Source organism: Helicobacter mehlei, from assembly GCF_003660265.1.
Classification (GTDB): domain Bacteria; phylum Campylobacterota; class Campylobacteria; order Campylobacterales; family Helicobacteraceae; genus Helicobacter; species Helicobacter mehlei.
This window is the reverse complement of record NZ_QXQP01000007.1, coordinates 1-57,493: the sequence shown is the minus strand read 5'-3', so window position 1 is coordinate 57,493 and position 57,493 is coordinate 1. Positions and strand designations below refer to the sequence as shown.

58 protein-coding genes and 1 pseudogene are annotated in these 57,493 nt (G+C 45.9%); 43 read left to right on the top strand and 16 right to left on the bottom strand.

The window, feature by feature from the left end:
- Positions 1 to 14 precede the first annotated feature (14 nt).
- The 8 genes from pyrH to EAO36_RS08450 all read left to right on the top strand — a co-directional run bounded on the left by pyrH (position 15) and on the right by EAO36_RS08450 (position 7,477).
- Complete coding sequence (gene pyrH / locus EAO36_RS03740) at positions 15 to 740, top strand: UMP kinase (RefSeq protein WP_006017111.1); 726 nt, start codon at positions 15 to 17, stop codon at positions 738 to 740.
- Positions 741 to 765: 25 nt separating this feature from the next.
- Positions 766 to 981, top strand: coding sequence for a DNA-directed RNA polymerase subunit omega (locus EAO36_RS03735; RefSeq protein ID WP_013890065.1), 216 nt, complete (start codon positions 766 to 768; stop codon positions 979 to 981).
- Positions 968 to 3,292 carry a RelA/SpoT family protein gene (locus EAO36_RS03730; protein ID WP_185962968.1) on the top strand — a complete coding sequence of 775 codons (2,325 nt, stop codon included), beginning with the start codon at positions 968 to 970 and terminating at the stop codon, positions 3,290 to 3,292. Before EAO36_RS03735 ends, EAO36_RS03730 begins: the two co-directional genes overlap by 14 nt.
- 9 nt (positions 3,293 to 3,301) lie before the next feature.
- Positions 3,302 to 4,510 carry a tyrosine--tRNA ligase gene (gene tyrS / locus EAO36_RS03725; protein WP_120947402.1) on the top strand — a complete coding sequence of 403 codons (1,209 nt, stop codon included), beginning with the start codon at positions 3,302 to 3,304 and terminating at the stop codon, positions 4,508 to 4,510.
- Between the two features lie 11 nt (positions 4,511 to 4,521).
- A complete protein-coding gene (locus EAO36_RS03720; protein WP_120955716.1) occupies positions 4,522 to 5,613 on the top strand; it encodes a nitronate monooxygenase in 1,092 nt (363 codons plus the stop codon).
- Positions 5,613 to 6,689 (top strand): N-acetylmuramoyl-L-alanine amidase family protein, encoded by a 1,077-nt coding sequence (locus EAO36_RS03715; protein ID WP_120947400.1) that lies wholly within the window; start codon positions 5,613 to 5,615, stop codon positions 6,687 to 6,689. The genes EAO36_RS03720 and EAO36_RS03715 overlap by 1 nt, the downstream gene beginning before the upstream one ends.
- The gene (locus tag EAO36_RS03710) at positions 6,655 to 6,990 is read left to right on the top strand and encodes a hypothetical protein (protein ID WP_120947399.1); all 336 of its coding nucleotides are present in this window, start codon (positions 6,655 to 6,657) and stop codon (positions 6,988 to 6,990) included. The genes EAO36_RS03715 and EAO36_RS03710 overlap by 35 nt, the downstream gene beginning before the upstream one ends.
- 154 nt (positions 6,991 to 7,144) lie before the next feature.
- The gene (locus tag EAO36_RS08450; protein WP_162983031.1) at positions 7,145 to 7,477 is read left to right on the top strand and encodes a hypothetical protein; all 333 of its coding nucleotides are present in this window, start codon (positions 7,145 to 7,147) and stop codon (positions 7,475 to 7,477) included.
- Here EAO36_RS08450 and EAO36_RS03700 read toward each other — a convergent pair.
- A complete protein-coding gene (locus tag EAO36_RS03700; protein ID WP_120947397.1) occupies positions 7,455 to 8,141 on the bottom strand; it encodes an MqnA/MqnD/SBP family protein in 687 nt (228 codons plus the stop codon). The genes EAO36_RS08450 and EAO36_RS03700 overlap by 23 nt on opposite strands.
- A gap of 129 nt (positions 8,142 to 8,270) precedes the next feature.
- On the opposite strand from EAO36_RS03700, the gene acnB reads away from it, so the two are divergent.
- From acnB to EAO36_RS03620, 17 genes and pseudogenes are all read left to right on the top strand, one after another.
- The gene (gene acnB / locus EAO36_RS03695; RefSeq protein ID WP_120955715.1) at positions 8,271 to 10,829 is read left to right on the top strand and encodes a bifunctional aconitate hydratase 2/2-methylisocitrate dehydratase; all 2,559 of its coding nucleotides are present in this window, start codon (positions 8,271 to 8,273) and stop codon (positions 10,827 to 10,829) included.
- 66 nt (positions 10,830 to 10,895) lie between these two features.
- Positions 10,896 to 11,555 carry an amino acid ABC transporter permease gene (locus EAO36_RS03690; protein WP_185962961.1) on the top strand — a complete coding sequence of 220 codons (660 nt, stop codon included), beginning with the start codon at positions 10,896 to 10,898 and terminating at the stop codon, positions 11,553 to 11,555.
- Positions 11,549 to 12,229 carry an amino acid ABC transporter permease gene (locus EAO36_RS03685; RefSeq protein WP_120955714.1) on the top strand — a complete coding sequence of 227 codons (681 nt, stop codon included), beginning with the start codon at positions 11,549 to 11,551 and terminating at the stop codon, positions 12,227 to 12,229. The genes EAO36_RS03690 and EAO36_RS03685 overlap by 7 nt, the downstream gene beginning before the upstream one ends.
- Complete coding sequence (locus EAO36_RS03680) at positions 12,230 to 12,973, top strand: amino acid ABC transporter ATP-binding protein (RefSeq protein ID WP_120947394.1); 744 nt, start codon at positions 12,230 to 12,232, stop codon at positions 12,971 to 12,973. It abuts the gene before it with no gap.
- A 50-nt stretch (positions 12,974 to 13,023) separates the two neighbouring features.
- Entirely contained in the window at positions 13,024 to 13,854 is an 831-nt protein-coding gene (locus tag EAO36_RS03675) for a transporter substrate-binding domain-containing protein (RefSeq protein ID WP_120947393.1), read from the top strand.
- Between the two features lie 103 nt (positions 13,855 to 13,957).
- Positions 13,958 to 14,746, top strand: a pseudogene (locus EAO36_RS08910) (PAS domain-containing protein); the annotation flags it as partial.
- Positions 14,747 to 14,767: 21 nt separating this feature from the next.
- Positions 14,768 to 15,256 carry a methyl-accepting chemotaxis protein gene (locus EAO36_RS08905; protein WP_328588039.1) on the top strand — a complete coding sequence of 163 codons (489 nt, stop codon included), beginning with the start codon at positions 14,768 to 14,770 and terminating at the stop codon, positions 15,254 to 15,256.
- Positions 15,257 to 15,265: 9 nt separating this feature from the next.
- Positions 15,266 to 16,222, top strand: coding sequence for a D-2-hydroxyacid dehydrogenase (locus EAO36_RS03665; RefSeq protein WP_120947391.1), 957 nt, complete (start codon positions 15,266 to 15,268; stop codon positions 16,220 to 16,222).
- 171 nt (positions 16,223 to 16,393) lie between these two features.
- Entirely contained in the window at positions 16,394 to 17,407 is a 1,014-nt protein-coding gene (locus tag EAO36_RS03660; protein ID WP_120947390.1) for a SurA N-terminal domain-containing protein, read from the top strand.
- Between the two features lie 9 nt (positions 17,408 to 17,416).
- The gene (locus EAO36_RS03655) at positions 17,417 to 18,469 is read left to right on the top strand and encodes a tetratricopeptide repeat protein (RefSeq protein ID WP_120947389.1); all 1,053 of its coding nucleotides are present in this window, start codon (positions 17,417 to 17,419) and stop codon (positions 18,467 to 18,469) included.
- A gap of 8 nt (positions 18,470 to 18,477) precedes the next feature.
- The gene (gene rnhA / locus EAO36_RS03650) at positions 18,478 to 18,915 is read left to right on the top strand and encodes a ribonuclease HI (protein WP_120947388.1); all 438 of its coding nucleotides are present in this window, start codon (positions 18,478 to 18,480) and stop codon (positions 18,913 to 18,915) included.
- A 1-nt stretch (position 18,916) separates the two neighbouring features.
- Complete coding sequence (rnc, locus tag EAO36_RS03645) at positions 18,917 to 19,588, top strand: ribonuclease III (RefSeq protein WP_120947387.1); 672 nt, start codon at positions 18,917 to 18,919, stop codon at positions 19,586 to 19,588.
- The gene (gene aroC, locus EAO36_RS03640; protein WP_120947386.1) at positions 19,585 to 20,664 is read left to right on the top strand and encodes a chorismate synthase; all 1,080 of its coding nucleotides are present in this window, start codon (positions 19,585 to 19,587) and stop codon (positions 20,662 to 20,664) included. Before rnc ends, aroC begins: the two co-directional genes overlap by 4 nt.
- Positions 20,665 to 20,719: 55 nt before the next feature.
- Positions 20,720 to 21,250: a DUF2603 domain-containing protein gene (locus EAO36_RS03635; RefSeq protein WP_120947385.1), complete on the top strand. Its 531-nt coding sequence runs from the start codon at positions 20,720 to 20,722 to the stop codon at positions 21,248 to 21,250.
- 1 nt (position 21,251) lies between these two features.
- Positions 21,252 to 22,628 (top strand): oxygen-independent coproporphyrinogen III oxidase, encoded by a 1,377-nt coding sequence (gene hemN, locus EAO36_RS03630; RefSeq protein WP_120947384.1) that lies wholly within the window; start codon positions 21,252 to 21,254, stop codon positions 22,626 to 22,628.
- A 52-nt stretch (positions 22,629 to 22,680) separates the two neighbouring features.
- On the top strand, positions 22,681 to 23,949 hold the full coding sequence (locus EAO36_RS03625; RefSeq protein ID WP_120955713.1) for a (Fe-S)-binding protein: 1,269 nt from the start codon (positions 22,681 to 22,683) through the stop codon (positions 23,947 to 23,949).
- 92 nt (positions 23,950 to 24,041) lie between these two features.
- Positions 24,042 to 24,797 (top strand): outer membrane protein, encoded by a 756-nt coding sequence (locus tag EAO36_RS03620; protein WP_120947382.1) that lies wholly within the window; start codon positions 24,042 to 24,044, stop codon positions 24,795 to 24,797.
- A 53-nt stretch (positions 24,798 to 24,850) separates the two neighbouring features.
- On the opposite strand, the gene ccoG is transcribed toward EAO36_RS03620, so the two are convergent.
- The 7 genes from ccoG to EAO36_RS03585 form a co-directional block, all read right to left on the bottom strand.
- Positions 24,851 to 26,233: a cytochrome c oxidase accessory protein CcoG gene (gene ccoG, locus EAO36_RS03615; RefSeq protein WP_162983043.1), complete on the bottom strand. Its 1,383-nt coding sequence runs from the start codon at positions 26,231 to 26,233 to the stop codon at positions 24,851 to 24,853.
- 104 nt (positions 26,234 to 26,337) lie between these two features.
- Entirely contained in the window at positions 26,338 to 27,477 is a 1,140-nt protein-coding gene (locus EAO36_RS03610) for a potassium channel family protein (protein WP_120947380.1), read from the bottom strand.
- Positions 27,478 to 27,494: 17 nt separating this feature from the next.
- Complete coding sequence (gene rpmB / locus EAO36_RS03605) at positions 27,495 to 27,683, bottom strand: 50S ribosomal protein L28 (protein ID WP_120947379.1); 189 nt, start codon at positions 27,681 to 27,683, stop codon at positions 27,495 to 27,497.
- Between the two features lie 45 nt (positions 27,684 to 27,728).
- The gene (locus tag EAO36_RS03600; RefSeq protein WP_235852175.1) at positions 27,729 to 28,715 is read right to left on the bottom strand and encodes a cytochrome-c peroxidase; all 987 of its coding nucleotides are present in this window, start codon (positions 28,713 to 28,715) and stop codon (positions 27,729 to 27,731) included.
- A gap of 224 nt (positions 28,716 to 28,939) precedes the next feature.
- Positions 28,940 to 29,380, bottom strand: a complete 441-nt coding sequence (queF, locus tag EAO36_RS03595) for a preQ(1) synthase (RefSeq protein ID WP_120955712.1) — start codon at positions 29,378 to 29,380, stop codon at positions 28,940 to 28,942.
- On the bottom strand, positions 29,373 to 32,183 hold the full coding sequence (ileS, locus tag EAO36_RS03590) for an isoleucine--tRNA ligase (RefSeq protein WP_120955711.1): 2,811 nt from the start codon (positions 32,181 to 32,183) through the stop codon (positions 29,373 to 29,375). Before ileS ends, queF begins: the two co-directional genes overlap by 8 nt.
- A gap of 21 nt (positions 32,184 to 32,204) precedes the next feature.
- The gene (locus EAO36_RS03585; protein ID WP_120955718.1) at positions 32,205 to 32,453 is read right to left on the bottom strand and encodes an RNA-binding S4 domain-containing protein; all 249 of its coding nucleotides are present in this window, start codon (positions 32,451 to 32,453) and stop codon (positions 32,205 to 32,207) included.
- A gap of 153 nt (positions 32,454 to 32,606) precedes the next feature.
- On the opposite strand from EAO36_RS03585, the gene EAO36_RS03580 reads away from it, so the two are divergent.
- The 10 genes from EAO36_RS03580 (at position 32,607) to fliY (ending at position 41,553) form a co-directional block, all read left to right on the top strand.
- Positions 32,607 to 34,244, top strand: a complete 1,638-nt coding sequence (locus tag EAO36_RS03580) for a methyl-accepting chemotaxis protein (protein ID WP_120955710.1) — start codon at positions 32,607 to 32,609, stop codon at positions 34,242 to 34,244.
- Between the two features lie 93 nt (positions 34,245 to 34,337).
- Positions 34,338 to 34,835 carry a type II 3-dehydroquinate dehydratase gene (aroQ, locus tag EAO36_RS03575; RefSeq protein ID WP_104640761.1) on the top strand — a complete coding sequence of 166 codons (498 nt, stop codon included), beginning with the start codon at positions 34,338 to 34,340 and terminating at the stop codon, positions 34,833 to 34,835.
- A complete protein-coding gene (locus EAO36_RS03570; protein WP_120955709.1) occupies positions 34,835 to 35,857 on the top strand; it encodes an aminopeptidase P family protein in 1,023 nt (340 codons plus the stop codon). The genes aroQ and EAO36_RS03570 overlap by 1 nt, the downstream gene beginning before the upstream one ends.
- Positions 35,858 to 35,865: 8 nt before the next feature.
- On the top strand, positions 35,866 to 36,348 hold the full coding sequence (gene folK / locus EAO36_RS03565; protein ID WP_120947374.1) for a 2-amino-4-hydroxy-6-hydroxymethyldihydropteridine diphosphokinase: 483 nt from the start codon (positions 35,866 to 35,868) through the stop codon (positions 36,346 to 36,348).
- Positions 36,345 to 37,718 (top strand): flagellar biosynthesis protein FlhF, encoded by a 1,374-nt coding sequence (gene flhF / locus EAO36_RS03560; RefSeq protein WP_120947373.1) that lies wholly within the window; start codon positions 36,345 to 36,347, stop codon positions 37,716 to 37,718. The genes folK and flhF overlap by 4 nt, the downstream gene beginning before the upstream one ends.
- On the top strand, positions 37,715 to 38,587 hold the full coding sequence (locus EAO36_RS03555; protein ID WP_013890028.1) for a MinD/ParA family protein: 873 nt from the start codon (positions 37,715 to 37,717) through the stop codon (positions 38,585 to 38,587). Before flhF ends, EAO36_RS03555 begins: the two co-directional genes overlap by 4 nt.
- An 8-nt stretch (positions 38,588 to 38,595) precedes the next feature.
- Positions 38,596 to 38,907 (top strand): hypothetical protein, encoded by a 312-nt coding sequence (locus EAO36_RS03550; RefSeq protein ID WP_006017866.1) that lies wholly within the window; start codon positions 38,596 to 38,598, stop codon positions 38,905 to 38,907.
- Between the two features lie 3 nt (positions 38,908 to 38,910).
- Positions 38,911 to 39,621 (top strand): RNA polymerase sigma factor FliA, encoded by a 711-nt coding sequence (locus EAO36_RS03545; protein WP_120947372.1) that lies wholly within the window; start codon positions 38,911 to 38,913, stop codon positions 39,619 to 39,621.
- Positions 39,614 to 40,675: a flagellar motor switch protein FliM gene (gene fliM, locus EAO36_RS03540; protein ID WP_120947371.1), complete on the top strand. Its 1,062-nt coding sequence runs from the start codon at positions 39,614 to 39,616 to the stop codon at positions 40,673 to 40,675. The genes EAO36_RS03545 and fliM overlap by 8 nt, the downstream gene beginning before the upstream one ends.
- Positions 40,675 to 41,553 carry a flagellar motor switch protein FliY gene (gene fliY / locus EAO36_RS03535; RefSeq protein WP_185962967.1) on the top strand — a complete coding sequence of 293 codons (879 nt, stop codon included), beginning with the start codon at positions 40,675 to 40,677 and terminating at the stop codon, positions 41,551 to 41,553. Before fliM ends, fliY begins: the two co-directional genes overlap by 1 nt.
- Positions 41,554 to 41,613: 60 nt before the next feature.
- Here fliY and EAO36_RS03530 read toward each other — a convergent pair whose 3' ends face one another.
- Positions 41,614 to 42,468, bottom strand: a complete 855-nt coding sequence (locus EAO36_RS03530; protein WP_120955708.1) for a pirin family protein — start codon at positions 42,466 to 42,468, stop codon at positions 41,614 to 41,616.
- Between the two features lie 196 nt (positions 42,469 to 42,664).
- Complete coding sequence (gene icd, locus EAO36_RS03525; protein WP_120955707.1) at positions 42,665 to 43,942, bottom strand: isocitrate dehydrogenase (NADP(+)); 1,278 nt, start codon at positions 43,940 to 43,942, stop codon at positions 42,665 to 42,667.
- Between the two features lie 174 nt (positions 43,943 to 44,116).
- On the opposite strand from icd, the gene EAO36_RS03520 reads away from it, so the two are divergent.
- Genes EAO36_RS03520 through EAO36_RS03500 form a run of 5 tightly spaced genes read left to right on the top strand, consistent with a single transcriptional unit; the run spans position 44,117 to position 49,264 of the window.
- Complete coding sequence (locus tag EAO36_RS03520; protein WP_120947368.1) at positions 44,117 to 45,397, top strand: citrate synthase; 1,281 nt, start codon at positions 44,117 to 44,119, stop codon at positions 45,395 to 45,397.
- 46 nt (positions 45,398 to 45,443) lie between these two features.
- Complete coding sequence (locus EAO36_RS03515; protein ID WP_120955706.1) at positions 45,444 to 46,994, top strand: sulfatase-like hydrolase/transferase; 1,551 nt, start codon at positions 45,444 to 45,446, stop codon at positions 46,992 to 46,994.
- Complete coding sequence (lpxE, locus tag EAO36_RS03510; RefSeq protein WP_120947367.1) at positions 46,981 to 47,565, top strand: lipid A 1-phosphatase LpxE; 585 nt, start codon at positions 46,981 to 46,983, stop codon at positions 47,563 to 47,565. The genes EAO36_RS03515 and lpxE overlap by 14 nt, the downstream gene beginning before the upstream one ends.
- Positions 47,565 to 48,536 (top strand): porphobilinogen synthase, encoded by a 972-nt coding sequence (hemB, locus tag EAO36_RS03505; RefSeq protein ID WP_120947366.1) that lies wholly within the window; start codon positions 47,565 to 47,567, stop codon positions 48,534 to 48,536. Before lpxE ends, hemB begins: the two co-directional genes overlap by 1 nt.
- Complete coding sequence (locus tag EAO36_RS03500; protein WP_120947365.1) at positions 48,536 to 49,264, top strand: YebC/PmpR family DNA-binding transcriptional regulator; 729 nt, start codon at positions 48,536 to 48,538, stop codon at positions 49,262 to 49,264. The genes hemB and EAO36_RS03500 overlap by 1 nt, the downstream gene beginning before the upstream one ends.
- On the opposite strand, the gene ruvX is transcribed toward EAO36_RS03500, so the two are convergent.
- From ruvX to ilvC, 5 genes are read right to left on the bottom strand one after another with little or no spacing between them, the layout of a single operon-like run.
- Positions 49,231 to 49,635: a Holliday junction resolvase RuvX gene (gene ruvX, locus EAO36_RS03495; RefSeq protein WP_185962966.1), complete on the bottom strand. Its 405-nt coding sequence runs from the start codon at positions 49,633 to 49,635 to the stop codon at positions 49,231 to 49,233. The two genes, EAO36_RS03500 and ruvX, sit on opposite strands and share 34 nt — an antisense overlap.
- 2 nt (positions 49,636 to 49,637) lie before the next feature.
- Positions 49,638 to 50,438, bottom strand: a complete 801-nt coding sequence (gene dprA, locus EAO36_RS03490; protein WP_120947363.1) for a DNA-processing protein DprA — start codon at positions 50,436 to 50,438, stop codon at positions 49,638 to 49,640.
- On the bottom strand, positions 50,425 to 50,676 hold the full coding sequence (minE, locus tag EAO36_RS03485; protein ID WP_120947362.1) for a cell division topological specificity factor MinE: 252 nt from the start codon (positions 50,674 to 50,676) through the stop codon (positions 50,425 to 50,427). Before minE ends, dprA begins: the two co-directional genes overlap by 14 nt.
- Positions 50,673 to 51,473 carry a septum site-determining protein MinD gene (minD, locus tag EAO36_RS03480; protein WP_120947361.1) on the bottom strand — a complete coding sequence of 267 codons (801 nt, stop codon included), beginning with the start codon at positions 51,471 to 51,473 and terminating at the stop codon, positions 50,673 to 50,675. Before minD ends, minE begins: the two co-directional genes overlap by 4 nt.
- 9 nt (positions 51,474 to 51,482) lie before the next feature.
- Positions 51,483 to 52,490, bottom strand: a complete 1,008-nt coding sequence (ilvC, locus tag EAO36_RS03475) for a ketol-acid reductoisomerase (RefSeq protein WP_120947360.1) — start codon at positions 52,488 to 52,490, stop codon at positions 51,483 to 51,485.
- 22 nt (positions 52,491 to 52,512) lie between these two features.
- Between ilvC and EAO36_RS03470 the strand changes: the two genes are divergently transcribed.
- From EAO36_RS03470 to EAO36_RS08680, 3 genes are read left to right on the top strand one after another with little or no spacing between them, the layout of a single operon-like run.
- A complete protein-coding gene (locus EAO36_RS03470) occupies positions 52,513 to 55,203 on the top strand; it encodes a phosphoenolpyruvate carboxylase (protein WP_235852162.1) in 2,691 nt (896 codons plus the stop codon).
- Positions 55,204 to 55,205: 2 nt separating this feature from the next.
- Positions 55,206 to 56,114, top strand: coding sequence for a hypothetical protein (locus EAO36_RS08685; RefSeq protein WP_235852360.1), 909 nt, complete (start codon positions 55,206 to 55,208; stop codon positions 56,112 to 56,114).
- Positions 56,059 to 56,979: a hypothetical protein gene (locus tag EAO36_RS08680; protein WP_235852359.1), complete on the top strand. Its 921-nt coding sequence runs from the start codon at positions 56,059 to 56,061 to the stop codon at positions 56,977 to 56,979. The genes EAO36_RS08685 and EAO36_RS08680 overlap by 56 nt, the downstream gene beginning before the upstream one ends.
- 166 nt (positions 56,980 to 57,145) lie before the next feature.
- On the opposite strand, the gene EAO36_RS08445 is transcribed toward EAO36_RS08680, so the two are convergent.
- Complete coding sequence (locus EAO36_RS08445) at positions 57,146 to 57,295, bottom strand: hypothetical protein (protein ID WP_162983019.1); 150 nt, start codon at positions 57,293 to 57,295, stop codon at positions 57,146 to 57,148.
- Positions 57,296 to 57,493 lie beyond the last annotated feature (198 nt).

Genomic DNA, 57,493 nt, shown 5'->3' with positions numbered 1-57,493 from the left:
GCCTAAGGGAGTGCATGCAAAATAAGCAACATAAAAAGAAGCGTGTTTTGGTTAAATTTTCTGGTGAAGCCCTAGCTGGTGAGAGCCATTTTGGGATTGATATTCAGATTTTAAGCTATATTGCCAAAGAAATCAAGCAATTAGTCGAACATGGCATTGAAGTGGGAATTGTCATTGGTGGGGGGAATATCATTCGGGGTGTGAGTGCGGCTAAGGGGGGGATTATTCGGCGCACAAGTGGGGATTACATGGGCATGTTGGCCACGGTCATTAATGCGGTGGCGATGCAAGAAGCCCTAGAGCACATGGGGTTAGATGTGCGGGTGCAAAGTGCGGTTGAAATTAAGGAAGTCTGTGAAACCTACATTTACCGCAAAGCCATCCGACACTTAGAAAAAGAACGCATCGTCATCTTTGGAGCGGGCACGGGCAACCCCTTTTTCACCACCGACACAGCCGCCACGCTTAGGGCCATTGAGATTGGCGCAGATTTGATCGTTAAGGCGACCAAAGTTGATGGGATTTATGACAAAGACCCTAATAAATTTGAAGACGCTAAGAAAATCGACACCTTGAGTTATAACGATGCCTTGATTGGCAATATTGAAGTGATGGATGACACCGCTATCTCCCTAGCCAAAGACAATAAACTCCCGATCGTGGTTTGCAACATGTTTAAGAAAAATAATCTTTTGCATGTAATTAAGGATCAACAGGGTGTTTTTTCTATGGTAAAATAGAATACACTAGCCAAAAAGGACATATTTGAGAACCGAAGAAATTGTAGCCAAAGCCTTAGAAAAAGTGGATAGCGATCGTTATGTTTTATCAAACTTGATTTTTTCACGGGTCAAACAGCTAGGAGCAGGCGCGCACCCCCTAGTCCCCGTGGATACCAAGATTCACAAGCTGACAGACATCGCTATTTTAGAAATTGCTGAGGGAAAAATCAGTCTTGATCGCATTGATGGAAGATACTAAGCATGCCCCCTATGGTAGTTTGCTTGAAGTCTTAGAACTTTTAAAAGAGGTTGTTACTCCTAGCGAGGCCATCCGTGTTTTAAAGAACATCGCCCCCATCACGTCTAAGGTCGCCCAAGCTCTAGATTTAGCTACTCACTACCACACGGGACAAAAGCGCAAGGGCGGTGCTCCCTACATCACCCACCCTATCAGCGTGGCTTGTATTGTTGCCTTTTGTGAGGGCGATGAGGCGATGATCTGCGCCTCTCTCTTGCACGATGTCGTGGAAGACACGCCTTGCGAACTCTTGGAGGTCCGTGAGAAATTTGGCGAAGATGTGGCTAATTTGGTCGATGCGCTCACCAAGATCACCGAAATCCGCAAAGAGGAATTAGCATTTGACCCCCAAAACCCCCGCCTTGTGCTCTCGGCTTTGACTTTCCGCAAAATCCTCCTCAGTGCCATTAAAGACCCCCGGGCGTTGGTGGTTAAAATCAGCGACCGCTTGCACAACATCTCCACCCTAGATGCCCTCTCACGCGACAGACAAATCCGCATCTCCAAAGAAACTCTAGCTGTCTATGCACCCATTGCTAGCCGTTTGGGGATGTCCTCAATCAAAAACGAGTTAGAGGAAAAATGTTTTTATTTTATCTACCCCCAAGAGTACCAAAAAATCCGATCCTATTTGGACCAAAATAAACAATCCCTATCTTTAAAACTCAACCAGTTTGCCAGCAAATTAGAAAAGATGTTCTTTGAAGCAGGTTTTGGGGAGAGTGATTTTCAAATCGCTACCCGCATCAAACGCCCCTACTCCATTTACCTCAAAATGCAACGCAAGGGGGCGGTGAGCATTGATGAGATTTTGGATTTAATGGCGGTGCGTATCTTGCTTAAAAATCCCCTAGATTGTTATAAAATCTTAGGGATCGTGCATTTGCGTTTTAAACCCATTGTGTCGCGTTTTAAAGATTATATCGCTTTGCCTAAAGAAAATGGCTACCAGACGATCCACACGACTATTTTTGACGAGTCTAGCATTTATGAAGTGCAAATCCGCACCTTTGAAATGCACATGGCTGCTGAATATGGCAACTCTGCACATTGGAAATACAAGGCAGGGGGCACAGAACCCGATTCGCTCAAATGGCTCTATAACCTCAAATACCAAGGTCAAGACACCAAAGATAATCCTAGGGAGTTTTATGACTTGGTCCAAAGCGATCTTTACCGCGAGGACATTACGGTGTTTTCCCCACAAGGGGATACCTATACCTTGCCGGTGGGCGCGATTGTGCTAGACTTTGCCTACATGGTGCATAGCGAGTTGGGGGATAAGGCTGAAAAAGCCTTTGTGAATAACAAAAAAGCCCTACTCAACCAAGAGCTTAAAAGCGGGGATGTGGTGAAAATCATCAAGGGTAAAAAAAGTGTCCCACGCCACATTTGGATCGACCAGCTCAAAACCTCCCGTGCTAAGAGTCATTTAAAATTGCAGAGAAAAAACCAGCTCAAGGAGATCGATTCTAAAAGCATGGTCAATATTCTTAGCTCCATTTTTGAAACCCCGATTTTCAATGCCGACATGGGATCAAAAAACTACTTGAGTTTTGAAAAAAGGCTTTTGGAATGTGGCGTGGAGAACACTTTGAGTGAGGCAGCCAAGAGTGCCGATGGGTTGAAGAAATTAGTTGAAGAAATCCAAGAGAAGGTGAAGGAAGTCCCTCCCAAGAGTCGCAAAGTCCGCGAGCCCCGCCAGTTTGGCTTTTTGATGAAAAACTTGATGCAATTTAGTTTGGCTAGTCGGGTTTTACGGCTTTGGACACCCCACATCGGACTTAAAAAGTCTTACTTGGATAATTTTATTGTCTATACCAACCCGCATGTGTCCATCAAACAGGTCTTGTTTAACGATTGTTGCCACCCCAAACATGGCGATGAGATCGTAGCGATCATGCCTAATTACAAAGATCATAAGGTGATTGTGCATCATAAATTGTGCAAACAGGCGATCATCGATATTGATTTGAGCTTGCCGATGGTCTTTGTGGAGTGGAACAAGAAAAACAAAGAGATTTACAAGGGCATTTTTTACCTCGAAGACAAAAAAGGTGGGTTGCTCCAGTTGCTAAGTTTTTTAGCCAAAAATGATTGTAACATTGTGGGGATCAACTATGCAGGCTACAAAGATAGTTTTTCCTCTCATTGTGAGATTTTGTTTGAATATAATGACAAAGAGATCAGCACCTTTAAAGAGATTGTTACACGCAAATACCAAGAAAGATTAGTGGGTTTTTCAAGTTTAAAAGACGCTTATCAAGCCTAAAGGACAAACATGCAAGCACAGATCAAAGAAGCGATGGCTGACATCACTAGGGGCATGGGCGAGTGCATTGGACTAGAATACTTGCAAAACTTGGTGGAGCGTTTTTACACCACCAAACAACGCTTTTATGCCAAGGCTGGTTTTGACCCCACAGCCCCAGATTTGCACTTGGGGCATGCCGTGCTTTTAAATAAATTAGCCACCTTGCAAAGGCATGGCGCACGGGTGCAGTTTGTGATCGGGGATTTTACTGCCACCATTGGCGATCCTAGTGGTAAGAGCGAAACGAGGAAAACCCTAAGCTTTGAAGAGGTCTTGATCAATGCTAAGACCTACGAGCAACAAGTGTTTAAAATTTTAGATTCCACACTTACCGATGTGTGCTTTAATTCAAAGTGGTTACGCCCGCTGGGCGCAGATGGTTTGCTTGTATTGACTTCTAAATTTTCAGTGGCTAGAATGCTCGAAAGGGACGATTTTGAGAAACGCTATAAAGAAAATAAACCCATTAGCGTGGTGGAGTTCATGTATCCGCTCTTGCAAGGCTATGATTCAGTTGCCTTAGATTGCGACATAGAGCTTGGAGGCAATGATCAAAAGTTTAATCTCTTAGTGGGGCGGTTTTTACAGCGCGCCTATGGTCTGGACAAGGAACAAAGCGTGCTCACCATGCCCTTGTTAGAGGGTTTAGATGGGACACACAAGATGAGCAAGAGTCTAGGCAATTACATCGGCATCACAGAACCAGCAGAAAGCATGTATGCTAAACTTTTGAGCATTAGCGATGATTTGATGTGGCGTTATTACGAACTTTTGAGCGCAAAAAGTAGTGCCCAGATTGCCCAGCTTAAAAATGGCGTAGAAAAAGGGGAATTGCACCCCAAAGCCATCAAAGAAAACCTAGCCCTAGAGATCACCACCCGCTTACATACAGCCAAGCAAGCCCAACACGCTCAGGGCGAATTTGATCGCGTTTTTAGCCAAAAGCAAACCCCTAGTGATTTAGAACAAATGGCATTTGGTGCGGGGATTTGGGTTGCAGAATTGCTCAAACAGGCTAAACTAAGCCCCTCCACTTCCCAAGCACGCCGCGACATTAAAGCTAAAAGTGTCAAAATCAATCAAGAAGTGCTCTTAGATGAAAACTACCATTTTTCTCAAGGAAGTTATGTGGTGCAGGTGGGTAAGCGCCGCTTCATCCGCGCCATCATTAACTAAGCGGTAAAAACATGGCTTCTACACTAAAACCGCTCAAAATTGGCAAACACACCATCCAATACCCCATTTTTCAAGGGGGTATGGGTGTGGGGATTAGTTGGGACGAATTGGCCGGCAATGCCACTAAAGAGGGCGTTTTGGGCGTGATCTCGGCAGTGGGCACGGGCTATTATAAAAATATGCGCTTTGTGGAAAAAATGATCTCCAAAAAGCCCTTTGAAGCCCTTAACTTTTACTCCAAACAAGCCCTGAATGAAATTTTCAGAAATGCACGCAAAATCTGTGGAGCTAAACCCTTGGGAGCCAATATCTTGCACGCCATTAACGAATACGGGCGGGTGGTGCGTGATGCGTGCGAAGCGGGGGCAAATGTGATCATCACGGGGGCGGGTTTGCCCACCAACATGCCCGAATTTACCAAAGACTTCCCCCATGTGGCACTGGTGCCTATTATTTCCTCGATTAAAGCCCTGCACATCATCTGCAAACGCTGGAGTGCGCGCTACAAACGCGTTCCGGATGCGATCATTGTGGAAGGACCTTTGAGTGGGGGGCATCAAGGCTTTAAATACGAGGATTGTTTTAAAGAAGAATACCAGCTAGAAAATTTAGTCCCGGGCATTGTGGAAGCTTCTAAAGAGTGGGGGCATATCCCCATTATTGCTGCTGGGGGCATTTGGGATCGCAAGGACATCGATACCATGCTTAATTTAGGGGCTAGTGGGGTACAGATGGCGACTAGGTTTCTGGGCACTAAAGAATGCGATGCTAAAGTCTATGCCGAGATTTTGCCCTCTTTGCAAAAAGAAGACATCTTGCTAGTTAAATCCCCGGTTGGCTACCCCGCACGCGCCATTAATACTGGCGTGTTGCAACGCATTAAGGAAGGCAACGCCCCCAAGATCTCTTGCGTGAGTAATTGCGTGGGGCCTTGCAACCGGGGCGAAGAGGCTAAAAAAGTTGGCTATTGTATCGCCGATGGGCTGGGGCGTAGTTATTTGGGCAATCGCATTGAGGGGCTCTATTTTACGGGGGCAAACGGGTATCGCATTGATAAAATCATCAGTGTTCATGAGCTGGTGCAAGAATTAACACAAGACTGATGCGTTTTATTTGGCTATGTCTTGCGCTATGCTTAGGCTTAAGTGCCCATGCGCTTAAAATTACCCAAATTGTTCCTTTTGGCACTAGCAGTGTCCGCATTAGCTTTAACAAGGATTTCCACCCGAGTGCACTCAAAACAACCCACTTGAGTCCTGCCAAAGACCTTTTGGAGATCAAAGCCCAACTTTTAGGTCCTCCCAAGAGTTATCCCTTTCCCCATAACACTTTGATTAAAATTAGCAAGCATGGCAAATACACGATCAGGATATTGATCAAATTCCACAGACAAACCCCATACCAACTCAAAATCACTGCCAATCATCTTTATATCTCCCTTGCCAACAAACCCCCAGCCACTGCCAGCCTCCCATCCCCCCCACCAGAGCCAACCCCTAAGCGTTTTAAGATTGTCTTAGACCCCGGGCATGGTGGGCGTGATTGCGGGGCTATGGGGGCTAGCCATATATGTGAAAAGCACATTGTCTTGCATGTGGCCAAATACCTACAACAAGAACTTAAAGGACGCGGGTATATTGTCTATATGACCCGCCACAACGATCATTATATCGGTTTGAAGGAGCGCACCGAATTTGCCAACAACAAAGAAGCCGATTTGTTCATTTCTATCCACGCTAACTCAATCCCCAAGCATGCTACTTCTAACCCCCAAGGCGTAGAAACCTATTTTCTTTCACCCGCCCGTAGTGAAAGAGCGCGTAAAGTCGCCGAACAAGAAAACCAGGATGATGTGCGGGGTATGGATTATTTTTCAAAAATGTCCTTTTTAAACTCGCTCAACTCCCAAAGGCTCGTGATCTCTAACAAACTAGCCATTGACATCCAATTTGGTATCTTAAGTTTATTGCGCCAACATTATCAAGGTGTTGTGGATGGAGGTGTTCGGGAGGGTCCTTTTTGGGTGCTAGCCGGAGCACTCATGCCCTCTATCTTAATTGAGATTGGCTACAACTCCAACCCCAAAGAGTCTAAGCGCCTCCAAGACAAAACTTACCAACAATTTCTAGCAAAAGGGATTGCCAATGGCATCCAAAGCTTTTTTGAAAAAAACTATTGATCTCTCTATGAAAAAGCCCAACACCTATAAGTTGGTGCTCTCCTCAGTCTTTTTTGTCCTCTTTGTGATCACTGCTCTAGCCTTGATTCTCTCAGCATTCCAACGCAATTTCTCCCAACTTTTTGCCATTTTCAACGAACCCGGGCATTTTTACGCCATCTTGATCTCCATTTTTTATATCTGTGGCATTTTGATGTCCTTTGGGTATTTTATCGCCACTAGACGCAAGCACTCTTTATTTATTCCCAAATTACTAGCCCTAGCCGGCTGTGTTTTTTTTTTGTTATCTCTTTTTGTTTAACCAGGTAAAGCCCAACAACGCACCCCCATTCTCTTTCTTCTTCTCTCTTTTTTTTTACCTAGCTTTTTTGGGTTTGGGGTTATGGCGTTTTTTGGCTAGATGGCATGCGCCTAGCTCCGCTTGGATCAAATATTTGATTTTTTTTGCACCCTCCATGAATGTCTGTTTGATTATACTCTTTGCCTCTAGCTTCCAACCCTATTTGCTCAAACACCATTGGCATGCATGGGTGGATTTTGCTCTTTTTGGTTTCAATCTTGCCTTTTTAATCGCCGTGTTAGCCAAAAGAAAAGAATATTTTGGAATCTACGAATATGCTAATTTATTGGTTCTCATCGCCGGCATTGTAACTTTTATGTTGAGCGCGCATGTGATCTGGCAAGTCGATCGTTACAATGATGCTAGATGGGCTTTTTATTTGTTGGGCTTTTTGGGGTGGTATGGGGAGTGGATGTATTTGAGCTTTAAAAACGGCGCACCTTCCTAATACCCTTAAAAAGAAGTTGTCTGTAAAAACAACGCAAAGAAAACTCTTCCTTAGCCCCCATTTTATAATGGATGTGTTTGAGGTAGTGTAAAATCTGTTGCCGATTAAGCTGACTCTCTTGGGCTTTTTGCTCTAAAATATAGTAGGGGATTTTTATAGGTCTCTTGTAAAAGGCATGCGCTATTTGTGTGTAAAACTCACCATGTGCTTGGTAACAAAAACGCCCAAAGACAAATGGCAAACTGGTTTTGGCATGCCAGAGCGCGGCTAAATCCACAAACTCTGCTTTTTCTTGGTAATAAAAGCGTAAAGCCTTATCCCCAATCAGCACTTGCCCCTTTAGCCCCAAAACTTGGCAGAGGGCATTCGAAGTTGCTGATTGTGTATCAATCCCTTCATCTTGTAGCACCACAAGTACACTTAAAACTTTCTTGTAGCCAATGATCGCACAGGGTGTAACTTGTTTTTTACGCCACGCTGCATAGCCGGCAATGGAGGAGATAAAGCCCGCATCTATGCGCCTAAAGAGAAAATCTTGATTGAGCTTAGCAGGATAAGTTTTTCTGTGATTTAAAAATTGTTTAAAACTTACAGGGGTCGGGTAGGCCTTGATAAAGACATCAAAGGGGAGCAAGTTCAAGTAATCAATCTTTCCAAAGCGCATTTTAAGACCTTTAAAGAATTAGCAAATCTTACACAAAAAACACAACGAAAAAAGGCGGGTTTTCATGTGTCTTGTCAAAAACATAGCCAAGTTATTATATACTAAAAGCCTATTTCAAAAGGAGTGATCATGCAAACATTCATCCAAGAATACAAAACCATCGAGCAGGAGCGCGCACAAGAGAATATCCCCCCCTTACCCTTAAACGCCAAACAGGTTAAAAGCGTGCTAGACATTCTTTTGCACTCTAAGGACATGCAAGAATGCGCTTTGGCTAAGGATTTATTGATTCAGCGCGTGAGCCCGGGCGTGGATGAGGGCGCACAGGTTAAGGCGCAGTTTCTAGGTCAGATTGCGCTTAAAAAAATAGAGTGTCCGCACTTTAGCCCCCTTGAGGCGGTGGAGTATCTAGGCACCATGCTAGGGGGCTATAATGTTGCGCCCCTAATAGAAGCCCTGCAAAGTAGCGATGTTGCAATCGCTAAGCAAGCCTGCAAGGCGTTAAAATCCACGCTTTTAGTCTATAACTCTTTTGAAACCATCGCTAATTTGAGTAAGAGCAACGCTCTAGCCAAAGAGGTTTTAGAGTCGTGGGCGAACGCCGAGTGGTTTTTGAATAAACCCGCCCTGCCTGAAAAGCTGGAGCTGTGCGTGCTTAAAATTGATGGGGAGACCAATACGGACGATTTGAGTCCGGCTAGCGATGCCTTCACAAGGAGCGACATCCCACTACACGCCAACGCCATGCTCAAAAACCGCATAGAGAATTACCAAGAGAGGTTAGCCAATATCAAGTCTAAGGGCGTGCCGGTGGTGTATGTGGGCGATGTGGTCGGCACGGGCAGTTCGCGTAAGAGCGCGACTAACTCTATCATGTGGCATTTTGGACAAGATATTCCCTATGTGCCCAATAAGCGCACGGGGAGCGTGGTGATCGGAGGGGTCATTGCCCCGATTTTCTTTGCCACTTGTGAAGATAGTGGCGCACTGCCCCTAGTTGCCGATGTGAAAGACTTGCATGAGGGCGACATCATTGAGGTGTATCCTTACAAGGGTGAGATTTACAAGCAGGGGCAGGTGGTGAGCACCTTTAAACTCGAGCCCACCACCCTAGCCGATGAATACCGCGCCGGGGGGCGTATCGCCTTGATCATTGGGCGGGGCTTGACCAACAAGGCGCGCAAATTCTTAGGGCTAGGTCCCTCAGAAGTCTTTGCCAAACCCCAACAACCCGCAGAGAGTCATAAAGGCTACACCCTAGCCCAAAAAATGGTCGGGCGTGCGTGCGCCCTTGAGGGTGTGCGCCCCGGGGCTTATTGCGAGCCCATCACCACCACTGTGGGCAGTCAAGACACCACGGGGGCGATGACTAGAGATGAGGTTAAAGAACTTGCCAGCCTTAGTTTTGAAGCCGATTTTGTCTTACAATCTTTCTGCCACACAGCCGCCTATCCTAAACCCTCCGATGTGAGCTTGCAAGCCACTCTGCCGGAGTTTTTTACCAGTAGGGGCGGGGTGGCGCTCAAGCCTAAAGATGGGATTATTCACTCTTGGCTCAATCGCATGGGCTTGCCCGATACACTAGGCACAGGGGGGGATAGCCATACGCGTTTCCCCATTGGGATTAGTTTCCCTGCTGGGAGTGGATTAGTGGCTTTTGCTGCGGTTACAGGCACCATGCCCTTGAATATGCCCCAATCCGTGTTGGTGCGCTTTAAGGGAGAAATGCAACCGGGCATCACCCTAAGAGACTTGGTCAATGCCATCCCCTATTATGCGATCAAACAGGGCTTGCTCACTGTGGAGAAAAAGGGCAAGAAAAATATCTTCAATGGCAAGATTTTAGAGATCGAGGGCTTGGGCAATATCAAGATTGAACAGGCTTTTGAGTTTAGCGATGCGAGCGCAGAGAGGAGTGCTGCCGCCTGCACTGTGCGCCTCAATAAAGAACCTATCATTGAGTATCTGAGCTCTAACATTCAGCTCATTGAGCAGATGATTGCCAGTGGCTACGAGCACAAAGAAACCCTCAAAAGACGGGCGCAAAAAATGCAAGAGTGGATTGACAACCCCGTGTTATTAGAGCCCGATCCAGATGCGGAGTACGCCGCCGTGATTGAGATCGATCTTAATGAGATCACAGAGCCCATTTTGGCATGCCCTAACGATCCGGACGATGTGGCGACTTTAAGTGAGGTGCTCAATAACCCCAAACGCCCCCAAAAGATTGATGAGGTCTTTATTGGGAGTTGTATGACCAATATTGGGCATTTTAGAGCCTTTGGCGAAATCGTCAAGGGAGCAGGGGCATCCCCTATTCGCCTTTGGGTGGTGCCCCCCACCAAGATGGACGAGCAACAACTCATCAAAGAGGGGTATTTTTCTATCTTTGGGGCTGCTGGGGCGCGCACAGAGGTGCCGGGGTGTAGCTTGTGCATGGGCAATCAAGCACGGGTGCGCGATAATGCCGTGGTGTTCTCCACTTCTACGCGCAATTTTGACAACCGCATGGGCAAGGGCGCGCAGGTGTATTTGGGCAGTGCGGAGCTGGGGGCGGTGTGTGCGCTTTTGGGTAAAATCCCTACCCCTAGCGAGTATCTAGGATTAGTGGCTGAAAAGCTAGAAGCGCGCCGCGAGGAGATTTATCGCTATATGAATTTTCACCTCATGGAGCCCATGGCACTTTAAAGAGCCTTTAAGCGCAACCTTAGCTATTTTCCCTAAGATAGGGGGTTTTTATGAAAGGGTTGCGTTGTGGATTTGGATTGGCAATTTATGTACCACGCCTTGCCTCTTTTTGAGCGTGGGCTTTTTATCACTCTTGAGATTTCCTTTTGGGGTGTTTTGGGGGCAACTCTTCTAGGTTTTGGCGTGGCTTTGTGTCTGTTCTTTAAGCCTAAGTTTTTAGCCAGCTTTGCTAAAATCTACACAGAATTAGCCCGAAACACCCCCCTACTCATCCAACTCTTCTTCTTATACTATGGTTTACACGAGGTGGGGCTTTCCCTTAGTGCCTTGCAATGTGCCGTGCTGGGCGTGATCTTTTTGGGTGGGGCGTATATGGCGGAGAGTTTTTTACTCGGACTAAAAGCTCTAAGCAAGGTGCAAATGGAGAGTTCCTTGAGTTTAGGGCTTTCTAAGTGGCAGAGTTTGTATTTTGTGCTCTTGCCCCAAAGTCTAGCGATCTCTTTGCCCTCACTTGGAGCCAATACGATTTTTTTACTCAAGGAAACTTCTGTGGTGAGCGCAATTGCTCTAGCAGACTTAATGTTTGTGGCTAAAGATTTGATTGGCATTTATTACAAGACCAATGAGGCTTTAATATTATTGGTATTTGCTTACTTGGTTGTGTTATTGCCCTTAAGTGGGCTGTTTGTGGCTTTGGAGAAATATTATAAGAAAAAGATATGTTAGAAATTTTAAATCTCTTTAATGCGGATAATTTAGCCCGCTTGGGCGAGGGGTTGGCAACGACTTTAAGCCTTGCCCTGATCTCTATTGTGTTTTCTTTAGTGGGCGGGGTTGGCTTGGGGGTGGTGATGGCTTTTGGGGGTAAAATCGTGCGCACTCTGTGCCGTGTGTATTTAGAGAGTGTGCGTATCATTCCGCTTTTGGTGTGGCTCTTTATTGTGTATTTTGGGCTGGCATCTGTATTTGATTTGCACATTGAGGCGTTTGTGGCGGGAGTGGTGGTCTTTGCGCTGTGGGGAGTGGCGGAGATGATGGACTTAACAAGGGGGGCTTTAACTTCTATCTCTAAACACCAAAGCCAAAGTGCAAAGGCCCTAGGTTTAACGGCCCTACAAACCACTTTGTATATTCTCTTCCCCCAAGCTTTTTTGGCGTTATTGCCTTCCAGCGTGAATTTATTCACCCGCATGATCAAAACCACCGCCCTAATCTCTCTCATCGGGGCGATTGACGTACTCAAAGTGGGGCAACAAATTATAGAGGTGCATGTAATCAGCATGCCCCATGCGAGTTTTTATGTCTATGGCTTGATCTTTGTACTCTACTTTGTGCTTTGCTATCCCCTCTCTTATTTGAGCCAACGCCTAGAGAGAAAATACCAACACCATCGAGGCTAAATGGCAATTTTGCAAACCATCCAATTACAAAAGTATTATGGCGATCATGTGGTGTTAAAGGGCATTGATTTTAGTCTCAACAAGGGGGAGGCGGTGGTGATTTTAGGGCCTAGTGGGTGTGGGAAAAGCACCTTTTTAAGGTGCTTGAATGGCTTAGAAGAAATCCAAGGGGGGCAGATTTTCTTTAATCATCAAGAGATCAGCGCGCCCAAGACCAATTGGAATCAAATACGCCAAAAGATTGGCATGGTGTTTCAAAATTACGAATTATTCCCGCATTTAAGCGTGTTGCAAAATATTTTATTAGCCCCTCTCAAGGTGCAAAAACGCGCCAAAGAGGAAGTGCAAGAGCAGGCGATCGGCCTTTTAAAGCGCGTGGGGTTAGAACACAAAAAGGGGGCCTACCCGCGGGAGTTAAGCGGGGGGCAAAAGCAAAGAGTGGCCATTGTGCGCGCGCTGTGCATGCAACCAGAAGTGATGCTTTTTGATGAGGTTACGGCTAGTCTCGATCCTGAGATGGTGAAAGAGGTGCTAGAAGTCATTTTAGAGTTGGCGCAAGAGGGGATGAGCATGGTCATTGTTACCCATGAAATGAAATTTGCCCGCAAAGTGGCGCATAGAATTGTGTTTTTTGATCAGGGCGTGGTGGTGGAGGAAAATGATCCAAATGCCTTTTTTGAAAATCCAAAGTCTGAACGCGCGCAGAAATTTTTAGAAATTTTTAATTTCTTGGGGGGCTGTTAAATTTTTATTGCTAGAATGAACCCTCATTTTTTGGAATATGAGGAGCGGTCATGCGTGGTTTGAAAATTGCGGGTGTTTTGATGGCGTTGGTGGCGTTTCTTGTGGCAGGCTGTTCGGATCACAAAGCCCATGCCAAAGAAGATAGTCTAGCACTCATTAAAAAACGGGGGGTGTTGAAGGTGGGCGTGTTTAGCGACAAACCCCCCTTTGGTTATATGGACAGCAAGGGGCAGTTCCAAGGCTTTGATGTTTATATCGCTAGACGCATGGCTAAGGATTTGCTGGGCGATGAGAAAAAGATAGAGTTTATCCCTGTGGAGGCAGCTGCACGGGTGGAGTTTTTGAAGTCCAATAAGGTTGATGTGATCATGGCCAATTTTACCAAGACCAAAGAACGCGCGGTAGTGGTGGATTTTGCCAAGCCTTATATGAAAGTGGCTTTGGGGGTGGTGTCTAAAAATGGAGAAATTAAAAAGATTGAGGATTTGAATGGCAAGCAACCCTTAATTGTGGATAAGGGCACAACTGCTGATTTTTATTTTTCCAAGCACTATCCTAAAATCCCTCTGCTCAAATACGACCAAAATACCGAAACTTTTCTAGCACTCAAGAACAACCGCGGGGTAGCCCTAGCCCATGACAACACGCTTTTATTTGCTTGGGTGAAGAAAAACCCCGAGTTTAAAGTGGGTATCCCCTCTCTAGGCGATCAAGATGTCATTGCTCCAGCGGTCAAAAAAGGTGATAAGGCTTTGTTGGAGTGGCTTAACAAAGAGGTGGATACACTCACCAAGAGTGGTTTTTTCAAACAAGCTTACGATGCCACTTTGAAGCCTATTTATGGCGATGATGTCGATCCCAAGAGCGTGATCTTCGAGTAGATTTTAGCCCCTTCTTGGGGCAAGTGTTACCAAAAATTCTTTTCATATTAACTTCTGACAAAGCTGTATGTCGCTATCATTATCACTACTTTGACTTTGAGGAATGTTCATGTTGTTCAAGAAGAAAAAAGAAGATGATTCTGCCCAACTTTTAAATCAGGAGAATGAGGAGTTGAGGGCAATTTACAAGGCCGTAAATCGTTCAACCGCTTTGATTGAGTTTGATACGCAAGCACGGGTCATTAGTGCCAATGATAACTTTCTAAAGGTGATGGGTTATTCGCTAGAGGAGATTAAAGGCAAACCCCATGCCATCTTTTGTGATGCAGAGTATGTCAATGCCCCCGAGTATCGTAAAAATTGGGATCAACTCAGATCGGGGCAGTTCTTGCGGGGGAGATTTAAACGCTACACCAAACAGGGCGAGGCGGTTTTTTTAGAAGCAAGCTACAACCCTGTTTTTGATGCATCGGGCAAGGTGTATAAAGTCATCAAGTTTGCTCAAGATATCACAGCGCGATCTTTGGAATTTAATGACTTAAAGGCTATCCATGATGCGGTGAATCGCTCTATGGCATTAATTGAGTTTGATCTAGGCCTCCATGTCCTCACCGCTAATGAGAATTTTTTAACGCTTATGGGTTACACTTTAGACGAGATTGTGGGTAAACACCATTCAACATTTGTTGAACCAGAATATGCCGCCAGCTCCACTTACGCGCAAAATTGCAAAAAGGTTGTTTCGGGAAATTTTATCAGTGGTACTTTCAAGCGTCTCACTAAAAACAAACGCCTTGTTTATTTGGAAGCCACTTATAACCCCGTTTTTGATGAGAGTGGCAAAATTTATAAAATTGTCAAAATTGCCAACGATGTAACACACAAAGAGGACAGCAACCAAGAAAAATTTAATATGATTGTGGATCTCATCAAGGAAAACCAACAGCTCACCAGCAATGGGAGTGCGATGATTGAAAAAACGACAGATAATATCCAAGATGTAGCCGATGCCATGAAGAACAACACACATTTGGTGAATACCTTAAGCGCGCAATCTGAATCCATCTCTTCTATCACCCAGACCATTAAAGACATCGCCGATCAAACCAATTTATTAGCCTTGAACGCCGCCATAGAGGCCGCGCGTGCGGGCGAACACGGGCGCGGGTTTGCAGTGGTGGCTGATGAAGTGCGTAAACTAGCCGAGAGAACGGGCAAATCGGTCGCAGAGATCGGGGCGATCATCGGCTCGATTCGCGAGATCACTTCCCAAGTGGTGGTGAATATCACCGCTGGCATGGCATCTGCGGATAAAACTGTGGAATTATCCTATCAAAGCAAATCTTTAATGGATCAAATCAAAATTGCTAGCGACAATGTCGCGCAAAAAATGGGTGTTTAAAGGAAAAACATGGCAACTTCTCAAAAACCACTGACCGTAGTCTTAGAAGCTTTATCTTTGGGCAAACGCCATAAATTAGATGCGTTGGAAGAATTTGTTGATCTGGTCTCTTACCCGGGGACTCCTCAAGAACTAGTCTTGGAGCGCGCCAAAGATGCAGAGATCATCATTTTAAATAAAGTTAAGCTGAGTGGGGACATGCTCAAAGCCCTTAAAAGGCTCAAATGTATTTGTATCACCGCAACGGGCATGAACATGATTGATTTGGATGTGGCCAAAGAGTTGGGTATTCAGGTTAAAAATGTGGTGGGTTATTCCACCCATAGTGTTACCATGCACACCTTTGCGCTTGCCTTTAGCTTGCTCTCCAATATGCCCTACTACGATCACTATTGCAAGAGTGGGGAATATTGCAATAGCGAGCTTTTTTCGCATTTTAATAAGGATTTGATGTCCTTAGAAAACAAAGAATGGGGGATTGTGGGGCTGGGCAATATTGGCAAAAATGTCGCACGCTGTGCTAGTGCTTTTGGTGCGCACGTGAGTTACACTTCTACAAGTGGGCACAATTCTGATCCCACCTATCCCCAAAAATCCTTAGAGACCCTGCTCAAAACTAGCGATGTGATCAGCATCCACGCTCCGCTCAATGAGAAGACTCATAATCTCATCCACGCCCAACACTTCCCGCTACTCAAAAATAAAGCAATCTTGATCAATGTCGGGCGGGGGGGGATTGTCAATGAAGAGGAGCTAGCCCAAGCCCTTAAAACTCAGGACTTTTACTATGCTAGCGATGTCTTTGAGCAAGAACCCATGCGCGCTGATCACCCCTTTTTAGATCCCACAATACAGCCCAAACTTTTACTCACTCCCCACATCGCGTGGGGTTATGGCGACACCATTAAAAAACTCATCGCTGCCACGATTGAAAATGTCAGGGACTATTTAAAAGGGCGTGCTTAAGGGCTTGGGCACCAACTACCTTGTTGTATAACCCTTAATCTTGTTCTTAGTGCCCTTATACTATACTCTGAGCCAAGACTAAATGAGAGAAAGAGAGTGTGGTATTTTTCCAAATTTTCAAGGTTTGCTAGGGTTAGCGGGGGGTTTTGGCACTTTGTTTTAGGGCTTGGTATGGTGTTAGCAGTGGCACAGGGAGCAGACTCTAAAGTGGAATCTGTAACCGGTCAAGGAGGTTCTAGTGCTAAGAACCTAGACAAATACGTTAAAGAAGCTCTAGGCAAATCCAAGAAAGAACATCAAGAGTCCCCCAAACGCTCTCAAGATCAGGAGAAGGGCAAACAGGCTAACAGGTCAGGGTCTTCCAAAAAAACACCTAGCCAAGATTTAGCAGAAGGCAGGGCAGATAACATCGTGGGCGGGATTGCTATCACGGTCAATAACGATCCGATCACGCTTTATCAAATTGAAACCCAAGAGAGAGAACAGCATGTGAGTCGCCAACAAGCCATTAATGCCTTGATTCTCCAGCGTATCCAAGCCCAAGAGATCAAGCGCCTAAAAATTGACATTGAAGATGACAAGATCGATGCTGAGATTGAGAATATCGCACGGCACAATGGCATGGACACTCAAGATTTTATGCGGACCTTAGCCGGAGAGGGCATTAACCCAAGTGCCTACCGCGCCCAGCTCAAAAAACAGCTTGAGACACGGGAACTTTTGCGCAATATTTTGCTCTTTAATGTCAATACCAATAGCGAAACCAAAATGCGCGAGTATTACAACGCCCACAAAGATGAATTTAGCATCCCTAGTGAGATCATCACGATTCGCTACATGGCCAAGGATACTAAAACACTCACCCAAGCCCTTGAAAATAGAAATGTGGAAATTCCCGGGGTTACGCACAATGAAGAAAAAATCCATGTCAAATCTTTAAACCCGCAGATCGCCCAAATGTTTCTCTCCACCAAGGAGAATATGTTCACGCCAATTTTGAATGCGGGTGGGGGGAACTATGTTTCTTTTTTTATCAAACAAAAACTGGGCAAAGAAAATGTATCTTTTAATCAGGCTAGAAACTTCATTGCCGGCAAACTTATTGAGGACCAACAAGACAAAATTCTAGCCGAATATTATGAGAAGTTACGGGTTAAGGCAAAAATCAAGTTTTTACGCCAATAGAGCAAGTCTGTGGAGCAATTAGCGTTCATCTATAAAGACTCGCTCTTTAGTGTCGCCATCTTGGTTTTCATCATTGGGAGTGTAATCTTGATGGATTATTTCCGCTCTGCTCTAGCACACCGCCGTAACCTTAAAACCCTCAATGCGCTTTCTCTCTCCTATTCTCAAGTGGAATTAGCTTATGAGGTCCAACAACTCTTGGCTAAAGAGCAAGAAAATGCCCTAGAGGTCTTGGGTTTTAAGACTTGGATGTTTTTGGCTAAACATTATGCTAAATACGGCAATAGCGAACAGGCGATTAAAATCTATTTGGTTTTATTACCCAAATACCAAAACGATCGCATCGCCATTTTAGAGAGTCTAGCCAAAGCCTACATTGATATGGGCTATGTGCAAAAGGCGCGTGATATTTTAATCGAGGTTTTGCGTATCGATCCGGGTAACACCCACGCCCTACATGCCATGGTACAAGCTCATGAAATCATGTGCGAGCCCAAAAAAGCCTTGCAAGTCTTGGAATGCTTGGATGAGCTAGGGACCAGCGGTTTAGCCGACACCTATTATTACTTGCAAATGCAAATTTTGATCGAGCAGGATTTGGGTCTTGAGGATAAGAGTTTTGCCATTCTCACACTGGGACACCAACAACCCAAACTCTATAAGCTGGCACTCAGGCATTGCAAAAGCCACCACAAGCCTCTATTCTTACAAGAAATCACCTCCTTAGAAGAGGCAATGCCCTACATAGACCTCCTATGGGATATTAAAAAAGAAGAGATTCAACCTTTTTTAGAGAGTTTGCACCCCAAGCTTTTAGAGGTGTTTGTGGCAAAGGGGTATGTGGAGGGGGTGTGCGATACGCTAGAGTTAGAGATTTTTAAAACTTTCCATGCCAAATACCAAATCAATTTGAATTTTAGTTACCAATGTTCTTTTTGTAAAAGTCTCTCCCCCTTTGAGAGTTACCGCTGTTTGGTTTGCACACAGATAGGCCCCAAAGAGGTGATTTTGGGCATCGAAAAACACCCCAATGACTATAGCAAGAATAGCAATTTGAATTAGGAGGTTCGATGAAATGTATTGAGCTTTTTTGTGATGGGTCGTCTTTGGGTAATCCGGGCTTTGGGGGTTATTGTGCCATCTTGCGTTATCAGGGTGTGGAGAAGATCATTGCCGGATCAGAGAGCTACACGACCAATAATCGCATGGAACTTAGGGCCGTGAATGAAGCTTTAAAAGTCCTTAAAGAACCATGCCAAATTGCCCTTTATAGTGATTCGACCTATGTTTGCTATGGGATTAGCCGTTGGCTAGTAGCATGGGTGCTTAAGGACTTCGCTAAGGTCAAAAACGCCGATCTGTGGCGTGAATTTGTGAGCTTGCGTGCCCCGCATGAAATCAGCACCCATTGGATAAGAGGGCATAGCGGGCATGCTCAAAATGAAAAATGCGACAGGCTGGCTAGGGAACAAGCCTTGCAGCACAAAATCGCCAATAAGGGGCAATGAGATGTTACAAACACTTCAAGAATGCTTGGGTTATGTTTTTAAGGACGCAGAGTTGCTCCAACAAGCCTTAACGCACAGGAGTGCCAAAGCCCACAAAAATAACGAACGCTTGGAGTTTTTGGGCGATGCGGTGTTGGATTTGGTGGTGGCTGAGATTTTATTTGCGCGTTTTGAGGATTTGCAAGAAGGCGATCTCTCTAAAATGCGCGCCTCGTTGGTCAATGAAAAGGCTTTTTTTAAACTAGCCTTACTTTTAAATTTGCAAGATCACATTTTAATTTCAGCCGCTGAAGCCAATAACCACGGACATACTAAACCCTCCATTCTTGCCAGTGCCTTTGAGGCTTTGATGGGGGCGATTTACCTAGAAAGCGGACTAGAGCCCGTTAAAACCTTGATGCAAAAGCTTTTTAGGCAAGCCTACCCCAATCTTTCTCTTCAAGAGCTTTTCATGGACTATAAAAGCGCATTGCAAGAACTCACCCAAGCGCGCTTTAAGGTCGTACCCACTTACACGCTCAAAAATGAGAGCGGTCCTGATCATGCCAAACAATTTGAGATGCAAATTTTTATCTTAAATAAACTCTATGGCACCTGCAAGGCTAGTAGCAAGAAGCAAGCCGAACAGCTTTGCGCCCAAGTGGCTTACCAGCAATTAAAGGAAATGCCATGAATACTTTGGGTCGGGTCTTAAGACTAACCACCTTTGGCGAATCGCATGGGCTAATGGTGGGGGGCATTTTAGAGGGCGTGCCTGCAGGGCTGGTGTTGGATATGGATTTGATACAAGTCGAGGTTGATCGGCGTAAAAGCATGCATGTCTTCACCACACCCAGACAAGAGCCAGATAGGATTGAATTGGTGAGCGGGGTTTTTGAGGGCAAGAGCACGGGCGCACCCATCGCCTTGCTGGTGCATAACCACAATATCAAAAGTAAAGACTATGACAACCTCAGAGAGAGTTTTAGACCCGGGCATGCTGATTTCACCACTTTTTCCAAATACGGACTTAGGGATCACAGAGGCGGGGGGCGTAGCTCAGCTAGAGAGAGTGTCATTAGAGTGGGTGCAGGTGCGATTGCCAAACTTTTATTACAAGAGTTAGGGCTAGAGGTGGTGGGGGGGGTTTTTAGCATAGGGGGTATTGAGGCTAAGGCGATTGATTTTGATTTTGCCAAACAGAGCGTGATTTTTTCTTTAAGCCCTGAAGTGGAGGCACAACAAAAACAAGCCATCTTGGAAGCCAAACAAAAAGGGGATAGCCTTGGGGGCGTGGTGTTGGTGCAAGCTAGAGCACATGCCAATTTGCTAGGTTTGGGGCAACCGCTGTATGACAAGCTCGATGCGCGCATTGCGGGCGTGATGATGGGGCTTAATGGGGTCAAAGGAGTTTTTATAGGTGATCCGCATGTCTCTAGCATGCAAGGGAGCCACTATAACGACCCGATCAGCCCACAAGGGTTTAAGAGTAATCATAGCGGGGGGATTTTAGGGGGTCTTGGCAATGGATCGGATTTGGTGGTGTGGGTGCATTTTAAACCTACTTCCAGTATCGCACACCAACAAGAGAGTATCAACACGCAAGGGCAAGCCGTGCATTTGGAGCTTAAGGGCAGGCATGACCCTTGTATTGCCATTCGGGGGAGTGTAGTGTGTGAGAGTTTGCTAGCCTTGATCTTAGCAGATTTCTTGCTTTTAAACTTGGGATCGCAACTAAACACGCTCAAGGGCTTTTATCGCAAGGCTTGAGTTTTGTTGTGGATTTTGTGCTACAATAGATGAAACCATCCAAAAAGGGGATCGCATGCAGGAGATCAATTCCCAAACCTCTAGAACTAGGAGGACCCGGGCTAGAAACAACCAGAGTAGCACGCAGGGTATGTATCAAAGCTTAGAGTCGGGAAAAAATCGTGTCCAAGCAAAATCTCTTGATTCTAAGCAAATGCTCTTAGAGCTAGAAGAGGGGGCGTTTGATCCCAAAGAGGCATGGTTTATGCAAGATGAGCAAAATCACCGCTATGTGGTGATCCCAGAAGCTTTGCTCCAACACATTGTACGCATGATCCAAAAAGCCTATGAAGATAAGATCGTGGTGGAGCTTGAAAGGGATATGGCAACCCTTACGCCGATTGATTTTGCCGATGCAATGGCGGTTGTTTTTAAAAAGCTAGAAGCCATGCGTGGGAGTGATGGGAGCTTGCCTAAGATTTCCTCGCTTGATTTTGTCAAACAGGTCAAAAAGCAACACCCCAACCTCTTTTTTAATTTCTCTGAATTTTTAGAGGAGAAAAAGCAAGAGGGTTTGGACTTAGATAATCTACAAATTCCCTTTTAAAATGCCAGCCCCCCAAACCCTTGATTTCCAAAAATACGCCTCTTACTCCAAACCCGGACCCCGCTACACCAGCTACCCTACGGCAGTGGAGTTTTCTAGCCAGTTTCAAGAGATGGACTTGATCCAAGCCTTCCAAAGAAGCGATCCGCAAATCCCCCTATCACTTTACTTCCATTTACCCTTTTGCAAGAGCGCGTGCTATTTTTGTGCGTGCAATGTGATCTACACCAATAGCCAGCGTAAAAAAGAACGCTACATCGGCTATCTTGAGAAAGAATTGGCACTTTTAAAGCGGTATTTAGACACGCATAAAGAAGTGGTGCAGTTACACTTTGGCGGGGGCACGCCCACTTTTTTTAGTGCCACGCAATTAAAACGCATTATCCAAGATATCTTCCACACCTTCCCTAATTTTGCCCCCCATGCCGAATTGGCATGCGAGATCGATCCGCGCCATTTTGAGCGCGCCCAAATGGAGGTTTTACACCAATACGGGTTTAACCGCCTAAGCTTTGGGGTGCAAGATTTTGATTTACAGGTGCAACAAGCGATCAACCGCTTGCAGAGCTTTGAGTTGGTACAAGAAAAAGTCTCTTTGGCTCGGGAATTTGGCATCAATTCGATCAATTTTGATCTCATCTATGGTCTGCCCTTCCAGACTTTGGCTAGTTTTGAGCAAACGCTTGTAAAAACCCTAGATCTCAACCCCGATCGCTTGGCGATTTTTAACTACGCCCATGTGCCTTGGGTCAAGCACACCATGAAAATTGACCCCACCACCCTGCCCAGCCCAAAGCAAAAATTAGAACTCTTGCAGTTTTTAATTGGGTTTTTAAAGGCACGGGGCTATGAGATGATTGGCATGGATCACTTCGCCAAAAAAGATAATGAACTTTATCTTGCCTTGCAAAACAAACAGCTCAGACGCAATTTTCAAGGTTACACCACCCAGAAATTTTCCCAAACCATCGGCGTTGGGGTTACTAGCATTGGTGAGGGGTTGGATTATTACACCCAAAACTTTAAGGATTTAAAACGCTACGAGCAGGCTTTGGATAGCGGTCATTTGCCTGTGGAGCGGGGTTTTAGACTGAGTAGAGAAGATGAGCTAAGAAAAGAAGTCATTATGCACTTGATGAATAATTTAGAGCTCAATTTTAGTGCCATTGAAAGGAGTTTTGGGATTGATTTTAAAGAGCACTTTAAGCAAGCTTTGGAGGCTTTAAAACCCTACGAGCAAGAGGGCTTGGTTATTTTGGATCAAGACGGGCTGAAAACCAGCGCAACGGGGGCGATGCTGGTGCGCAATATTGCTATGTTCTTTGATGCCTACCTAGGGGATCAACATAAAGACAAACGCTTTAGCCAAACCCTTTAATGTTGCGCCCACAGAGTTATTAGAAGAAATCAAGAGGGTAACGCAGGCTTGCGTGAAGTGCGGGAAATGTGTCCCTAGTTGCACGATTTATCGCATCCATAAGGACGAGACCACCTCTCCACGTGGGTTTTTGGACTTGATCGCCCAAGTCAAGCAAGAGAGTTTGGAGTTTAGCCCCGATGTGAAGGGCATTTTTGATACTTGTTTTTTGTGCACCACTTGCGTGCAAGTCTGCCCCTTGCATTTGCCCATTGATGTGATGATTGAAAAGGTGCGCTATTTGAGCACCGCCAAACACCCCATCAGCTGGCATAAAAAACTCTATTTTTTCTTGTTGCGCCACCCAAAGCTGATGGATTTTGTCTTTTCTTTTTGCCATGTCCTAGCCCCGTGTGCCTTCAAACAAGAAAATGACAAGCTCAAATGGCGTTTCAAATGGCGCGCTAAAAACCCCAACTTAAGCCTCTTGCAAAAACGCGCCTTTTTCCCCTTTGCCTCCAAGAGTTTTTTAAACAGCCACCCACCAGAAATCACGCCCCAAAACCCACCAGATCGGCCCGTTAGAAAAGTAGGGATCTTCATTGGGTGCTTGGGGAATTACAATTACCCCAATGTGGGTAAAAGTTTGCTCTCTTTGCTGGACAAACTAGGAATTGGGGTGATCTTACCCCAACAAGTTTGTTGCGGTGCGCCAGCCTATTTTAGTGGAGATGCCAAGAGTGCCCTTTTTCTAGCCCAAAAAAATACCGCCTCTCTAGCTAACATCGCTCCCCAAGTAGAAGCAATCTTGGTCCCTGAAGCCACTTGCATTAGCATGCTCAAAAAAGATTACCCCCATGTGTTCAAAAATATTCCCGATCTTAAGGATCGTCAAGAGTGGCTAGACAAATTCAGCACCATTCAGGACAAGCTACAACTAGCCTCTGCATTTCTAGCCCAGTACACCGCCCTAATAGATTTACTCAAACAACGCCCCAAAAGCCCTTTGAGCTTGACCTATCACGATCCTTGCCATGCCAAAAAGGTTTTAGGGGTTTATGCAGAGCCGCGCATGCTTTTACAAACCAACCACCAAATCATTGAAATGCAGGAGAGCGATCGCTGTTGTGGCTTTGGGGGGGTGAGCATGCAAAGCGAGCACTACTCCTTGACTCTCCAAGCTGGTCTGCCCAAAGCCCGTGATATTGTGAGCACCCACGCCCAAATTGTGAGTGCGGAATGTTCGGCGTGTCGGGTGCAACTCAATAACGCCCTAGAGCAAATTGACGCGCCCACGCAATTTTTGCACCCCTTAGAACTCTTGGATCGGGTTTTGGCATAAAATTTTTCTCTTTAAACGGCAAATGCCCAAATCTTAAAAAAAATATGCTAGAATAAGGGGAAATCATTAACATTCATTGAAAAGAGGATTATATGAGAAAAACATTCTACGCCTTAGTATCCAGTGCTGTAGCACTGAGCGGTTCGCTCACGACTCTGAGCGCAGAGAGGAGCGCATGGTATGTGGGTGCGAGTTATCAAGTTGGGCAAGCGGGGCAGACGATCACGAACAAGAGTGGTAATCCTTTGTTGCAGATCCATACTCTCCCTACTGGGACTTACCATTATTTGGCCGTGATGCAGGGATTGGGTGTTAGCGTGGGCTATAAGCAGTTTTTGGGTAAGAAAAAATGGTTTGGTCTGCGTTATTACGGGTTTTTTGACTATGGACATGCCGTTTTTGGGGCTAATGCACTAACTTGTCCATCAGGCACAACGATGAGCAGTGTCAATACTCCTACTGCTGGTGGTGCTTCGCCTTGTCCAGCTGTTGCTAACCTCTCAGACATGTTCACCTATGGTGTGGGAATCGACACGCTTTACAATGTGATCAACAAGCAAGATGTCACTTTTGGCTTTTTCTTTGGAGCGGCCATTGCGGGTAACTCTTGGGGCAACACAACAAAACACTTCATGGTCGAGCGGGGTCTAGGAGGCAAAATCGATCCAGCGATCTTCCAATTTTTGTTCAACGCCGGTTTACGCACCGCCATTGGCAAGCACCAAGAATTTGACTTTGGGGTCAAAATCCCGACCATCAACGACTACTATTTCTACAGCAAAGAAGGCTTGGCTTTCACTTACCGCCGCCAATACAGCCTCTATGCTGGGTACCGCTACAACTTCTAACTTGCCTCTTGGCTAGCCCTCTTGCTAGCCAACCTCCCTTCACACCTTAGAATCTAAAAATCCGGGACGATAAAAACGCTCTCTTGCGTGGAAGTGATGCTGGGATCATCTGTGCTGTAAGCTTTGATCGCGATGGGCAAAATTCCGCGTTTGGCGTGGGTAACATCGTGTTTGCCGTAGGCTTGTTTGGCTGCCTCCATAGGCATGCGCAAAACTACCACAACCTTCATTTTACCCCTTGCGCCAATAGAGAGGGGGTTTTTGGGGCGCACAATGCTAATATGCGGATCGTCGATGCTAAAAGTGTAGGTGTGGGTTTTGCTACTGGTGTTTTGGAAGAGAAAAATATAGGTGTTTTTGACATACCCATTTTTAACACTATATAAACGCCCGCCATGCGTGATGTCTAAAATCATCGAGGCCTTCTCTAAAGACCCCACAATCAACGCCCCGATCACTAAGACCAGCACCCCAATGTAGGCGATGGTTTTGGTACGCCACAATCTGACTTTCTGCTTGGTGCTCGTGGCATTACTTGAAGACCAATTAATCAGACTGGGCTTGTTTAATTTCCCCATCGTCATGGTGCAAGCATCTACGCATTCCAAGCAATTAATGCATTCTAATTGCATACCTTTTCTAATGTCAATGTGTGTCGGGCAGACCAAGACACAATGGTTGCAACTCACGCATTCATTAGCCGGATTGCGCTTTTGGGGGAGGGCAGGGATTTTCATATCCTTCTTGTCATAGATGAGCCCCCCACGTTGGGTATCGTAAATGGGGTTTAGGGTGTCATCATCAAAAAGCACGCTTTGCACCCGTGCGTAAGGGCATAGATAAATACAAAAGCGTTCTTGCACAACCACAATATCAAAGAAAACTACCGCGCTTAAAGCTGCCCAAATGCCCAGTAACAACATGTGCTCTTTAGGTGCATTGATCCCCTCTAAAAACTCATAGGGGGGGACAAAATAAAATAACAACACTGCCATCGCTGCAATCGGGACGGGCAAAAATAAAATACAACTCGCGATCTTTTTGAGCCAATTTTTCAGATCTGAACGCACAGGGCGTTGTTTATTGTTAATCTGGGTGCGCAAACCTAAAATCTTAGTTTCAATGAGATCGCGATGGATTACCCTAAAAATAGTCTGTGGACACCCCCACCCGCACCACACCCGCCCCAGCATGGAAGTCATGAAAAAGATAAAGACAAATAAGAAAATTACCAAGAGGGGCAATAAATACATCTCTTGTGCGCTGTAAATATTGCCTAACAAGTGGATTTGCTTGTGCTCAAAAGAGATGAGAAACACCTGCCCCTCACCCATATGCACAAAGGGCAGACCGATAGCTAAAATGGTGATTAAAATATAAATGATGTAGCGCTTAAAGCGGAAAGACTGGTAAAAATAGTAACTCTTGTCCTTGATTTTCTGAAAACCATGCGTGTCCATGAACACCCTTGTATGTTGGATGCTGGCATGGTAGCAAATTTTATTTAAGGCTCTTTAAACCCTGCTGGAGGTCTAAACCCTCACAGTGTGATGAAATCCATCTCCATAGGCCGTTGGTGTTGCAAGATAAAAGTTTTGGATTTTTCCACGCCCTCAGAAGTGCCGATTATTAATAACTTAGACTCGCTAGCAATGATGGCTTCCCCATCGGGCATGGGGATATAACGCCCGTCCTTTTGGATGATCCCAATAATAAAAACTTTCGTGATCTCTCTAAAATGGGCTTCTTTGAGCTTGCGCTGGACTAGCCAACTCTCTTTGGGCACAATGACCTCTTCTAGGTCTAATAGCGTATCTTTTTTATAGATGAATTTTTCAAGGATATTTTCCATATCAGGGCGAATTGCCATCGCGCTCACCCGTTGTGCCATCAGCTTTGTGGGCGAAACTACACTATCAGCCCCGAGTTTTTTGAGCTTTTCCAAGCCTTCATCACTATGTGCGCTGGCAATCACATAGTAGGGCTTGCGTTTGAGCTCCTTTTCAAAGAGACGCACGCTCACAATCAAGGCGACATTCACTGGCAAAATCTCTGAAAAGGTTACCACGCCCCTAGCACTACTCAAATGGGTTTTGAGCATGGCTAAGTTGGTGTGGGGATCGCCGGTGATGTAGTAGGGGTATTTGTGCTTGATGGCTTCTTCCTCAAAGTTGGGCGCATTATCCACCACCACGAAAGGAATCTGCGCGCTTCGAAATTGCTTGCTGAGCTCAATGGTGTATTCGTTATGATAACAGATCACATAGTGGTTTTTAAGTCTGGCTATTTTGTAAATCATTCTCTTCTCCCGAATTAATCCTGCTAGTACGCCCTTATTGATCACATTGATTAAAATTGCCACGCTAAAAGTTACTACCCCCGTCCCGCAAAACATGATAATGGAGGTGAAAAAAATACTGATAGTATTAAATTCATGCTCGTTGAGCGCACCAAAACCCGTTGCAGTAAAAGTGTAGGTGGTTTGAAAAAAAGCCTGCATTAGGCTGTAGTCTTGCAGGGCCAAATAACCCAAAGTGCCCGCCAAAATAAAACACTGGATCAGCACTAAAGGCAGTCTAAAAACTTCAAATTGGGCGTAAATCTCGGCGTTGAGATTGTAGTCGGCTTTAACCTTTTTCTTTTTAACCGAAAATAGGAAGGCCTTGATCTTTTTAAACATCACGTGGGCATAAAACCCTACTTGCTCTTACGCATGGTCCTTAGCGTGGAAGCCGCCACCTTGAGTTTTTTGCGTGTGCCATCTTCTAGGCGGATGTGGATGGTGTGTAGATTGGGCAACAACCGCCTTTTGTTTTTATTATTGGCATGGCTTACGCGGTTACCCACCATCGGACCTTTATTGCTCACTAAACATCTTCTTGCCATAAACTCTCCTTGTTTTTAAAATAAAACGGGCATTATACCCAAAAACTAATGCGAAGGAGCTTTAGGCTTGGGGTTATCGCCTTCCATGATCCCCTCGGGTTTAGGTGTAGTTGCTGTGATGGTGGGCAGATCAGGATAAACAATCGTGGGTTTTTTGCCAGTGAGCGCACCAAAGAAAATTGCGATCTTTTTAGCCTCTTCATCATTAATAGTAATGCCTAACTGGATTGCTCCCATCTCTTTAATCGCGTCTTTAACATCCCAATACTGCCCATTGTGGAAATAGGGCATGGTTTCTAGGATATTGCGTAGAGTGGGCACTTTGACCATGCCATCTTTATTCCCCTTAAAGTCGCCCACATTGGCAAATTTGTAAGGTGCCGCCACTTGGAAGGGTTGCATAGTCCCCCCTAGATTGATTCCATTGTGGCAAGCAATACAGCCCTTATCTAAAAAGAGTTTCAAGCCTTCTTTTTCTTGTGGACTTAGGGCTTTGACATTGCCCCTTAAGAAGTCGTCATAACGGCTAGGCGTGTTTAAAGTCGCTTCAAACATGGCGATGGTATCTGCAATGAGGTTAAAATCGATCTTGACATGGTTGCCATAAGCCCGTTTAAAAGCTTTGACATACCCGGGCATAGAATTGATCTTGGCTTCCACCACTTTAGGATCAGCATTCATCTCAACAGGACTGCTAATGGGTCCTTTTGCCTGATCGCCCAAGTGTGCCGCACGCCCATCCCAAAATTGCACCGAATTAAAGACAGAGTTATATACTGTGGGCGAATTGAGAAAGTGTGGATTGGGCTTCCAGCCTTCACCTACTGCCCTAGAGACTAAATCCACACCTGCCAACCCCAAATTATGGCAGGTGTTACAAGAGATCAAATAAGAGGTCGAAATTCTAGGGTCTAAATAAAGTTTCTTGCCCAATTCCACCTGCGCCTTAGTCATCACTGGCCCCTTATGAGAGAGTCCCAAATCGGTAACCTTTTTGACCAGATATTTTTGCAAATCCTTACCTTGGGGCATGGGCACTAAATTAGCCTCTAATGCCCGCTTGATCAAGGCAAAATCCGCTTGGGTTTTGTTTTTGGCACCCAAGCCTGCTACAGCCAACGCCCCCACCAACACACCAGACAAAACACGATTTTTTTGGAATACACACAACATAGACACCCCATTAATAAAAAATAAAAGTTTATTGTATAGCCAATTGACTTACTATTAGCTTACTGCTCTGGGCATGGAGTGATCTAGAGGCACTTTAAAAGGCGTTGTTCTTTCAAAGAGGCATAATCAGGAGTGGCGTAGTTGGCAAAGGGGGTGATGGTGATCCCTCCGCGCGCGCTAAAATGGGCTTGCACTTCTAGGTATTTGGGCGCTAAGAGGGCGACTAGGTCGTTTAAAATCTTGCCCACACAATCCTCCCCAAAAACCCCCTCATTGCGAAAACTGAATAAATAGAGTTTGAGCGACTTGCTCTCTACCATTTTCAAATGCGCGATATAGGCAATGCGCACGCGCGCAAAATCCGGCTGGGCGGTGATGGGGCAGAGGCTGGTAAATTCTTGGCTCTCTAAGCAGGTAAAAATGTCCTGCTCCGGGTGGGGGTTCTCAAAGGCTTCTAGCAAATGGGGGCTATAGTGTTGCGCGTAGTGCGTCTTAGCCCCCAAATGGCTAAGAGTGCTAGGCATGCAAGACCTCTTCACAGCGCTCACACAGATCGTCTTTAGGGGCTAGAAAGCGCCAACAACGCGGGCACTTCTTCAAAGAAGCGCGTGCCAAAACAAAATCCGGGGTTTCTAACAACACATCCACCCCGCTGCCCTCCCAAAGCCCCACGCAACTCACCATCAACCACTCCGCATAGTGGGTAAATGCCATGTCCTTAGCGTCTTTGAGGTACATTTGCACTTCTAGGGAGGTTTTCACCCTTTTATCCTTTTTGAGCCCGTCCAACGCCTCACTAAAGCGCGCGCGCAATTCTAGAGGGCGCTCAAATTGGTCTAACACGCTTTGAGCAACCGCTCCCTCCAATAAAAAGGGCATTTGCAGATCAAAGACCCCGCCCCCAGCTAAAGCCACTTCTTTAAATAGAGGGCTGGCGTGTTCTAACACCTCTTCAATGGTGTAGGTGAGAATGGGAGCGAGCGCAAAACTCAAATGGTGGGCTAAATAGAGCATGGTCGTTTGGATCGCGCGCCGTTTGGGGCTCTCTTTGGGATCACAATACAGGCTGTCCTTGCAAATATCCATGTAAATCCCGCTCAAGTCGTTAGCCACGAAGCTAAAGAGTTTCTGCAAGCCCTTGACGAAGTCAAATTGCTTAAAGTGTTCTTGCACTTGGTTAAAGACTTTGGAGCTTAGGGCTAAAATCCACGAATCTATCAGGCTCAAATCTTGCATGGGGGTTAGGCGTTCTAACCCCGCCGTGTTGGCTAGCAAAAAGCGCAAGGTATTGCGCACCTTTTTATACCCTTCAGCAGTTTGGGCAAAAAACTCATGAGAGACGCTCAAATTGTCTTGATAGTCATTCATCACCACCCACAGGCGCAAAATATCGCTCCCATAGGTGTTGAGCACTTCATCTAAAGAAAAGACATTTCCCTTAGACTTGCTCATCTTATGCCCCTTAGAATCCACAGTAAAGCCATGGGTTAGCACCCCTTTAAAGGGCGCGCGGGAGTGTTTGATACAGCTTAAGAGTAAGGAGCTTTGAAACCAACCGCGGTGTTGATCGCTGCCCTCTAGCACCAAATCGCTAGGATAAACCCCCAAACGCTCTTCACACACCGCCTTAAAGGTGCTCCCACTATCAAACCACACATCTAAGATATGGGTGTTCTTTTCTAAATTGGGGGCTAGGTGCTTAAACCCCTCTGGCAAGAGATCTACCACGCTTTGCTCCCACCACGCGTTACAGCCCTTTTCTTTGAACATCTGGTAAATATGTTCTAAGATGGGCGCGTCAAACAAGGGCTCTTGAGTGCGTTTGTCCAAGAAAAACGCCATGGGCACGCCCCAGTTGCGCTGTCTGCTCACGCACCAATCGGGGCGTTGCTCTAGCATGGCTTTGAGGCGGTTCTTACCCTGTTTGGGGTAAAAGGCGACATCCTCAATCGCCTCTAGGGCAACTTGGCGCAAAGTTTTATAGCTGCCATCTTCTTGTAAAAAAGGCTCATCCATCATGATAAACCACTGGGTGGTGGCGCGATACAAGACGGGTTCATGGGTGCGCCAACAATGCGGGTAGGAGTGCGTGATGGTGCTGTGGTGCAAGAGGCTTTGATCGAGCAATTCTAAAATCTTGGGTTGGATTTTGAGCACATGCTGGCCTAAAAACTCTTCAGGCAAGAGCTTTTTTTGCAAGATCTCTTCATTGTAACGCCCGTAATCATCTACAGGCACTAAGACCTCTAAATCATATTGTAGGCATAAATGGTAGTCTTCTTCCCCGTGTCCGGGGGCAGTATGCACCGCCCCGCTCCCCTCTTCTAAGCTCACATGATCGCCTAGCAAAACCACAGAATCGCGCTGGTTTAGGGGGTTAGTGGTTAGAGCCCTCTCTAACAATTCGCTCTCAAAGCTCCCCACAATCTCCCCTTCTAAGATACCCTTTTCTAGCAACTTTTGGGCTAAAGAAAGCGCGACCACATGCCCTTTAGAAGTGATCGCATAGGTTGTCTTGGGTTTGAGCGCAATACCCACATTAGCCGCTAGGGTCCAAGGGGTGGTCGTCCAAATCACAAGGGCAAATTCTTTAGGGGTTTCTTGGGTGCTAAAATGAGCTTGTTGGCTGAGAAGTTGGGCGCTTTGTGGTTGCAGGGCAAAGCTGACAAAGATTGAATCGGACTGCTTATCTTTGTATTCTACTTCGGCTTCAGCCAGCGCGCTCTGGCATGCCCAGCTCCAATAGACGGGTTTAAAGCGTTGCTTGAGCAAACCTTTTTGTGCGGCGATACAGAGCATTTGATAAATGCTGGCTTCAAAATCGTACTTATAGGTTTCATAGGGTTTTTCATAATCCCCCACTACCCCTAAGCGCAAAAACTCTTCGCGTTGGACATCAATAAACTTTTGGGCATGCTGGTAGCAACGATCGCGAAACTCCAGCGCGTCCAAAGCGTGGCGTTGCTCTGCGGGCAATCTGTGTTGCTCGGCTTTAAAATCCTTTTCAACTTGTTGTTCAATGGGCAAGCCATGGCAATCCCACCCGGGCACATAATCCACCTTTTTGCCTAAGAAATATTGGTGTTTGACGATCACATCTTTTAAAATCTTGTTGAGCGCGTGCCCGATGTGCAAATGCCCATTCGCATAGGGCGGTCCGTCATGCAAAACAAAGCCCTCTGAGGCGTTTTGGCGTTTGTCCAACATATGGGCATAAACCGCTTGTTCGCGCCAACGCGCATAAAGCTTGGGAGCGTTGGCAATGGCATTAGCTTTCATGGGGAAGGAAGTTTGGGGGAGGATAAGACTATCTTTGTAATCTTGCATAGCAAACCTTTCTATTGGGATTTATTCTAGTTCTTGTATGTACAAATGACTTTGGGATTTGGGGATGGTTTTAAGTGTGGGGATGGCCAGCACGCGGTAAGATTTCAGGCGATCCAAATACTTAATTTGGAGCACATCGCCCACCTTCACCTCTTTACTGGGTTTAACACAGACCCCATTTAAGTGCACCACTCCCTCTTTGAGCATATCCAGCGCAATCGCGCGCCTTTTGGTGATATTGGTCGCATTTAAAAATTTATCCACACGCATGCGCCAGTCTAGCATGTTATGCTTTAATTCAGGCTAAGTCTAAAAATGGATATTTTGAGACATATTGCCCAAACCACATATCCTTGTACTATAATAGGCAGAGTTTCATGGCGATTAACCTTTAACTAGCATACAACTTATGAGGAGAAATCATTGAGTAAATTAAGTGTATCCCAAAAACTCTATGGGGGTTTTGGCGTGATCATTTTTTTAATGGTGATTGTCACGATTGTGGGTGTGTCCAGAGTGCATAGCATCAATCACATTTTAACGGAATTGACAGACTTTAATGCGGTCAAACAACGCTATGCGATCAATCTCAGAGGTAGCGTACATGATCGATCCATTGCGATTCGGGATGTGGTGTTAGCACAAGATGATGCCTATATGCAGAAGCAAATCGATTTGATTCACAAGCTCTATGAGGATTATCAGAAAAATAAAGCTCTCATGCGTGGGATTTTTACCCAGCTAGCCGATCATATCAGCGATCAAGAAAAAAAGTTAGTCGAGAATCTCAACCGCATAGAAGCCATCACTCTCCCCCAAATCGAAAAAACCATTGCTTTAAAACGCCAAGATGAAAAAAAGGCAGCGCAATTTTTAAGTCAAGAAACAGGGCCTAATTTTGTCAAGTGGTTGGCCGCTGTCAATGCCTTGATTAATTATGAGGAATATCTCAACAGACAGCTCACACCAATGGCGCGTGATATTGCCAGCAGTTTTAGCACATTGATGATCCTTTTAACTTTGCTGGCTGCACTTGCAGGCATGGGACTTGCCTTTATGATTGTGCGCAACATCATGTGTGCTTTAGGCGCAGAACCCTTGCAACTCAAACAGATCATCGCTCTGGTGGCAAAGGGCGATCTCTCTAAGCCCGTCCAAACAAAGTTTGAGGGCAGTGCACTTGATGCGCTGGGGGACATGCAACACTCCATGATTGAGATCATCACGCAAATTAGCCAATCTTCTAGTGATATTTCAGATAAATCTAGTCTCATTGCCAATTTGTCCCGTCTCTCTCAAGAAAATGCCAACAAACAAGAGGACATGACTAACCAGCTCACACAATGCATGCAAAAAGTCCAAGATAGCGTCAAATGCGTGCGTAACATTGTCGAGCAAACAGAGGCCAACTCGCTCCAAAGCGTGGAATTGAGTCAAAAAGGCAAAGAGGCTATGGAGGAGACCGCTCAAAGCATGGTGGGTATTAGCCGTGGTGCTGAAGACTCCGCTACCCAAATCCAATCTCTAGACCAACATGTGCAAAACATTGGCAATAGTGCTGAATTGATTCAAGACATTGCCGATCAGACCAATTTGCTAGCTTTGAATGCTGCTATCGAAGCGGCACGGGCAGGTGAGCATGGGCGTGGCTTTGCGGTGGTAGCTGATGAAATTCGCAAGTTGGCCGAACACACGGGCAAGGCCACTCAAGAGATTAACCACATCATCCGGCTCATTCAAGAGGAGACTAAAAGATCGGTGGGTAGCATAGAAAACATGGTCGCTGAGATCAAAAAAAGCAAGGACAATGTCGATGGCGCATCCTATGCCCTAGAGGCCATTTATGACAAAGCCACCCATTCCTTAAAAGATGCCAAAAATGTTGTGTCTTATTCCAAAGATCAGCACCAAAGCATTGAGGATATCGCCGATAAGGTCAATCAAATCGCCCGCATGGCGCATGAGGTAGCAGCATCGATGTTAGGCAACACCAAAGAAATTAGCACTCTGGAGGTTACCGCCCAAAATCTCCAAAAGATTGTCCATAATTTTACACTCTAGACCTGATCAGAATGGGGGTGGCTATTTTGGGCTTTAAACCTAATTTTATGCTATAATGACCTCTTTAATCTTTAACTTAGTAAGGAGAATGGCATGAAAATTTTGGTGATTCAAGGACCTAACCTCAATATGTTAGGGCATAGAGACCCTAGACTCTATGGCCCCATTACTTTGGACCAAATCCATGACAACATGGAAGATTTTGCCAAACAAAATGATTTGGAGTTGGAGTTTTTCCAAAGCAATTTTGAAGGTGAGATCATTGACAAAATTCAGGAGTGTGTGGGGAGCGACTATGAGGGCATTGTGATTAACCCCGGGGCTTTCTCCCACACTTCGATTGCAATTGGCGATGCGATCATGCTGGCGGACATGCCTGTAATTGAGGTGCATTTGACCAACATTTTTGCGCGCGAGGACTTTAGGCGAACAAGTTACACTGGCATGGTGAGTGCGGGCGTGATCACGGGGTTTGGGGCTCTTGGTTACCACATGGCTTTAATTGCAATGAAACAAATCCTCATTGAATTCAAAGCCCTTAAGGAAAGCCAAGCCAACCAAAACCCTTCGCTTGAGTCTAGAGGGCAGTAGTGGCGCATTTTACCACCAACGAGAGTGCCCAATATTTTGCATGTGGGTATAGCTGTGATCATGCGATTTTTTTACAACTTGAAGATCGTGCCTTTTTCATCACAGACTCCAGATACACCCTAGAGGCGCGCGCGCAGGTGCAAGGGGGGGTTGAGGTGGTGGAGGGCTCAGACTTGTGGGCACATATGATCGATTTGGTGCAAAAAACCCCACCTAACAAACTCTATTTTGACCCCGCCCAAATCACTTTGCAAAATTACCAACGCCTAGAGGCGCGTTTGGGTGAAAAGTTAGTGGGGGAGCTAGATTACCACCGCAAACAACGCGTGGTGAAAACTCCCGAGCAGATCGCCTTGCTCAAGCAATCTCAACACCTTAATGTACAGGCCTTAAAGGAGTTTGCTAGTTGTGTGCCGGATTTGCAAGAACCTAGCGAGGCGTTTTTGCAATTCAAGGTCAAGGAGTTTTTAACCCATCAAGGGGTTTATGATTTGAGTTTTGAGCCTATTGTTGCCATTAATGCCAATGCGGCTAAACCCCATGCCCTCCCAGACTCGCAAACCCACCTCAAAAAGGGCGATTTGCTCTTAATGGATATGGGATTAAAATACCAGCGTTATTGCTCGGATCGCACCCGCTGTGCCCTTTTTAGTGGAGAGCTGGGCTTCGATCGACCCCAACACTTTGGCGATCCAGAATTGCAAAAGATTTATGATATTGTGCGCCAAGCTCAAGAGAGCACGATTGAACAGTTGAGAGCAGGCATGACAGGCCAGCAAATCGATGCTATTGCGCGGGGCGTGATTGAAAAAAGCGGGTATGGGCGTTTTTTTGGACATGGTACCGGGCATGGGATTGGATTAGATATCCATGAGTTGCCCTTTATTTCGCCCAGAAGCCAAATGGTGATTGAGGAGGGCATGGTATTTTCCATTGAACCTGGGATTTATATTCCGGGCAAGTATGGGATTAGGATTGAGGATCTCGTGGTTGTGCAAGATTCAAGGGCGCAGATCATTTGATGGACTAGATGCGTACGCTGGTCTATTCTCCATTTTTCCCCAAAAAATGTGGGCGTGCGTGGGATTTGAAGAATACAGCGACACTGGGCATAGGGAGCAATGTGGGCGACTCTAAAAAGATTTTTGAACGGCTTTGGTTATGGTTTGCTAAACACCGCGCCTTTTCTTTATTGACCTCTTCACCCCTTTATCTCAATCCGCCCTTTGGTTATCATAACCAGGCCCATTTTTACAACGCAACCCTTTCTTTTAAAACAGCATTAAGTGCCCTAGAATTATTCAGTCTCATCTTTTACTTAGAGAGACGCTGGGGGCGCACTAGAAAACGCGCCTTTAAGAATGCGCCCCGCACCCTTGATATTGATGTGATTTTTTTTAACCGCCTAGTATCTAGGCAAGCACACCGCATGTTGCCACACCCCGAGTGGAGTCGGCGCGAATCGGTTCTTGTGCCCTTGATCTTGGGGCATTTGGCTTGGAGAGAAGCATGAAACTTTACACTTATAGCGGGGAGACCACCGCTGAAGCACTCAAATTAGCCCAAAGCGAGCATGGGCACAATGCTTTAGTGGTGAAAGCAAAGGAGATTCGCAAAAAAACCCTAACAGAACCCGGACTGTATGAAGTAGTGGTCGCTGTGGATAAACCTGCTGAGGAGAACAAACCCCCCAAGAGCAATAACATGCAAGAACGCTTGGATCAAGCCCTGCAGAGTGCGCGCCCTGAGCCCCCCAAAGCACCCCCCCAAGAGGCAGTGGATTTGGAACTCTCTGAGGCCATTAAGGAGATGCGCAAGTTGGCCGGTGTAGAGAGTCAAGAAGAATCTCCGCCCGTACTAAGCGTACCCAAGGGCTTGACCCAAATTGCCCAAAGTAGCTTAAAAGATGCCCAAGCTAGAGAACAGCAAGCCAAAAGCCCCCCACACCAAGCTAACAAATCTGATGAGGGCTTGCACTCCATTAAAGGTGAGTTGAATAAGATCAACGATAATTTAAAGCTGATCCAAAACATGGTGTGGAGCGAGGAAAAGGAGCAAGGACTCTTCATCCCCCAAGAGTTTGCCGAGATTTACCGCTTGGCTAAAAATAGTGGCATGCATAAAATGCATTTAGATGAGATCATGCGTTTGAGCTTGGAGCTGATGCCCGTTAAAATGCGGGAGAACTCTGTAACGGTCAAGCGTTATTTTAGAGAGGTCTTGCGCAAAATGATCTATTGCCGTCATGAGGGCTTGGATCCCAATTATAAAAAGATTTTAATGTTGGTGGGTCCTACGGGTGTGGGCAAAACCACAACTTTAGCCAAGCTGGCCGCGCGTTACTCCAAGTTGTTAAACCAAAAGTATAAGGTGGGGATTTTGACCTTAGATACCTACCGAATTGGGGCAGTCGAACAACTTATGTGGTATGCCAAAAAGATGAAAATTAGCATTGAAACCGTGATGGATTCGGAGGATTTTGCTAAAGAGATGGAAGCCTTGGAGTATTGCGATGTGATTTTGATCGATACCACCGGGCACTCCCAGCATGACAAGAAAAAGATTGAGAATTTGAAGAAATTCACTGAACATGACTATAAAATCGATACAACATTAGTTTTGTCGCTCACCACCAAATACGAAGATTTAAAGGACATTTACAACGCCTTTAGCCCCTTAGAGATTGATAGCCTGATCTTCACCAAGCTAGATGAGAGTCGGGGGTTTGGGAATTTATTTTCGTTGGTCTATGAGAGCAAGAAACCCATTAGTTACCTCTCTATCGGGCAGGAAGTCCCAGCGGATTTATTGGTCGCCAGTAATGATTATTTGGTGGATTGCATGTTGGATGGGTTTTCCCACCCGGGTAGGAAAAATCCATGAAGCATAATCAAGCAAGTGGCCTAGAAAATATCATGGAGCCTAGAAGTATTTTTAACAACAAGGGCAAAACAAAGTTTGTAGCCATCACTAGCGGTAAGGGAGGGGTGGGCAAAAGCACCATTAGCGCAAATCTAGCCTATTGTTTGTTTAAGGCTGGCTACAAGGTGGGCGTGTTGGATGCGGATATTGGGCTAGCCAATTTGGATATTATTTTTGGGATCAAGACCACCAAAAACATTTTACACGCTCTAAGAGGAGAGGTGCGCTTTAGCGATGTAGTCTATCCCATTGAAGAGGGGTTTTATTTGGTGCCCGGAGATAGCGGAGAAGAGATTTTTAAATATGTCAGCCAAGAAATTTTAGATAGCTTTGTGGATGAACAAAACATTTTGGACGATTTGGATTACATGATTATTGATACGGGAGCAGGGATTGGCGAATTTACCCAAGCTTTTTTGCGCGCCAGCGATTCGGTGGTGGTGATCACCACTTCTGATCCAGCCGCCATCACCGATGCCTACACCACGATCAAGGTCAATTCCAAGACAAAAGATAATGTGTTTGTTTTGGTCAATATGGTAGACTCGGCTGAAAAGAGTTTGCAGATTTTTGGAGGAATCCAGAGAGTGGCAAAAGAAAATATCCCCAACATGACCTTAAACTACTTGGGCTATATCCAAAATAACAACGCCATCAAACAATCGATCAAAAACCGCAAACTTCTGTGCAAAAGCGAACCTTTTAACGCCTTTTCGTTTGCTATGAACCAAATTGTTAAAATTCTAACCCTAAAATTGGAACAGGGCGTGCTGGAAACCCCCAAAGATAATTTTATCGGGTTTTTTAGACGCTTGTTGCGCTATTTGTGAGGTGCGAGATGAAATTAGAAAACTTTATCAACTTCTCCATTGTGGGCGGGTTTTTCATCGGCTTGATTCTCTCTTTGTTAAAATTTGATCAGCCCGAATTTGTGTTATTTGGGACTTTGGTCGCCACCGTGGGCTTTTATCTCATCATTTTATTTTTTGCGTCCATCTATATGGGCTTTGTCAATCCACGCAAGAAGTTTTTAAACAAAGCGGAATTAGAACGCCGTTTGGTTTATTTTAATAAAGAATTCACCCAACGTGAAAAAGAGATTGACGATTTGCTAAAGTATGTCCATACTTACGAGTTTGATGAGGGGTAACCCGTGAGAGCGATCCGCCAAAAGGGGTCTTCTTACGATGACCAGATCCAAAACTCCCAAGATGAGTTAGCGATCCAGTATTTGCCCGCCGTGCGCTCGATGGCTTTTCGGCTCAAGGAACGCTTGCCCAGCTCAGTAGATTTTAATGATTTGGTATCTGTAGGCACAGAGGAGCTCATCAAACTCTCTAGACGCTATGACATCTCGTTAAACGATTCGTTTTGGGGGTATGCAAAAACCCGCGTAAATGGAGCGATGTTGGACTATTTGCGCTCTTTAGATGTCGTTTCGCGCTCCTCTAGGAAACTTATTAAGAATATCGATTATGAGGTCTCCAAGTATTTTAATGAGCATGGCGAAGAGCCCGATGATGTTTATTTGGCGCAGGTGTTACAAGAGGATATTAGCAAGATCAGAGATGCTAAGATCGCCTCTGATATCTATGCGCATGTGCCTATGGATGAGCAGTTTAACGCCATCGAACAAGATACCATCACCAAAAAGTTAGAGTTTGAGGAGTTGGTGGGCGCGATTCAGGCGATTTTAAAGACCATGTCCAAGCGTGAACAACTGGTTATCCAGCTTTATTTTTTTGAAGAACTCAATCTCAGTGAGATCAAAGATGTCTTGGGGATCACCGAGTCGCGAATCTCACAGATCATCAAAGAGGTGATCAAAAAGATTAGAAAATCGCTAGGAGGTGTGCATGGCTGATATTCTAAGCCAAGAAGAGATCGATGCGCTTTTAGAGGTGGTCGATGAATCTGATGATGTCAATACCCTCCAAAAGCACGAGATTCTCCCCCAAAAACAGATCACCCTCTATGACTTCAAACGCCCTAATCGGGTGAGCAAGGAGCAGTTACGCTCTTTTAGAAGCATACATGACAAGATGGCGCGTAGCCTCTCTAGCCAAGTTTCAGCGATCATGCGCTCTATCGTGGAGATTCAATTACACAGTGTGGATCAGATGACCTATGGGGAATTCTTAATGAGCTTGCCCAGCCCCACAAGTTTTAATGTCTTTTCGATGAAACCCGTGGGGGGCAATGGGGTTTTAGAGGTCAATCCTAGCATTGTTTTTCCCATGATCGATAGGCTTCTAGGGGGCAAGGGGAGCACCTATGATCAAACCCGTGAATTTAGCGATATTGAATTAAATTTGCTAGACACGGTCTTAAAACAAGTGATGCAGATTTTAAAGGACATTTGGAGTCCAGTAACCGAGTTTTTCCCCACGATTGATGCCAAGGAATCAAGTGCTAATGTCGTGCAAATTGTGGCGCAAAATGAGATTGTGATCATGGTGGTGATGGAGATTGCAATCGGGCATTCTCGAGGGATGATGAACCTGTGCTACCCAGTGATCTCCATTGAGGGGATTTTATCCAAAATGGGGAATCGCGATGTGATGCTTACAGAGACCAGCTCTAAAAAAAGCCGTAATAAAGAGTTGCAGGCCCTAGTGGGGGGGGCGAGTGTAGATGTGTCGGCATTTTTAGGGGGGGTTAAGCTCACCTTGCGCGAAATTTTAGATTTGAATGTGGGGGATACGCTCCGCTTAAATAAAGTGGCTAATGATGTCGTGGTGGTGAGCATTGATAATAAAGAGCGTTATTATGCCACTGTGGGCTATCGGGGGTATCGCAAGACCATCCGCATTAAAGAGGTGATCCAAACTGAGAAAGACCGCGTCAAAGAGGTTTTAGAAGTCTTGGAAAACCAAAGAAAAGTCAAAATTGGCAACATTAAGGAGGAAGAAGAATGATTGCAGATTTTCTAAAACTCTTTGTGCGAGAATTTACCGCAACCGTGGGGGGGTTGCTAGGCAAAACTCCCGAAGTGGCGTTGAAAAGTGAAATCTCCGTGGGGGACTTTATCTTTATCGAACATGCCTCTGTTACCATCCAGATCAATTCCAAATCCAATCTCACCATCACGCTAGCCATACCCGTGCCCATGGCGACCGCTTTGGCAGATTTGATGGTAGGGGGGGAGGGAGCAAGCAAGGAGGCTTTAGAAGCCGATGACTTGGATGCCATTAAAGAAATTGGCTCCAATGTCTTTGGCGCGCTCACCACTGCCCTTAGTTCTCAAGACATCATGCCCAAATTGAATTTTGAAGCCAAACAAGCCATTTTTGCTCACGATGCTGCCTTGCTCGATCCCTATAGCGATGGGTATGAATTTAGTTTCGCGCTAGATAAGATTGAATCGAGTTTTTTTATTTTTTGTGGGGGAGTCTTCATTGACATTTTTAATAAAAAGGAAGCCCCCCAAAATATCCCTAAAGGCAGACCCGCTCCGTCAATGCCCAGTATCCCCGTGGTGCAAAGAAGTGAGCGTGTGGAGGGAGATCACCCCTTAGAGCAAGTTGAAGCGCGCAATATCAACATGCTTTTAGATGTCAAGCTGAATGTGCGCGTGCGGATCGGGCAAAAGAAGATGATCTTAAAAGATGTCGTATCTATGGATATTGGCAGTGTAGTCGAGCTCAACCAGATGGTCAATGACCCGCTCGAAATCTTGGTTGATGACAAAGTGATTGCCAAGGGAGAGGTGGTGATTGTGGATGGTAACTTTGGTATCCAAATCACCGACATTGGAAGCAAAAAAGAGCGTTTAGAGCAACTCAGGAATTCTTGACCAAGAGTTGTTCGTATGGCTCCTCTCTTTGGTATAGAGAGAAAAACAGATCAATCTATCTTAAAGATTCCCAAAACGCCCCGAGCGCATGTCCTCTATGGCCTGTGCAATTTCTTGTTGGGTATTCATCACAAAGGGTCCGTATCCAGCGATAGGCTCATTTAAGGGTTCGCCTGTGAGCACAAGTACCTTAGCTTTTTCAAGGGTAGAAAAATTGATCTGTGATCCCCCTTTTTGGAAGGTCACGAGCTGTTCACGGTGAGCAAGATACCCTTCTAATTCCACCACACCATCCAGCACCAACATCAAGACATTGTGATTTTCTAGGACCTCTAAGCGCAAAGCATCGCCCTTATGCGCCTCTAGATCCCATAGATTGATGGGAGAAAAGGTTGTTGCCGGGCCTTTAACACCCCTTAACTCCCCTGCGATGATCCGTGCTTTGCTTGTGCCCTCTAAGGGTACGCTTGGGATATCCTGTGCGCTAATCGCTTGGTATTTAGGAGAGGTCAATTTATGGGCTTTGGGCAAATTCACCCAAAGTTGCACCATTTCAAACACCCCGCCCTCTTTGGAAAATTTTTGGGAGTAAAATTCTTGGTGGATGATGCCAGAACCTGCCGTCATCCATTGTACATCCCCGGGGGTGATAACCCCACCTCCCCCATGCGAATCGGCATGTTCCACTTCGCCACTATAGGCAATCGTAACCGTCTCAAAGCCCTTATGCGGGTGTGATCCCACGCCAAACTCCCCCCCACCGCCTTTAAAATGATAGGGTGCGTTGTAATCTAAAAGCAAAAACGGATCGCAATTCTTGTGCGTATCGTGGTAACTAAACATGGAGGCGACATAAAACCCATTGCCCACCCAATGCTTAGAGGGTGCATCATAAATCTTATCGACTTGTTTCATCTGTTCTCCTTACAACAAAACTTGGTAGCCATTTCAACCACTCTCCAAAACTGATATTTATTGACACGCACAACCCAAGACAACCAAAAACAAGACACGATCGTTAGTTTAAGATTCATGCCCCAAAACACAGAACTCCAAAAAACCTTAGCCCCTCCCATGGCTACCCCCACCCCTCCTAATTTTGCCCCGCTCCTCACAAATGTGCGATAATCACCTCGCCAAATTCTGAGCTAGAAACTTCGGTTGCGCCCTCCATCAAACGCGCAAAGTCATAAGTTACTTTTTTGCTCTCGATGGCTTTTTGCATGCCTTTAACAATCAGATCGGCTGCTTCTACCCAGCCCATATGGCGCAACATCATCTCCGCGCTCAAAATAATGGACCCCGGATTGACCTTGTTTTGTCCGGCGTATTTGGGTGCAGTCCCATGTGTAGCTTCAAACATTGCCACGCTGTCATTCATGTTGGCTCCCGGAGCGATTCCAATCCCTCCCACCATTGCGGCCAACGCGTCTGAGATATAATCCCCATTTAAGTTCATCGTGGCGATCACATCGTATTCAGCCGGGCGCAACAAAATTTGTTGCAAGAAAGCATCGGCAATCATGTCCTTGATCACAATTTCTTTACCCGTTTTAGGGTTTTTAAGCACACACCATGGACCCTTGTCCAGCAATTTTGCCCCAAACTCTCTTTGGGCTAGGGCATAACCCCATTTCATAAACGCCCCCTCCGTGTATTTCATAATGTTACCTTTGTGCACAAAGGTGAGACTAGCGCGATCGTTGTCGATGGTGTATTGGATCGCCTTGCGCACAAGTCTTTCTGTGCCCTCTAGGCTAATGGGCTTAATGCCTATGCTACTGGTTTGGGGGAAGCGGATTTTAGAAACTTTAAGTTCTTCTTGTAAAAACTTGATGAGCTTTTTAGCCTCGGGGCTGTCTTGGTTAAATTCGATTCCTGCGTAAATATCCTCGCTATTTTCGCGAAAAATCACCATATCCACCTTACCCGGCTCTTTAACCGGGCTAGGGCTAGAATACCAACGCACGGGGCGCAGACATACATACAAATCCATTTTTTGGCGCAAAGCGACATTTAAAGACCTAAAGCCTTCACCCACAGGTGTCGTCAAAGGTCCTTTAATAGAAACTTTGAAATGGTTGATTGCCTCGATGGTGTCTGGCAAGAGCCATTGTTCTTCAAGACTCAGTTCTGCGTGCTCTTTGAATTTATTGTAGCATTTTTCCCCCACAAAGACCTCATACCATGCGATTTTTTTCGCACCCTTATAGGCTTTTTGCACAGCCGCATCCACCACTTTACGCATCACCGGGGTAATATCTACGCCAATGCCATCACCCTCAATAAAGGGAATGATGGGGTGGCTTGGGACATGCAATTTGCCATCCTTGACACTGATTGCTTCCCCCTCTGTGGGCAAAGACAAATATTTAGGCTTGTAAGACATTTGATGTTCTCCTTAAAAATTTTTTAACATTCTAGCACAGAAAATCTAATATTGCATGTAGGTCATTTTTACATATTAAAACAAGCTTAAGTGGGCAAGCATTCTTTGGTGTGTGGGACTACTTCAATGTTTAATAATATTTGATCTTGTATAATGGGACAAAAAAGGAAATCTATGTCAATTACACTAACTAACAATGAAACCGGCGAAAAGTTTGAGTTTGGAACGATCGCTAGCACAAGAGGTCCCCTAGCCATTGATTTTTCTAAACTCTATGAAAGCGCGGGGATGGTCTCTTATGACCCGGGTTATTCTTCTACGGCGGGGTGCAAATCCACCATTAGTTACATTGATGGCAAAAAAGGCGAGCTTTACTACAAGGGACACCCCATTGAAGAGCTGGTTGCCAAGTATAAATATGTCGATGTGTGTAAGCTTTTGCTAACTGACGAACTGCCCAAAAATGAAAGCGAGTCCCTGGAGTTTGAGCTAGAATTGCGCCACCGCAGTTTTATCCACGGGACTTTGATGAACATGTTTGCCGCCTTCCCCACCAATGCCCACCCGATGGCAAAGCTCAGTAGTGGAGTGTCTATTCTCTCCACCTTCTATTTTGATCACGCCGTGATGAACACCGAAGAGGATTACCAAACGATGGCTAGGCGTATTGTGGCTAAAATGCCCACCTTAGCGGCTATTTGTTATCGCAATGAAATTGGCGCACCCATTATTTACCCCGATGTGGGGCGTAGCTATATTGAAAATATTTTATTCATGCTAAGAGCCTATCCACATGGGCGCTTAAAACACGAATTGCATGGCGAAAGTGAAATCACCCCCTTAGAAGTGGAAGCCTTTGATAAGATTTTGACCCTACATGCCGATCACGGGCAAAACGCCTCTTCAACCACCGTGCGTAATGTCGCCTCTACGGGTGTGCATCCTTATGCGGCTATCAGTGCGGGCATCAGTGCCTTGTGGGGGCATTTGCATGGCGGTGCTAATGAAAAAGTCTTGCTCCAAATGGAGGAGATCGGAGATGTTAAGAATGTTGAAAAATACATCGCCCGCGTGAAAGACAAAAATGACCCCTTTAAGCTTATGGGCTTTGGGCATCGGGTCTATAAAAGTTACGATCCCAGAGCGCGGATTTTAAAGAAACTCAAGGATGACCTACAAGCCAAGGGCATTAAAATGAATCCTAGACTAGATGAGATTGCCGCTAAAGTTGAAGAGGTCGCCCTGAAAGATGAATATTTTATCTCCCGCAACCTCTATCCTAATGTAGATTTTTACTCGGGCACGATCTTAACCGCCTTGAAAATCCCCACGCGTTTTTTCACCCCCGTGTTTGTGATCGGGCGCACGGTGGGCTGGTGTGCGCAACTTTTAGAACATGTGAAAAACTCCCAAGCTCGAATCACAAGACCCAGACAAGTCTATGTAGGCAAATAAAAGCGGTTGTTAGGAATTTGATGGGGTGGGGCTTTAGGAGTTGGTGTTGTTAAGATTTTTTAAAAAGCCCTTACCTTTTTTTACCGTTCTTTTATTTTATAGCCTTGTCTCTTTGTTACTCTTCCATAAGCCTCTTTTGGATTATATTTTAAAACACGGAGGTGGGGTGGGGATTGTCATCAGCGTAGCGATTGCCTATGTCTGCACCACCAACATGATTTTAACTGTGTTCTCTTTGTTAGGCAATAAATGCATGCAGGCTGTTCTTGCTTTTTTGACTCTGTGCAATGCCCTTGCCTTTTATTTTATCCACACCTACCATGTCTTTTTGACTAGGGCGATGATGGGGAATGTTTTTAACACCAACACCCACGAGGCGGGTGCATTTTTGGGGGGGAGTTTGTGGCTCTATGGGGTGCTAGGCTTGGGGTTAGCTATGTTGTTTTATGCCATCCCCATTGCCAAACCAAAATTAAAAACCAAAGCGAGCATTTTTCTAGGCTCGGCACTTGTGTTTTTTATTTGGAGCTTCACGCATGCCAAACAATGGCTCTTTTTGGATCACCATGCCAAAAATATCGGTGGGTTGGCTCTGCCCTATAGCTATAGCGTGAATGCCATCCGTGTTGCCTTGCATGCGATACATCAAACCCCCCCCAAACTCTTAGAAAATACCCCCATCCATGCCCACAATACGATCGTGGTCTTAGCTATAGGCGAGAGTGCTAGGCGGGCTAATTATGGCATTTATGGCTACCCTAGAGCCACCACACCCAAATTACAAAAACGCATGGATAAGCATGAAATCTTAGCCCTCAAAGCCACCTCTTGTGCCACCTACACCACCGCCGCGCTGGCATGCATGCTAGCCCCCAAATCAGGCTATGAAAATCTGCCCTCATTTTTGCAAAGACAAGGCGTTAAGGTGGTGTGGTTGAGCTTGAATGATGCCGAACCCCCCATGAAGATTGATTGGAAACCCCCCTTACCCCTTTGGCAAGATTGGCTCAAACAAAAGGGTGTTGATCCCCAAATTTTAAGCTTTGATGAAGCCCTAGCCCTTGCCTTGCCCCATGTGTTGGAGCGTTACCCTAAGGATAATGTTTTGATCATCTTGCACCTCAAGGGCTCACATGGTCCGCTGTATGTGGATAAAGTGCCCCCCAATTTTGCCCCCTTTAAGCCCCTTTGCACCCATAGCGAGCCCAACACTTGTAGCCTAGAAAGTTTGGTGAATGCCTATGATAACACCATCGCCTATAACGACCAAGTGCTCGATCACATGGTGGATACCCTGCAACACAGCCCCAAACCGGCGTTGTTGTTGTATATGAGCGATCATGGGGAGAGTTTGGGCGAGCATGGCATGTATTTGCACGGCACGCCCTACCTCATCGCCCCCGATTTGCAAAAACAAGTCCCCTTTATTGTCTATGCCAATGATGCCTTTAAAACCACACACCATTTTAAAACCATTAAGCAAGACTACCAGCAAAGCGTGATTTTTTCTAGCATTTTAGGGGCTTTTGGCGCACAAAAACCTTGTAATGCCTATACCCCCGATTTAGACATTTTTAAAGCCCATGAACAGCACTAAATTTAAAGCCCTCTACCCCCAAAGTTTCCCCAAACAATTCCCTTTTAAAAGCATTGCCTTTTTTGTTTTGCTCTTTATAATCGGGGCGATCACCCCCTTCCCCAAGATCGCCAAGCAACCCCAAGTTCCCCTAGTTTTTAGCACCACCGAACATTATGCCCGTTTTGTGCCCACCATCGCCTCTTTTGCCCTGCCCTTAATCAAACGCGATCCGATTGGTTTGATCCAAATTATCCATGTGAGTATCGCTACGACCATTGCCACGCATTCCCTCAAATGGGGGCTAAATAATGTCGTGCTTTCTGGGCGGCGTTTGGGTGAGCGCCCCAATGGGAGTTCTAAAAACATGCCCAGCGGGCATTCTTCAATGGTTGCTTGCGCCCTAGCTTTTTTGGTGCGCCGTTATGGCTGGGTGTGGCTGATCTTTTTGCCCCTAGCATTTTTAACTATGGGGGCGCGCATCTATTACAATGCCCACACCATCGGCGCGCTCATAGCTGGTTTTAGTGTCGGCGTGCTGTGCGTGCTATTTTTAACCAGCCCTGATCAAAATAAGAAAAAGGATTTTTGATGTTTAGACGCTTGAGACGTTTGCGATCTACAGAGAACTTACGCGCATTAGTGCGTGAAACAAGGCTTAATATTGCTGATTTCATCGCACCTTTGTTTGTACTAGAGGGGGCGGGTGTGGCTAACCCGATTGCCTCTATGCCCGGGGTTTTCCAAATGAGCGTGGATGTGATCTTAAAAGAATGTGCCTTATTGGAAGATTTAGGCATTCAAGCCGTGCTGTTATTTGGAATCCCCGGCCACAAGGATGCGCAGGGCTCTAGTGCCCTCAATGCCGATCACATAGTGGCTAAAGCCACACGCGCCATTAAAAAAGAGTTTAGCTCTTTAGTGGTGATCGCCGATCTGTGTTTTTGTGAATACACTGATCACGGGCATTGTGGCATTTTGCACGATCAAAGCGTGGATAATGACAAAACCCTAGAGATTTTGGACAAGCAAGCTGTTATCCTAGCCCAAAGCGGGGTAGATGTGATCGCGCCTAGCGCGATGATGGATGGCATGGTCTATGCGATTCGCCAAGCTCTTGATCGACAAGGATTCACCCACCTACCCATTATGAGTTACTCCACTAAGTTTGCCAGCAGTTATTATGGCCCCTTTAGAGATGTAGCGCAATCCAGCCCCAGTTTTGGGGATCGCAAGAGCTACCAAATGGATTATGCCAACCCCAGAGAGGCGATCTTAGAGAGTCTAGAAGATGAAGTTCAAGGGGCGGATATTCTCATGGTTAAGCCCGCTTTGGCTTACCTAGACATAGTGCATGCCATTAGGAAGCGCACGCTTTTACCCCTCGCCCTTTACAATGTGAGCGGAGAATATGCGATGTTCAAACTAGCCCAAGCCCACAATCTTATGGATTACGATCGCTTGCTTTTAGAAACCATGACCGCTTTTAAGCGTGCGGGGGCGGATATGATCATTAGTTACCACGCCAAAGAAGTGGCGCAACTTTTACAGAAAGGATTTTAATGGGACGTGCTTTTGAATACCGCCGCGCGGCCAAGGAAAAACGCTGGGATAAAATGAGTAAGATTTTCCCCAAATTAGCCAAAGCCATCACGCTAGCAGCCAAAGAGGGTGGGGGCGATCCAGCCAGCAATGCCAAATTACGCACCGCCATACTCAACGCCAAGGCCCAAAATATGCCCAAAGACAACATCGAAGCAGCCATCAAGCGCGCCAACAGCAAAGAGGGGCATTTAGTAGAGGTCAATTATGAGGGCAAGGCTAACCATGGGGTTTTACTCTTTATGGAATGTATGACTGATAACCCCACACGCACAGTCGCCAATCTTAAAAGTTACTTCAACAAGACCCCCGGGGCTAGTATGGTGCCCAATGGATCGCTAGAATTTATGTTTGGTCGCAAAAGCGTTTTTGAGGGCTTACTAGCTAATCTGCCCCTCTCACTAGAGGACATGGAATTAGCCTTAATTGATTATGGGCTAGAATCCCTAGAGATCATCGATCAAAGCTTTTTGGTGCTGGGGGATTACCAAAACTTCAAGCAATTACAAGAGGGCTTTGAGAGTTTGCAAATCCCGATTCAAAAGGCTTGCTTGCAACGCATCCCCACATCGCCCATTTCTTTAAGCCAGCAAGCCCTAGCCGAGATTGAAAAACTCTTGGATCGCATCGAAGAAGATGAGGATGTGATCGCACTTTATAGCAATATTGAAGGTGTAGAAGCCACATAACGCCTTAAGATTTCACAAGCAGCCAAACTATCTAGCATGCCGTTTTTGCGGGCTTGTTGGCGTTGTTTGTGGCTAAGGTGGGCGATCTCCTCTAAGGCTAGCTCGCTACTACTGCTCTCACCCACATAGACAATGGGTGCAAAATCGAGCAAACCCACAAAGTGTAGGATGCGCGCACGTGTGGTGGCGTAGTGTTCATCGGGCAAACCCACGATAAGTGTATCAGGCTTTTTGAGCTCTAAAAACGTTTGGAGTTGTTGGCTGGCTTGTTGGCGGTTATGGCGTAAAATGGGCTCTAGGGGCAAGATGACCCCTTGCACACACATAGCAAGCCCGATGCGCTTCAAGCCAATATCTGCGGCTAACAAGATCATTAAGCTAAAATCACCCGCCCATCTTGGCGTTTGATCACCCCTAAAAGCTCTTGTTCTAAGAGAAAATCCCCGTAAATCGCATAAGCCTCTTCAAAACTAGGTCTTTGGCTACAAAAGCGTAAAAAATCGCTTGATTCTGGCTCTCTTGGGGGTTTTAGACCATAATCTTGAGCCAAGCGGGTACAAAAGTGTTCCAAATCATAAATCGCTTGGGCCTTGTTTTGCTCTAAAAGCCCTTGAGTGCCTAGACTCTCACCTAAGCGTTGGGGCAAGACAAAGAGGGGTTTTTGTTGCTCTAAGGCTAGCCTAGCACTCACCATTGACCCGCTATGCATGTTTGCCTCAGCAATCACCACCACATCGCTTAAAGCCACCACTAGGCGGTTGCGCTCCAAAAAAGAATGCCTGTAGGGCAGAAAATTTTTTGCATACTCACTGATGATCAGGCCTTCCTGAGCGATTTGGCGGATAATGGGCGCATTGGAGGGCGGGTAGATATAGTCCAAACTGCAAGGGGCGAGCATGATCGTGGCGGGCAGGGCATTTTTTTGGGCACTAATATCCACCCCCAAAGCCCCACCGCTCACCACCACGCCCCCCATGCGTGCAATTTGTTTGGCAAGCTGGGCAGTGGTGTGGCGGGTATAAAGACTGGGTTTGCGCGTGCCCACAATGGCGATCTTGCAAGGTGCGTCTAATAAACGGGTGTTGCCCACACAATAAAGGGTTTTAGGGGCATCTTTAAGCCCCTTAATCTCCAAAGCTAATGGTTCAAAAATAAAACCGCTAGCAAGAGCCATCGCCCTGACTTAGTACAATTTCAACTTCTAGGGTATTGGTGTTGTGGCTAGAATTGGTGCGCACATTGATCGTTGTGCTGTGGGTGTATTTTTGCACGACAGCTAGGATTTCTTTTTTCATCTCCTCAATGTAGGGCAAACGCATGCTACGCTCATAGGCTAGCACCAAAGTCAAGCGATCCTTAGCGACATTGGCACTGCTCCCCCCCTTAAACCACTTATCCAAAAAGGCACTCATGCAAACCAACCCTTGAGCGTACCCACCAAGCCCTTTTTACTCTTAAATTGTGCAAATTCCACTTCTTGCCCCAAAAGTCTTTGCGTGATCCGTCTAAAGGCTAGGGCACTAGGGCTTTGGGTATAGATAATAGGCTCACCCGTGTTGGTCGCTGAGATGATCTTATCATCTTCGGGCACAAGCCCAATCAAGGGCAAGGCTAGGATTTTAAGCACATCTTCATTAGAAAGCATTTCTTGTTTTTCAACTAAATTAGGCTTGATGCGGTTGATCAAAATGTGCTTGGGCATTTCCTGCCCCTCTTGAATCCTTTGGCTTTTGGCATCAATAATGCCAATCACCCGATCGCTATCCCTAACACTGCTCACCTCTGGGGTTACCACGATAATGGCGCGATCGGCAAAGAGCATGGCATGTTCAAACCCGCTTTCAATGCCCGCAGGCGAGTCGATCAACACAAATTCAAATTGGGCTCTTAACTCTTGGATCAAGGCCTGCACCTTACTTTTATCCAAGATATTTTTATCCTTGCTTTGGGAGGCGGGCAAAAAATGCAGGTTTTTGGTGCGCTTATCTTGGATCAAGGCTTGGGATAACTTGCAATTGCCCTCCATCACATCCACCACATCATAAACAATGCGGTTTTCTAAGCCCAAAATCATGTCCAGATTACGCAAACCAATGTCAAAATCAATCGCCACGACTTTTTTATCTTGTTGGGCTAGCCCGATGGCTAGATTTGCCGTTGTGGTGCTCTTGCCCACCCCTCCCTTGCCACTTGTGATGGTGATGATCACAATCTCTCCTTATGCCTTGAATAAATGCGCGCGCAAATGCGCCCCCACTTGTTCTAAGGGCTGGTTAGCTAGCTGGCTTTTATTTTGTGTTAGCATTTTATGCCCCCCTTGTGCCTCCTGCATAAAGGCGCGCGTAAATTCCCCACTCTCAATTTGGCTCAAGAGTTCTTGCATGCGCGCTTTGCTCTCCAAGTTGATGAGTTTTTGGGCGGCTAGTAGCCCTCCGTATTCGGCGGTGTTGGAGATATGCTCTTGCATGCTAACCAGACCCTTGTTGTAAATCAAATCCGCAATGAGCTTGATCTCATGCACGCATTCAAAATAGGCTAACTCCGCTGGGTAACCCGCCTCCAGCAAAGTATTAAAGGCATTTTGCAACAAGCCCACCAGCCCGCCACACAAAACAGCTTGTTCGCCAAAAAGATCAGCGCATGCCTCATGTTTAAAAGTCGTCTCTAAAATCCCCACCCGCCCTGAGCCAATGGCGATCGCATAGCTTAGAGCCAGATCACGGGCATTGCCTTGTTGGCTGTCTTGTTCCACCCCCACAAGTGCAAATAATCCGCTATTTTGCTGGTACTTTTCCCTGAGTGCATAACCTGGACCCTTGGGGGCACACAAGATCACCCCCACCCCCTTTGGGGCTTGAATCTGCTTGAAATGCACACTAAAGCCATGGGCAAAGAGTAAGGTTTGATTAGGTCTTAAAAAAGGAGCGATCTCTTGGGTATAAACTTGTTGGTGAATCTCATCAGGGAGCATCACGGCTAGTAGATCGCACTCTTGGGCACATTCAGAGACACTGCAAACCTCAAAGCCCTCTTGTTGGGCTAGAGAGGTGCTGTTGCTATGTGCATATAACCCGATTTGCACATCTACGCCACTATCACGCAAATTGAGCGCATGCGCGCACCCTTGTGCCCCATAGCCCAAAACACCCACGCGTTGGGATGTGATCAAGCCCAAATCGCCATCTTGATCCGTGTAAATGGGTAAAAAACCCCCAAACCCCGCCATGCATTACCTTATTTGTATTATAATGGGCACTATTGTAAATAAAAACAACTTAAGGTTTGTTTGTATCGGGGGCACGGTGAATCAACAAGTCCATCAAGAATTAGCCTTTTTAGACCACATGATACTAGAAATTCTCCAGGAATTTAGCCCCACCACCACGCATTATTTTTTGACCCTCAAAAGCCTATTTGAAGGCAATTTGAAGGGGCAAGAGCAGATCACCCAGACATTGGAAAAAATCGCCTCTTCAGACCAGATTTTGGGCGTAATCAAAGCCTTTTCGCTTTACAACATCTTGATCAATATCCTAGAAGATCGCCATAAAACCCCCACACTAGGCGTGCGCCAAGCTTATAGGGCTCTTATGCAAGAGGGTTTCCAAGCAGATTTATTAAATCAAAATGCCACCCACACCACTTTTTATCCCGTGTTCACTGCCCACCCCACCCAGTCCATGCGCCGCACCTTTTTAGAGGCGATTCAAGAGATTTACCAAGATTTGGCGATCCTCTTTGATCACACTTGTAACCCCACAAGTACGCATGGAGCTAAAACCCGTTTAGCCTATCGCTTGCGTTTGCTGTGGAAAAGCCATTTGGTGCGTCAAGAACGCCTAGAAGTGCTCTTTGAGCTGGACAACTTGCTGTATATCTTAGAAAATTCCTTTTTGCCCAGTTGTCAAGACCTTTTTCAAGAAATCCAAGACATGTTAGGCAAACCACTGGATCGCGCACCTATTTGTCTGGGGAGCTGGATCGGAGGTGATCGGGATGGCAACCCCTTTGTGAGTAATGCCCTCTTGCACCAAGTCGTGTTGATCCAACATGAGTTTATTATTAATCTCTATCTCAAGCACACTGCCCAACTCCAACGCGAACTCTCCATCTCCAGCGATTTTTGCACAATATCACAAGCCTTGCAAGCCGACTTACAAGCCCATTACCACAAACTAGACCCCACCAGTGCGCGTTTGCACCCCAAAGAGCCCTTTAGAGCCAAGTTGGTTTTAATGCAAACCAAGCTTAAAAACCGCCTCATCGCGCTTAACTCCCCCTTGCCCATAGACTTTGCCTACCACAATGCCCAAGAATTACTCACCGACATTGATTTATTGTTAGATAACCTAGAACCCAGTTTGCAACCATCTTTGTGGCACTTTAAGCATTTGGTTTTACTCTGTGGTTTCCATCTGTTGCGTTTGGATTTTCGCGAGCACCGCGAGGTGTTTTTGCATAGCCTCAGTGAGGTGTTTTGCTTGTTAGGATGGGCGACTAATGATTTTCACCGCTTAGATGAATCCCAAAAGTTAGAGATTTTAAACCACGCCCTAGACTTAGAGCCCGTGCATTTGTTAGACTTGATTCCTAAGGTCAGCGAAAGCACCAAGCGGTTATTAGAGGCGTTTTTAAACATGGTTTGGGCTAAATCCCAAATCGCCCCCGAAGTTTTTAGCTCTGTGATAGTCTCCATGACAACCCAAGCAAGTGATTTATTATGCGTGCTGTGGCTAGCTAAACAAGCAGGCTTGGCGATCAAAAAAGGGGTCAATACCTTAAAAATTGCGATCACACCCCTTTTTGAAACCATCCATGACTTGCAGAACGCCCCACATATCATGCAAATCCTGCATGCTAATCTCCACTACCAAGCCTATTTAGAGTGCATGGACTCCCAACAAGAGATCATGATTGGGTATTCGGATTCGAGCAAAGATGGGGGGATTTTTGCGAGCAATTATAATCTCTATGGGGCTATTAGCAATTTGATAGCCTTGGGGCAAAAATTGGGTATCCGCTTTTTGCTTTTCCATGGTCGGGGTGGGAGTGTCAGTCGTGGGGGGGGGAATTTAGAAGATGCCTTGCTGAGTGCCCCCGTGCAAAGCGTGCAGGGTGCATTGAAAATCACAGAGCAAGGCGAGATGATCAGCACGCGTTATCTGAACGCCACCAGTGCGCGCCACAACCTCTCTAGCATGATGGGTGCATTGCTCAAAAAAAGAGGCTACGATCAAAATAACCCCAGTGTGAATCACCCCCAAAACCCCACCATGCAAGCCATTTCCAACATTTCTTACCAAACCTATAGAGAACTCTACACCCACCCGGATTTTTTGGATTATTTTAAAGCCGCCACGCCCATTAGCTTTATCCAAGAACTCAATTTAGGTTCGCGCCCCTCCAAGCGTAAAGAGAGTAGCCACATTGAGGATTTGCGCGCCATCCCATGGGTCTTTGCTTGGACGCAAAATCGGAGTATTTTACCGGCATGGTATGGGGTAGGCAGTGGGTTAGAAAGTGTGGGGGATTTGCCCCTTTTGCGCCACCACTACCAAAGGGGTGGTTTTTTTAAAGTGGTGCTGGATAATATCTCCCAAGTGCTTTTAAAGGTAGATTTGCAAATTGCCTCCCAATACCACGCCTTTGCTAAAGATAACCCCAGTGCAACGTATATTTGGGCAAAAATTGTGGGCGAATTTGAAAAAACCATGCGCTGGATTTTAGCAGTACGCTCAGAAGAGAGTCTTTTAGAGAGCGATGGTATGGTGCAACAAAGTATTTTGTTACGCAAACCCTATATCAATGCGCTCAATTATCTCCAAATTGAGCTCATCAAGCAATTCAAGCAAGCCACCCAAGCTGAACACGCCCAACTTAAAACCTATATCCAAAGCACTTTAATTGGCATCGCCCAAGGCATGCGTAACACGGGGTGATGATGCAAAAATGGTTTCTTTTATTGTTGTTGGTGGGCAGTCTGCAAGCTTTGGTGATCCAGACCTCTGAGGATTTGGATTTAAAAAAAGCGGTGGGTACTTTTCAAGGTGCTGTGTTTTACAAAAACGCCCCCCAAAAGCATTTGATCATTCAGGGCGTGTATAAACTGCAAGGTGCCAAGCTCATCTTAGAAGCGACCCATCTTCAAAAAATCCCGCCCAATAAAAAGCTCAAACCCACCACCCACCCCCTCTCCCAAGTCCAAGCCACGCAAAATTTAGGCACTATGCGTCTAAAGAAAATTGCCAAGGGGAGCAAGATTTACTTTAAAGAACCTAACTTGCAAAAAATGGCAAGTCTTTTAGGCGTGGATTATGCCCAGTACGTGGCTAGCCAAAAAGTCCCGGGCATTTTAAACCCCACTGCCCCCACCCCCTCACAAAGCCCAACTTCTGCTAACCCCCCAACCACACAAACTAACCCAACTAACCCCAAGACTTTGAGCAGCACCCCTAAAACCAGCACCCCTAGAAGTTACCAACGCTCCACCCGCAAAGTTGGGACAAGAACTAGGCGGAGTCCAACTAGGTCTAAAGGCACCAGTAGGCGCACCTATACCTCTAAAAGCACAAGAAGTAGGGGCACAGCCATTAGAACTGGTCGGACAAAAACACCAAGTCTTACAAGCACCAAAACCCCCCAAAGCACCCCAGTAGCCCAAACTCACCCCCAAACTTCTTTAGTGCAAAGCAACCCCGCCACACCTCCGGCACCCCCTCAAGCTTACCAACCTAGTCCCCCTAGCTCCAGTTATACCCCTAGCTACATCCCCATGCCCCTACCTGAGAGTAATTTTGTCCCCTCAAGAAGCCCTAGCCCCACTACCCCCCCAAACAACCCCCACAACTAAACCCCCCCAAGAAGCCCTCGTAGCCGAAAATGGAATCAAGAAAGAAAATTTGGCTAAAGAAGCAGAATCCAAACAAGTGCCCTCAAGCGAGTCTCCTAAAACCTCTATGGAATCCACCACCATCCAGCATGGAGCGGGCATGGGAGAGATGCAGGAGTTTGCATGCGGGCATTGGACTTATGATGATGGTAAGTTAGAGGCTTATCGCCCCAGCGTGATGCGCGGTCTAGACAAAGCTAGCGGGCAGTATTTGGATTTAAGCCCGTGCAATTTAGAAGCCGACCCCACAAGTGGCAAGGGTGGCAAAATTGTGCTTGCCTATACCCAACTTCCCGACAAAATAGAAGTGTTAGGGCCCACCACAACTATACACACTTTTAAACTGAGCAAGGCTAATTATTCTGAAGGGCGTTGTTATAAGGCACGGACACGCCAATGTTTGCATATTGAGCCTAGTAGTAACCAAGAATGGAGTAGCACTTATAGCACCACCACAACCAAGATCACCAAAACCTACAAACGCCCGCCTCAAGTGGGGAGTGCCATTTCTACAGAATATATTAAAGTCCTAGAGGAAAACAAGGCAGAACGCAAGAGTGCCATCAAGGATAACGGATTGGGTTTGAGCGATCAATTCATGGAATTTGTGGAAATCTATCAGGGGCAGTATTTGGACGATCAGATCAAAAATTCACCTGAGTATGTGGCGTGGAAAGAGCGTTTTGTGCGCCCCGGTCATGGCACATGCAGCCAATATGAGATCGAAAAACTCATCACCAATAAAAAAGTGCTCCCCAGCATCCACAACACCCGCATTATATGCGTGAAAAGTGGGGATTTTTTACTAGAGAACAAGCAACCTTAGTCAAAATAGCATGCAATATTTTAAACAATCTCCCAAGTCTATTGCGGGGTATTGCTGGTTTTAGATCGTTTTTTTACAGAGTTATATCAATGATTACCATTTTTTTGGTAGAATGGGCCACCTGATTTTATCATTCAGGAATACTTTTGTTTAAGGAGACAGCATGTCAGGACATAGCGAAGAATGTTGCCACGGGCACGACAACGAGTGTAGCGAACACCACCATCACCACCACCACCATTATCATGGTGGCACACACCACCACCACCATCACCATCATGGCGAACACCACCACCACCATGATGGGGATCACCATCACCACCACAAAGATTAAGGTGCATCAGCCCCGGTCACGCCGGGGTGGCGCGGATACATCCCATCTTCTCGCTTTATTTAGTTTAGCCTTTTGAACCTATTTCTCATACAGCCGATCCCCACAATAAATTCTCTTTCTCTTGATATCAAACTGGGGGCTAAAGAGATTTTTAGATTCTAGATTATCTTTAGTGTGAAT

Excerpts from the sequence above, each read along its gene's own strand:
- pyrH (WP_006017111.1), top strand. The coding sequence starts at position 15 with ATGCAAAATAAGCAACATAAAAAGAAGCGTGTTTTGGTTAAATTTTCT.
- EAO36_RS03730 (WP_185962968.1), top strand. The coding sequence starts at position 968 with ATGGAAGATACTAAGCATGCCCCCTATGGTAGTTTGCTTGAAGTCTTA.
- tyrS (WP_120947402.1), top strand. The coding sequence starts at position 3,302 with ATGCAAGCACAGATCAAAGAAGCGATGGCTGACATCACTAGGGGCATG.
- EAO36_RS03720 (WP_120955716.1), top strand. The coding sequence starts at position 4,522 with ATGGCTTCTACACTAAAACCGCTCAAAATTGGCAAACACACCATCCAA.
- EAO36_RS03715 (WP_120947400.1), top strand. The coding sequence starts at position 5,613 with ATGCGTTTTATTTGGCTATGTCTTGCGCTATGCTTAGGCTTAAGTGCC.
- EAO36_RS03710 (WP_120947399.1), top strand. The coding sequence starts at position 6,655 with ATGGCATCCAAAGCTTTTTTGAAAAAAACTATTGATCTCTCTATGAAA.
- EAO36_RS08450 (WP_162983031.1), top strand. The coding sequence starts at position 7,145 with ATGAATGTCTGTTTGATTATACTCTTTGCCTCTAGCTTCCAACCCTAT.
- EAO36_RS03700 (WP_120947397.1), bottom strand. The coding sequence starts at position 8,141 with ATGCGCTTTGGAAAGATTGATTACTTGAACTTGCTCCCCTTTGATGTC.
- acnB (WP_120955715.1), top strand. The coding sequence starts at position 8,271 with ATGCAAACATTCATCCAAGAATACAAAACCATCGAGCAGGAGCGCGCA.
- EAO36_RS03685 (WP_120955714.1), top strand. The coding sequence starts at position 11,549 with ATGTTAGAAATTTTAAATCTCTTTAATGCGGATAATTTAGCCCGCTTG.
- EAO36_RS03680 (WP_120947394.1), top strand. The coding sequence starts at position 12,230 with ATGGCAATTTTGCAAACCATCCAATTACAAAAGTATTATGGCGATCAT.
- EAO36_RS03675 (WP_120947393.1), top strand. The coding sequence starts at position 13,024 with ATGCGTGGTTTGAAAATTGCGGGTGTTTTGATGGCGTTGGTGGCGTTT.
- EAO36_RS08905 (WP_328588039.1), top strand. The coding sequence starts at position 14,768 with ATGATTGTGGATCTCATCAAGGAAAACCAACAGCTCACCAGCAATGGG.
- EAO36_RS03665 (WP_120947391.1), top strand. The coding sequence starts at position 15,266 with ATGGCAACTTCTCAAAAACCACTGACCGTAGTCTTAGAAGCTTTATCT.
- EAO36_RS03660 (WP_120947390.1), top strand. The coding sequence starts at position 16,394 with ATGGTGTTAGCAGTGGCACAGGGAGCAGACTCTAAAGTGGAATCTGTA.
- rnhA (WP_120947388.1), top strand. The coding sequence starts at position 18,478 with ATGAAATGTATTGAGCTTTTTTGTGATGGGTCGTCTTTGGGTAATCCG.
- rnc (WP_120947387.1), top strand. The coding sequence starts at position 18,917 with ATGTTACAAACACTTCAAGAATGCTTGGGTTATGTTTTTAAGGACGCA.
- aroC (WP_120947386.1), top strand. The coding sequence starts at position 19,585 with ATGAATACTTTGGGTCGGGTCTTAAGACTAACCACCTTTGGCGAATCG.
- EAO36_RS03635 (WP_120947385.1), top strand. The coding sequence starts at position 20,720 with ATGCAGGAGATCAATTCCCAAACCTCTAGAACTAGGAGGACCCGGGCT.
- hemN (WP_120947384.1), top strand. The coding sequence starts at position 21,252 with ATGCCAGCCCCCCAAACCCTTGATTTCCAAAAATACGCCTCTTACTCC.
- EAO36_RS03620 (WP_120947382.1), top strand. The coding sequence starts at position 24,042 with ATGAGAAAAACATTCTACGCCTTAGTATCCAGTGCTGTAGCACTGAGC.
- EAO36_RS03610 (WP_120947380.1), bottom strand. The coding sequence starts at position 27,477 with ATGTTTAAAAAGATCAAGGCCTTCCTATTTTCGGTTAAAAAGAAAAAG.
- rpmB (WP_120947379.1), bottom strand. The coding sequence starts at position 27,683 with ATGGCAAGAAGATGTTTAGTGAGCAATAAAGGTCCGATGGTGGGTAAC.
- EAO36_RS03600 (WP_235852175.1), bottom strand. The coding sequence starts at position 28,715 with ATGCCCCAAGGTAAGGATTTGCAAAAATATCTGGTCAAAAAGGTTACC.
- queF (WP_120955712.1), bottom strand. The coding sequence starts at position 29,380 with ATGCCTAGCACTCTTAGCCATTTGGGGGCTAAGACGCACTACGCGCAA.
- ileS (WP_120955711.1), bottom strand. The coding sequence starts at position 32,183 with ATGCAAGATTACAAAGATAGTCTTATCCTCCCCCAAACTTCCTTCCCC.
- EAO36_RS03585 (WP_120955718.1), bottom strand. The coding sequence starts at position 32,453 with ATGCGTGTGGATAAATTTTTAAATGCGACCAATATCACCAAAAGGCGC.
- aroQ (WP_104640761.1), top strand. The coding sequence starts at position 34,338 with ATGAAAATTTTGGTGATTCAAGGACCTAACCTCAATATGTTAGGGCAT.
- folK (WP_120947374.1), top strand. The coding sequence starts at position 35,866 with ATGCGTACGCTGGTCTATTCTCCATTTTTCCCCAAAAAATGTGGGCGT.
- flhF (WP_120947373.1), top strand. The coding sequence starts at position 36,345 with ATGAAACTTTACACTTATAGCGGGGAGACCACCGCTGAAGCACTCAAA.
- EAO36_RS03555 (WP_013890028.1), top strand. The coding sequence starts at position 37,715 with ATGAAGCATAATCAAGCAAGTGGCCTAGAAAATATCATGGAGCCTAGA.
- EAO36_RS03550 (WP_006017866.1), top strand. The coding sequence starts at position 38,596 with ATGAAATTAGAAAACTTTATCAACTTCTCCATTGTGGGCGGGTTTTTC.
- fliM (WP_120947371.1), top strand. The coding sequence starts at position 39,614 with ATGGCTGATATTCTAAGCCAAGAAGAGATCGATGCGCTTTTAGAGGTG.
- EAO36_RS03530 (WP_120955708.1), bottom strand. The coding sequence starts at position 42,468 with ATGAAACAAGTCGATAAGATTTATGATGCACCCTCTAAGCATTGGGTG.
- icd (WP_120955707.1), bottom strand. The coding sequence starts at position 43,942 with ATGTCTTACAAGCCTAAATATTTGTCTTTGCCCACAGAGGGGGAAGCA.
- EAO36_RS03520 (WP_120947368.1), top strand. The coding sequence starts at position 44,117 with ATGTCAATTACACTAACTAACAATGAAACCGGCGAAAAGTTTGAGTTT.
- lpxE (WP_120947367.1), top strand. The coding sequence starts at position 46,981 with ATGAACAGCACTAAATTTAAAGCCCTCTACCCCCAAAGTTTCCCCAAA.
- hemB (WP_120947366.1), top strand. The coding sequence starts at position 47,565 with ATGTTTAGACGCTTGAGACGTTTGCGATCTACAGAGAACTTACGCGCA.
- EAO36_RS03500 (WP_120947365.1), top strand. The coding sequence starts at position 48,536 with ATGGGACGTGCTTTTGAATACCGCCGCGCGGCCAAGGAAAAACGCTGG.
- dprA (WP_120947363.1), bottom strand. The coding sequence starts at position 50,438 with ATGGCTCTTGCTAGCGGTTTTATTTTTGAACCATTAGCTTTGGAGATT.
- minE (WP_120947362.1), bottom strand. The coding sequence starts at position 50,676 with ATGAGTGCCTTTTTGGATAAGTGGTTTAAGGGGGGGAGCAGTGCCAAT.
- ilvC (WP_120947360.1), bottom strand. The coding sequence starts at position 52,490 with ATGGCGGGGTTTGGGGGTTTTTTACCCATTTACACGGATCAAGATGGC.
- EAO36_RS03470 (WP_235852162.1), top strand. The coding sequence starts at position 52,513 with ATGGGCACTATTGTAAATAAAAACAACTTAAGGTTTGTTTGTATCGGG.
- EAO36_RS08685 (WP_235852360.1), top strand. The coding sequence starts at position 55,206 with ATGCAAAAATGGTTTCTTTTATTGTTGTTGGTGGGCAGTCTGCAAGCT.
- EAO36_RS08445 (WP_162983019.1), bottom strand. The coding sequence starts at position 57,295 with ATGGTGATCCCCATCATGGTGGTGGTGGTGTTCGCCATGATGGTGATG.